Here is a 56,464-nt window from a genome sequence, read left to right on the forward strand (position 1 = left end):
TGGCTATCACCAACCACGATACGACACTGGGACTCGTGCAGATGGTCGAGCAAGGAAAAGCGAAAGGCGTCGAAATCATTCCCGGGATTGAAATTTCCGCCTATGATTTTGCGAGAAATCGGAGAGTCCATGTGCTCGGTTACTATGTGCAGCCCGGCCATCCTGCCATTGACCGCATTTGTTCCCCACTGATCGAAAGGCGGCATCAAGCCTCTGCGGTCATGGTGCAAACATTGATCGAAGCAGGCTACGAGCTTACCTGGGAGCAGGTCATGTCGTATGCCAAGGGCGGGACGGGTGTATACAAGCAACATATCATGCACGCGCTGATCGAAAAGGGCTATACGACCAGCATTTACGGGGATTTGTACAAAAAGCTGTTTTCCCGCGGACAAAACGGAGAAAAGCCAGGCATCGCGTACATTCCACTGGAGTATGTGACAGCGAAGGATGCCATCGCAGCCATCCGTCAGGCCAATGGAATTCCTGTACTCGCTCATCCGGGTCAATACGGCAGCTTTGAAGCGGTCCCGGAATTGGTCGAGTTCGGACTGGAAGGCATCGAAGTCTGGCATCCTTTGCACGACACGGATGCTGAGGATCGTGCCAAGCAGCTGGCGGTGCAGTACGACCTCATCATGACAGGCGGCACAGACTTCCACGGGTTTTACGGGGAAAAAGAAGTCGTGCTGGGGGAAAAGTGTCCGGGTCTTTCCGCAGTCCATGCATTGCAGGCGCGCCAGAGCATCATCGCGGAACAACCATTTACTCAACGATAAGAGGTGTCCATCGACATGAAGACGATTCACCAGGTACCGCAGCAGCATGCAAAATCCTCTGGGGAGCCACTCGTTCACGAAACAGCGCTGATCGTAGACAGCAGGGCCGGATCATGGACATCCATCGGTCCATCCAACAAGATCATCGAATCGGTCATAGGCGATTACACGTACACGATGGATGACGTCACGATCAACTATGCCGAGATCGGGAAATACTGCTCCATCGCCTCTCACGTCTGCATCAATCCCGTTCAGCACCCCATGGATCGCGTGACACAGCATCACATGACGTACCGCCGCATGGATTACGGCTTTGCGGATTCAGATGACGAGAGCATTTTTGCTTGGCGAAGGACGAACCGGGTGATGATCGGCCACGATGTCTGGATCGGTCATGGTGCGATCGTAATGAAAGGCGTCACCATCGGTACAGGGGCGGTCGTTGCTTCCGGTGCCGTCGTGACCAAGGATGTGGAGCCGTATTCGATCGTAACAGGAGTGCCTGCAAAGCCGATCAAAATGCGCTTCCCTGAGGAAATCCGAGAAAAATTGCTGCAGACCGCTTGGTGGGAGTGGCCGCGCGAGATCATCGAGGAACGATTTTATGAACTGAATGACGTGCACAGCTTTATAGAAAAATACGGACACTTTGGATAATTACGTATCACCCGTAATGTTTACAAAGGAAAACGGCATACCTCGCAGGGCGGTTGGGTATGCCGTTTTCCTTTGACAACGAGAGACAAAGGGGCGTTTGGAATTGATAGAGGAAATGGAAATGATCGATCATTTGATCGCGGATATTCATGCGGGGAAATACAAGGCCAATGACAAGCTGCCCTCGGAAAACGAGCTGGCAGATCTGTATAAAGTGCCCCGGATGACGGCCCGCAAAGCATACAACCGGCTGCAGGAGCTCGGCTACGTGTTTTCCCGGCAGGGGATGGGGAGCTACGTGAAGGGCAGGCTTCAGCAGATTCCGTTGGTACTCACCGGCAATTCTAGCTTTAGCAAAAAGATGATCGAGCTCGGGTACAATTACGAATCTCGCAATATCTATTGTGAGGAAGTAGAAGACCGCGCCATGTTCACACAAAAGCTCGATATAGATGAGGACGATCGCGTGTTCAAAATCGGCCGATTGCGACTGGTGGACCAACAGCCGATCGCGCTGCATACGTCCTTTGTAGCGGAATCGGTGTTTCCTGACATTCGGACAGAAGGAGGGCGCATTACCTCGATGTACGACTTCTATCAGGCAAAGGGCTACAAGGAGCTGAAATACGAGAAAACGGTTCTAAGTGTCATGGTGCCGACGAAATACGAACGAGAACTTTTGGAATGCACGGGATTGATTCCTTTGCTGGTATTGGAGTCAGGCTGCCGGGATCTGGCATCGGGCGAGCTTCTCGAATGCACCCGGACGCTCTATCGAAGCGATTGCTTCACGTACGTCCTGTAGCCTCACGAAAAAGATACATTCGTGCCGCTTGCTTAACAAAAGGCAAACATCCTTAACGCAGTCTTTACCTCCGCGAACTTGGCAACAAGATAGATTGAAAGAGCAAGGAGAACACGAGCTTAGGGAGGCAAGCGGATGAAGAGGAAAAGGAGAACGGAAATCCTGATCAACGGCTCCAGGGAGCTGGCAGCCCAATTGGCGGAAGAAATCATCGAACGGTATGACGTGAAAACAATAGAAGTGCCTAATCAAGGGCTGGTGATGGTCAAAGTCAGGGAAACAGCGCAAAAAAGCTTGTTCTATCTCGGCGAAGTTTTGGTGACCGAGTGCAAAGTGCAAATCAACGGCTCGATTGGATTGGGAATCCTCCACTCGCATGACAGGGAGCGGGCCTATCAGCTGGCAGTCATCGACGCTGCTTATGAAGCGGGACTAAAAGAGACCGCGGACTGGACGGAGAGACTGATCCACGAAGAAGCGGAGTGTCACAAACGTCGATTGGCCGATCAGAGCGGCGTACTGAAGACGAAGGTCAGCTTTGAAACCATGGATGAAGAGTAGGGAGGGAAACCAATGAGCCTGGACATTGTTCATGATATACAGACGGCTTATCGCAGCGTGCTTGATTCCCTGTCACGACCAGGAGTTGTCTCCAATCTGACGGAACAGGCAAGCCGTGTAGACATCGAGAGCGGCTGCTTCGAGGCGACGCTGATTCTGGCGCTGATGCTGCTCGATACGGAAGTGACGTTTGCTGTCGTGGCAGACGGGGAGCAGCAGGAGCTGGTCACCCGATTGTTCAACCAGCTGACGTACGCCAAGTCGGTGGAGATCGACCAAGCCGACTATGCATTCGTACTGAGCAGTGCGAAAGCAGAACAGCTCGAAGCGGCGCTGGAAATGGCGAAGACAGGTGAGCTGATCAACCCGCACGAATCGGCGACTATCGTTGTGGAGGCTGATCTTGTCAGTCAGGAAAAGGGCTTGGTGCTGAGAGGACCTGGCATTGAGACGGAAACTGTCGCCCGCGTCGAGCGCAGCGGCGAGTGGCTGCGGGTGAGAGCAGAGAAAAACGAGGAATTCCCTTTGGGGATCGATATTCTTTTCGTGGATCGGGAACATCGGCTGTTGGGATTGCCCCGCACGACAAAAGTAGAGCAGGTGATCGAATAAATGGGCTACGTAGCGGTTAAAGGCGGCACGCTCGCCATCGAGGAGTCGATCAAACGGTTGAAGTACGAAAGGGTCAAAAGAGGAACGGTGCTCGCGATCGCCGATATCGAAGGCGGCATGAGAGGGCTGATCGATCAGGTCATGTCAGAAGGAAGCATCTATGATGAGACACTGGCAGCCATCGCCATCAAGCAGGCAGAGGGAAACCCGGAGGAAGCGGTCTTTTTGCTTCGCGCCTACCGCTCTACACTCCCGAGAAAGCACTATTCGCACCCGGTTGACACGGAGCAGATGTGGATCGAGCGGCGCATTTCCGCCAGCTTTAAAAACATCCCAGGCGGCCAGATTCTCGGAGCGACCCAAGACTATACCCATCGCTTGCTCGACTTTGACCTGACGGATGAGACACGGGCGGAAGCGCAAGGCTGGCTGGCTGATTTTTACGAGGATCTGGAGCGGCAGGAAAAGCAGCAGGGCCTGATTCGTTACCCGAAAGTGATGGACTATTTGCGCAAGGAAGGCTTGCTCGCGGATTGCGAGGATCAGGATCAGGAGCCGGACGACGTCACGAGAAAGAGCCTGAGCTTCCCATCTGCGCGCAGCCAGCGCTTGCAGGTATTGACGAGAGGTCAGACGGGAGCTGTCACGTCACTCGCTTATGCGGTCATCCGTGCCTACGGGGTGATTCACCCGACCGTCGGGGAATTGCGCGTCGGACAGATGCCGATCTACATTGACAATCCGATTCATCCGGATACAGAGGACGAGGATACGTATTTCATCGGGGCCGTCAAGCTGACAGAAGCGGAGATGATCGTTCCGGTGACTGTCGAGAGGGAACGCGGCAAAAAAGAAATTGAATTTCAAATCGGGTATGGACTGTGCTACGGCCAAAACGAAACCAAGGCGATCGCCATGGGGATTTTGGACAACAGCCTGGAAAAAGGCAACCCGGAGTATCCGACGAGCGATGAGGAATTCGTCTTGTTCCACATCGATTCGGTGGAGTCGACAGGCTTTATCTCTCATTTGAAAATGCCGCATTACGTCACCTTCCAATCGAAGCTGGACAGTGCACGCAAGACGAAACGCCAGGCAAGCGGCGGGCAAGAGGAGGCCAATCGATGAGCGACTACAACTTTGCATTTTTTGATGAAGGTTCCAAGAGAGAGATCAGGAGAGCGACCTTGAAGGCTGTCGCCATCCCGGGCTATCAGGTTCCGTTTGCTTCCAGAGAAATGCCGATCGGCAGAGGATGGGGCACCGGCGGCTTGCAGCTGACACTCTCGCTAGTGGGCAAGAGGGATGTGCTCAAGGTCATCGACCAAGGATCCGATGAGTCCGTCAATGCCGTCAACATCAAAAAGCTGGTGCAGAAAACGACGGGAATCCGAGAGACCGAAGAGACGAGCGAAGCGACGATCATCCAGTCACGCCACCGGATTCCGGAAATTCCGCTGCATGCCCATCAAATCATGGTGCTGCAGGTCCCGATCTGCGAACCGCTGCGCGAATACGAACCAAGCGAGTTTGAAACGAAAAAGCTGCACGGCGAAAAGGAATACAGCGGGGCATGGCTGATGCTGTTTGAGCAAATCATGCGTTACGGCAGCATGTCGACCGGAGCCGCACACCCGGTGATGGTCCAAGACCGCTACGTCATGACGCCGAGCCCAATTCCGCGCTTTGACAATCCGAAGATGAATCATTCCGAGGCATTGATTCTGCTCGGTGCAGGCCGCGAGAAAAAAGTGTTCGCCGTACCGCCCTACACCAAGGTCGTCTCGTTGGCCTTTGACGATTATCCCTTCCAGGTGGAGTCTTCCTCGAAGCAAATCTGCACGGCGTGCGGTGCGACGGGAGTGTTCATGGATGAGCTGGTGGAGGAGGACACGGGAGAGACGTACCACCAATGCAATGACACCAGCTACTGTCTGTCCCGACTGAACAGTCAAGTGAAGCTAGTGGAGGTGACCGTTCATGGATGAATTCGCGAAGCCGCTGTTGTCGGTCCGCCGTGTAAACAAGCAGTTTGGCAACGGCTGCGATCATTGCAGCACCCTCACGACGGACAGCTTGAACAAAAACTTTTGCCCGATTTGCGGCACCGTCTACTCCTGCCAGGACATCACCTTTGACCTGTACCCCGGAGAGGTTCTCGGGATCGTCGGAGAAAGCGGAAGCGGGAAGTCGACGCTGATGAGATGTCTCTACTTCGATCAGGAGGTCACGAGCGGTGAAGCCTACATCCGTACCTATCAGGGCGGCGGCAAAAACATGTTCGAGGAATCCGCGCAGCAGAAGCGATACATTCGCAACCACGTGCTCGGCAAGGTGTATCAGAATCCGCTCCTGGGTCTGCGCATGAATTTTTCCGCGATCGGCAATATTGCGGAAAAGCTGATTGCAGCCGGCGGCCGGCATGTCGGGGCGATGGAGGAACGCGGATGTGAGCTGCTCGAGCACGTCAATATCCCGACCTACCGGATGAAGGAAGCGCCGAAAAACTTTTCGGGCGGGATGCAGCAGCGGGTCCAGATCGCCAAGGCGCTGTCCAACAATCCGCCGATCCTGCTCTTGGATGAAGTGACGACAGGACTGGACTTGTCCGTGCAGGCGAGCGTGCTGGATTTGATCAAGCAGCTGCAGCGCGAGCTGAGTATCAGCATCATCATCGTTTCGCATGACCTGGGAGTCATCCGCATGCTGGCAGACCGCACGATGGTCATGCTGGATGGCAAAGTAGTCGAGCAGGGCCTGACCGACCAAATTCTCGAAGACCCGCAGCATCCGTATACCCAGCAACTCGTGCATTCCCTGGTATAGATATTCAGGCCCTATCAGAAACGGAGGAACGACGCGTGTATGTAATCACCAATGGGAAAATCGTCATGGAGGAAGGAATCCTGAACGGATTCGATCTGCTCCTATTCGGAAATCGAATCGAGCGAATCGCGCGTACAGGAGAGCTGGACTCACTGATTGGCGCAGAAGTCATCGATGCCAAAGGCGGATACGTTTCCCCTGGCTTCATCGACCTTCATTCCGATTATATCGAGCATATGGCAGCCCCTCGGTCAACCTCGCTGATGGATTTTCAACTGAGCCTCCGAGAGGCAGAGAAGCAGCTGATCTCGCACGGCATCACGACGATGTACCACTCGCTCTCCCTGTACAAAGGGTCCGAGTACAACTACAAGCCGATCCGCCAGCCGGAGAACGTCCGCAAATTCATCGATCTGGTCGATCAGACGCGTCATACCAAGCATCTGGTGCGCCATCGACTGCACGCCCGTTTTGAGATCGACAATCTGGATCAAATCGATAATCTGAAAGGCTTTATTGCGGAGCGAAAAGTCCATCTCGTGTCGTTCATGGACCATACGCCGGGGCAGGGGCAATACCGCGATCTGGAAATGTATCGCAAAACGATCAAAGGCTACGGCAACATGACAGACGAGGAAATCGATGCCATGATCGCAAACCGCCAGGCGCAGAGCAAGATGACGATCGAAGGAATACGGGAGGTCGCCGAGATGGCGCAGGAAGTGGCGATCTCCATTGCCTCCCACGACGATGACAGCATCGAAAAGGTCGAGCTGGTCCAGACGTTCGGCGCGACGATCAGCGAATTCCCGATTACGCTGGAAATTGCGAAAAAAGCGAAGGAGCAAGGCATGTACACCATTGCAGGTGCACCGAACGTCATGCTTGGCGGCTCTCACAACGGCAACCTGTCGGCGGCAGATGCGATCCAGCAGGATTGCATCGACATCCTGTGCAGCGATTACTATCCGGCAGCCATGCTGCACGCCATTTTTGAACTGAACAAAAGCTGCGGACTCGATCTGTCCGAGATGTTCAAACTGGTCACGATCAACCCAGCCAAGGCAGTCGGACTGGACAAGGAGATCGGCTCGATCCGGGAAGGGAAAAAGGCTGACCTCTTGATCATCGAAAAAATCGATCCGGACTTCCCTGTGATTACAGCCGTGTTTGTGGATGGCGAGCTCGTCCAGAAGACCAATTACCGCATTTGAAAGACTCCGAACAAGTCAGGCGAAAGCAGGGTGATAGGGTGGAACACATACTGGCCATCGAGAATATGACCAAGTCGTTTACGTTGCACAACATAGACAAGCACATCAAGGCGATCGAACAGATCGACATTCACGTCAAGGAAGGGGAATTTGTCGGCATCACTGGTAAAAGCGGGAGCGGGAAATCGACCGTTTTGAAATGCATCTACCGCACCTATCTGCCGCAGGGAGGAAGCATCTGGTACAACTCCCGCAAATACGGTCCCATTGATCTCGCTCACGCTTCCGAACGAGAGATGATTGATCTGCGCAAGAACGAGATCGGCTACGTCTCCCAGTTTTTGCATGTGATGCCTCGCACGACTGCGCGCGAGCTCGTACAGCATGCGATTCTGGAAATGGGCCGCAGCCAGGAGGTGGCCGAGCGGGAAGCAGAGAACATTCTCGCACATTTTGAGCTCGACCCGAGTCTGTGGGACAGCTATCCGGCGACTTTTTCCGGTGGAGAAAAGCTGCGCCTGAACATCGCGAGAGCCATGGTGAAGCGCCCGAGACTCCTGCTCCTCGACGAGCCGACGGCCAGTCTGGACAATGCCTCCAAGATCAAGGTCCGGGAGCTGATGGAGCAGCTGATGAGCGAAGGTACGACGATGCTGGGGATTTTCCACGATCTCGAGTTTATGAACAACCTGTGCCACAGAGAGTACAACATGCAAAATGGAAGACTCGTACATGCAGTAGAAATGCTCGACGCTGGTGTTTGATTTCCGAATCCAAATTCGAATGATCAATCGGGAGGAGTCATTACGATGAAAAAAACATGGTCTTTGATACTCACAGGCATTCTTGCCGCAGCGGTAGCAGCAGGCTGCTCGACAACGGAAGCAGGCTCTGGCAAAGGGAAAGACACACTCACAATCGCTTGGTTGCCGAACGAATCGGGTGAAGACATGAAGACCTCCCGTGACGAGATTGGTGCCATGATTGAAAAGGCGACAGGGAAAAAAGTCGAACACAAGACGACGACGGACTACATCATCGCGGTCGAGTCGATCGCCAATGACAATGCGGACCTGGCTTTCCTTGGCGCGGAAGGCTACATCCAAGCTCACGACAAAAACCAAAAAGTACTCCCTCTCGTCGTACCGAGCGGCAAGTCCGGCACACTGGAGGACGCGGTTTATTACAGCTGGCTTAACGTGAAAAAAGGAAATGAAGATCAATACAAGAGCGGCGACGGTTTTTCCATCGACAATATCGCAGGCAAGAAGTTCTCATTCGTTTCCAACAGCTCTACTTCCGGCTTTAAAGTCCCTTCTGCCGGGATCGTCTCCCATTTCGGCAAGCAGGATGCTTTCAAAGCACTGAAGGCGGATGATTTGCTCGAAGGCGGCTCCGGCAAATTCTTCAGCGAAGTGCTGTACGGCGGCTCCCACCAAGGCTCCGCGGTCAACCTGCTTACGGGCAAAGCGGATGTAGCGGCTTTTTGCGATACATGCGTCAATAATTACGTTGAATTGGCAGATGGAGAGAAAAACAAGCCAGGTGCGGTCTACAGAGTCAAACAAGGCGCTGCCGAGCCATTTAACACGCTGGTAGGCCAGGAATTTGTATCCATCGCCGTTACACCTGTATTGAACGCTCCTTTTGTGATCAACACAGGTACCGTGAGCGAAGAAGACAAAAACAAGATCTTGGCTGCCTTCACCGCAGCGGATACGGCAAACAATCCGAAGATCTTCGCTCCAAAGGACAGCAAGGAGACAGCCATTTACGAGAAGTCTTCGGGCAATGAAAAATTTGTCCAGGTGGAAGACGCGTGGTTCAATCCCGTTCGCGAGCTGGGGAAATAATGGGACAGACGGAGCGAGGAGAGTCGGCGATGACGACGTTACTGGAGATGAAAAAAGTATCCAAACAATACGGCGTAAACACGAAGGCGTTATCCGATGTTGGCTTCTCCGTAAAGGAGGGTGAGTTCATCTCGATCATCGGTCCGTCGGGGGCAGGGAAATCGACCCTCCTGCGCTGCGTCAACCGGATGATCGAGGCGAGCAGCGGGGAGATCATTTTCGACGGGCACGATGTGCGTACGAGCAGCAAGCGAGAGCTGAAAATGATCCGCAGAAAGATGGGCATGATCTTTCAGCATTACAATCTGGTCAATCGCTTGTCGGTGATTGAAAATGTCCTGCACGGACGCCTCGGTTACAAATCGACTCTGGCTGGCATGCTCGGACTCTACCAGGAGGAGGAAAAGCAGCAGGCCGTGCGGCTGCTGCAGATCCTCGGGCTGGAGGAGCAGATCTACAAGCGGGCAGATCAGCTCAGCGGCGGCCAAAAGCAGCGCGTCGGAATTGCCCGGGCCCTGATTCAGTCGCCGAAGCTGCTCTTGTGTGATGAGCCGATCGCTTCCTTGGACCCGAATGCTTCGAAGGTCATCATGGATCATTTGAAAAACATCTCGACAAATATGGGAATCACGGTGCTGATCAATTTGCATCAGGTCGAAGTCGCACTGAAATACTCCGATCGGATTATCGGAGTGAACAAAGGGAGAGTCGTGTACGACGGCTCCCCGGATGACATCACGACGGATCAGATTCATGAGATCTACGGCTCTGAGATGGGAGATCTGATCATGGATGTGGGAGGAAAACATGCAGGCTGATTTTTTTGCCAAACGGCGGAGGAATTCACTCGTCTTCTTTGCCCTGCTCCTTCTGGTCACCCTCGTCTCCATCTTCATCACGGAGTACGATGTGAAAAAAGGCTTCACGTCGATACCCAAAGCGATTACGTGGTCGTTTTCCAACTTTTATCCGAATGAACAATCATGGGCGAAGCTCCCCGATATCTTAGGCAAGCTGCAGGAGACGGTACTGATCTCGATTGCGTCGGCATCCGTGGCTTCGCTCTTCGCTCTGTTGTTTGCCATCTTCGGCTCGGAGACGACGGGCATCAACGGCTTCATGCGAAAAGTGACCCGAATGATCGCCACGCTGTTTCGCAATATTGATGTGTCCGCATGGGCGATGATTTTGCTGTTCTCATTTGGGCAAAGCGCGCTGACTGGCTACTTTGCCCTGTTCTTCGGCTCCTTCGGTTTTTTGACCAGGGCCTTTACGGAAACGATCGATGAAGTCAGCAGCAGCTCGGTTGAAGCCTTGCAAGCCACAGGCGCGAGCTACTTCTCCATCATTTTCCAGTCCGTGATTCCGTCTTGCATTCCGCAAATGATCAGCTGGGTTTTGTTTATGATCGAGACGAATATTCGCAGTGCGACGCTCATCGGCATTTTGACCGGGACGGGAATAGGCTTTGCTTTTAGCCTGTACTACAAAAATCTGAACTACCATACGGCCAGTCTCGTTGTACTCGTGGTGGTCATCGCCATCCTGATCATCGAGAATGTGTCCAACTACATTAGGAGGGAGATCTTGTAGTGGAAATGGAAGAGTCTTTGAAGCCACTGTCCATGGAGTCGAGGGGTCACAAAGGAGCTGCACCAATCAAAGCAATCAAGGTGAAAACCGTCAATCGGGAAACCATCATCATACAGCTCACCATGCTCATTTTGGCCGTCGCGACGATTTACGGCTTTCTGACGTTCGATTACAAGGATGTCGTGATCGGGGAAGCGTTTCTCAAATCGTTGGATTCCCTGAAAACCATGCTGCTCGAGCCTCATTTGCAGCACGTAGGGTTCGGCGAAGCGATCTATCAGGTGTTTGTAACCATGGGCCTGGGATTTCTGACCACGTTGTTCGGCGCGGTGATCGCGTTGTTTTTAGGGCTGCTGGCAGCACGCAACCTCTCCACCCCATTCGCTTCTGCGTTGATTCGAGGTGTCGTGGCCTTTATTCGGGCGGTCCCTACGGTATTGTGGGTCCTGATCTTTTCCGTCGCTGCCGGTTTGGGGAGCGTGGCGGCCGTCATCGGCATGACGTTTCACTCTGTAGGGTATTTGATCAAAGCGTATTCCGAGGCATTCGAAGAGCTGGACAAAGGCGTCATCGAGGCGCTCCGGGCGAGCGGAGCCAACTGGTGGCAAATCGTCTTTCAGGCGGTCCTGCCTTCGTGCGCTACGTATTTGATTTCCTGGACGTTCCTGCGCTTTGAGATCAACTTCTCTGTCGCAGTGGCGATGGGGGCAGCGGCAGGAGCAGGCGGGATCGGGTATGACATGTTTATGGCAAGCGGATTTTACTATGAAATGAGAGAAGTGGGCGCGATCACCTACTTCATCCTGGCCATTGCCATCCTGCTGGAGATGTTTGCCTTGCGGATCAAGCGGAACATGAAGACCCATTGAAAGTCGTGATTCCTTCCATCGAATTGATTGATTGGACGGTTCTGGAAATTCCTGATAGTGTAATGGGCAGTATCAGGAGGTGATCCGATGGAAAACACCATCGCGCGGCTGCAAAAGCATTTGCATGAAGTTCCACAGGCGTTTCGTGCCATACCCGATGAGCGGGTGACGAAAAAACCGGCTCCACAAAAATGGTCTCCACTCGAAATTCTGGGTCATTTATGCGATTCAGCGACGAACAATCTGGGGCGGTTTGTTCGCGCCCAGCAGGAAGTGCCCTATCGCATCGTTCCCTATCAGCAAAACGAGTGGGTGAGGCTCCAGGGATATCAAGAGCGCCCTGCAGAAGAAATCGTTCAGCTATGGACGGGGCTGAACCAATCGGTCCTGCGGGTGATGCGGACGATGCCGCCCTCTTGTCGCCAGCATGCCTGTGAGACGCCGGACGGAGCGTCAGTGACCCTTGAATGGCTCATGACCGATTACGTCGATCATCTGGAGCATCATTTGCGACAAATTTTTACGGATAACTAAGCATGCAGGAAGCAAAAAAACGCGGGCACGTGGATCCGCGTTTTTTTCTTTGGTCAGCAGGTCGCGCTCAGACAATCACGCGGTAGTGAAGATGAACAACACCGCTTCGGAAGCGGCGCTCACCGAGCAGCTCGAGACGCATGCGGAGGTTGTCCGGCAATGCTCGCTTACCTCCGCCCAAGACGATCGGATTCAGAAGCAGATGACACTCGTCGATCAGTCCCGCACTCAACGCCTGCCCAGCAAGCTCGGGGCCGCCAATCGTAATGTCGGTTCCTAAAGACTCCTTCAGCCTCCGGATCGCATCAGGATCGAATTCGCGCTCGATCCTCGTCCTGGCGCTTGAAACCGCCTGAAGCGTCCGGGAATACACGATCTTCTCAGCATCTCGCCAGATCTGCGCAAATTCCCGCATTACCTCCGGTTGATCGCCTGGCTTGGCTCTCGCCGTCTCCCAGTACACCATTGATTCGTCATTCGACGCCCGTATAGGTATGTGCCAATCGTCCGCTGGAAGTCAGTCCAGAACGCAAACTCCTCGTCATCGGAGATCGTCCACTCGATATTGCCGCGCTCGTCCTCCATGTACCCGTCCAAAGATATGTTAGCAGCGTAGATCAGTTTAGCCATTTCAATAGCGCCCTCCAATGTTCAGCTTCCAACGAGACCAAGGCCTGCTTGTTCTGCCAATTCAGATGGTGATGTACGAGTCGTTTATTGAGCAAAATTGGAACAAGTCGATTGTTGTGTTAAATAACGACCCTCCGTGGTATGATTTTACATGTATTTCCATTTTCGGAGGGACAAAATTGTGGTTATATTCCCTTATTTATTTGTCACTTTGGCCTTGGCCCACCTCGTGAATAGAATCTACAAATACAGACTCACTCGGTTAAACCTTGATAGCTTTGGAACATCAATCATTGGCATTCTCATGAGCTTTCACATCGAAGCAAAAATTGTGTTTTACACGGTTGTGATTTTATTCTCAATATTGGCCATTACTTTTCTACGGGGTTGTTTTCGAAGCCGCTAATGGACATAAGTTAAGCAACCCAATGATAGACAAGAGCCCCCAGCCCTACTGCCGCTGCAACCCATAAGAATGACTGCTCCGTTCACTCCAGCAGAGTACAATCAATTTGCTCGCTGTTTTCGCTGAATAACGATTATCACTTGAAACAAATGCTGATTAAATTCGTACTTATAGAAAATATTCCAAAAATAGGTGGTAATCATGATAAAAGCACTTGGATTAGGTGCAGTTATGCAGACCCTTGTCATAATCGTTGCGTTGTCGATAGGTAATTTTGATCAAGTAGGCAATTACTCTGAATATCTTGCTCTTGGATTAATTACTTTAGGCGGATTAATGGTCTATAACACCTTTAGAGTGCCATCTCCTTACTACCAAGAAGATAACGCGGAAGATCATAAAAGTAGATGGAGATGGACCGTTTATTTCCTCCTAGCATCTGTCCCAAGTGTCACTTTTGCTCTAATGTTTTTCCTCTTTTTTGATTAATTTCTTCTGCTTTACTTAGTACACATTGTGGTAAATTACTTTATTAGTTGAGGTGAATCGAGTGATAGTTCAAGTCAATTTTGGTCCCTACTATACTGAATTCTTTTCTTGTTCAGCTAGGGTAGGTCGGAACACCATTAGGCTTCAAACAGAGTTCTTTGATTGGCTTTATGACAAAGATGTAGATCACAGCTTCTGGGTGTATCACAACGGTGAAAGGTTTGCTGTTAAGTATAGATCCAATGCATTTATTTACTGGTTAAATAACCACATATGCGAAAAAGCGTATACACTTTTGATTTTTTTCTTTGAGTATTGTGTAAAGAAAATATATCCACCCTTTGAAACCCCACGTTGTTTCTTCCGTATTAAATAGCAGGAGGTGTTGATTGGTGAATTCTGAACGTAAATCAACAATTAAAAACTTATTTAAAGGATTAACTCAAACCTCTGTATTTGATCCTGACCTAACGTCCGATAAAGGCAACGAGGAAATGAAAAATTTCTCCATGAAACAGCTTTTTAATCATGCAACCGGTAAGGAACCACTTTCTAAACAAGATCTTGAACAGCTAAAAAAACAAGCGAAATACAGTAGATTTCTTTAATGAGTCCGATATGAATCGGGCTTTTTTTGATTGCAGCCTCTTAACATGATTGAGCTTGAAATAGGTGCATTTCTCAATGATCCTGTCCGTACGTTTAACGCGGCTCCAGTCTAAAACTTTGTTATCTCTCTGTACAGCTCTCAAGCTGCTCATGTCCAGCGAGCACCGAAGTGACGATATGGAGAGAATCGAATTCTCCCTCGGATGCTTCAATGATGGGGAAGTGGACAGGGAAGAGAGTGCGGTTGATTTCGTCTGCATCCATTCCTTTGCCGTGGAGGAGCAGGATTTCTCCTGAGAGGTTTTCCAGGTGATCCAGCTTCTTTTGCAGCATGGCTTTGCCGCTCGCGATATAGCCTGCATGGGCGCAATACAGGGCTTGGAAATCATGGGAAAGTACCAAGCGGAGAGAGGAGAGCAAGGTCGGGATGGACTCCTCGCGCAGGATGACTTTCGTTTTGACTCCCAAAAAGAGATCTCCCGCAAATAGACGGCCCGTTTTTTCATGAATCAGGGCGATGTGATCGTGAGCGTGTCCCGGTGTTTCGAGTACTTTCCAGTCAAGCGTCCGGGAATGAAACGATTTTTTCAAGGGATGGGCGAGAAACGGTTCACGGATTCCCCAGGTCAGCCTGCGGTATTGGGGATAGTCAGGTTTCTGGGCACAAAAGGCAACGCTCTTATCGTGAATGTAGATCGGCACGTGAAGGTTTTGGTCAATCCAGGCAGCCGTGCCCGAATGATCCTCGTGGCTGTGCGTAAGGACGACGGACTCGAACGAAGAGGACTGATAAAACGGGACGAGCGACTCCTCGATCATTTTTGGCCCTGTGTCGATGAGCATGCCGTCCGTCAAAAACACGTAGATGGATGAATCGCGACCTCGCCTTTTCACGATCCCTTCCACGCATACGACATCTTCATGAGTATAGGTGTGAATCATGGGCAACTCCTCCTGCTATAAAATCCTCTCTACCAATCAAAAAGTTCGCTTACAAGTTTATTATACGATTAATTGATTATTCTGTCATTTTAAACAGACTTTTTGCCGACCATGAACCTGTGTAAGATGAGAGAATGACGATGCAAGGCAAGAGGTGAAAGAATGGTTCCACTTCCTATAGATGAAATCATGCCACAATTGATCGAGACATTGAGGTCGCACACGCGGGCTGTCCTCGTAGCCGCTCCGGGGGCGGGAAAGACGACGCGTGTTCCGCTGGCATTGCGGGATGAGCCTTGGCTCGCGGGAAAACGGATTTTGATGCTCGAGCCGCGGCGTTTGGCTGCGAGGTCCTCAGCGAGATATATGGCATCCGCCCTGGGAGAACAGGTCGGAGAGACGGTAGGATATCGGGTCAAAATGGAGGCGAAGGTAGGGCCGAGCACCCGGATCGAAGTCATCACGGAAGGCGTGCTGACGCGAATGCTGCAGGCTGACCCTGGACTCTCGGATGTCGGGCTGATTCTGTTTGATGAGTTTCACGAAAGAAGCCTGCATGCCGATCTCGGGCTGGCTCTCAGCCTGCAGACGCAGTCGTTTTTCCGCGAGGATCTGCGCCTCGTAGTCATGTCCGCGACGATGGATGCGGCTGCCGTATCGCAGCTGCTGAATGATGCGCCCGTGATCGTGAGCGAAGGGAGAGTGTTCCCCGTTGAGACACGCTATCTGCCGCGATCCTTGGAGGGACGACTGGAGACGAATATCGTGCAGATGATTCGGCAGGCATTGATAGAAGAGACAGGGGATATGCTGGTCTTCCTGCCCGGTGCAGGAGAAATTCGCCGCGTGGAGGCTTTGCTGCGGGAGAGCGGCTTGCCTGCCAACGCCTTCGTTGCGCCACTCTATGGCGCACTGCCTCAGGAAGCGCAGGATGCCGCGATTGCACAGGGAGTGCCGGGGAAACGCAAAATCGTCCTCGCGACCTCGATCGCCGAGACCAGCCTGACGGTAGAGGGGGTCCGGATCGTCATCGACAGCGGTTTGATGCGGGTACCGCGGTTTTCCCCACGAACGGGGATGACGCGTCTGGAAACCATTCAGGTTTCGCGAGCTTCGGCAGATCAGCGCCGCGGCAGGGCGGGAAGGCTCGCACCGGGTGTCTGCTACCGAATGTGGACGCAGCAGGAAGATCGAGCACTTCCTGCTCACACGACGCCAGAGATCAGAGAGGCGGATCTGACGCCGCTGGCACTGGAGCTGGCGGCATGGGGCGCAGACGATCCAGCTGATCTGGCGTGGCTGGACCCGCCACCGAAGGCTTCACTGGAGCACGCCCATGAGCTGCTTATCCAGCTGGGTGCCTTGGATTCTAGCAGACGCATCACCTCCCATGGAAGAGATCTTGCTGAAATGGGAATGCATCCGAGGATCGCCCATATGATTCGAAGGGCGACAGAACGAGGTCTCACTGATTTGGCATGTGAACTGGCTGCACTACTGGGAGAACGCGATATTTTGCGAGGGAGGTCCCATCTGGAAGCTGATCTGCGGCTGCGTGTCGAAGCCCTCCGTTCTGTTGCAGGCGGAGGTATGGCGAAGCGTGGAGAGGTGGAAGTGGACGAAGGTGCATGCAGACGGATATGGCAGGAGGCTGGCCATCTGAAGCAGAGCTGGGGAAACATGCACAAGGAAAGGACACAATCCAGCGACTCGCTGATGGAGATCGGTGCCCTTTTGGCCGAAGCCTATCCAGATCGAATCGGACAGCGCAGGGGAAGCGGAAAGTACTTGCTGCGAAATGGGCGGGGAGCTGCATTCGCATCCGAGCAATCCCTTTCGTACGCCCCGTACATCGTTGCGGCGCAGCTGGATGATCAGGGGACAGACAGCCGCATTCTGCTGGCGGCCAGCCTCACAGAAGATCAGCTGGAAGACGTCTGTATGGAGAGCATAGAGGAAGAGACGGCGGTATGGTGGGAGAAATCATCCCAATCGGTGCGGGCTCGCAAGCGATCAAGACTGGGAGCGCTGATCCTGAGCGAAGCCACTGTCGCCCAGGCTGACCCTGAGGCGGTGACTGCCGCTTTGATGAGTGGGATCGCGAGCGAAGGCCTCGGTTTGTTGCCGTGGAGCCGCTCCGCTCGCCAGCTGCAGGATCGGCTGCTCTTTATGCATGGTCTGGATAAAGCTTGGCCGGATGTATCTGACGAAGCATTGACCCGCACGATGGAAGAATGGCTCGGGCCTCATGTGCACGGATGCAAGAGCCGGGATGATTTAGCCCGGCTGTCGCTCCCCACGATCTTGGCGGAGACGCTGAGCTGGAATCAGCGGCGTGAGCTGGATGAATACGCTCCGACGCATATCGTGGTTCCCAGCGGCTCTCGTGTGCCGATCGACTACAGCGATCCGGAGTCTCCGATACTGGCCGTACGCTTGCAAGAGCTGTTCGGATGGAAAGAGACGCCTCGCATCGGCATGGGGCGTGTGCCGTTGACTCTGCATTTGCTGTCTCCGGCACAGCGCCCGGTACAAGTGACGAGGGATTTGGCGAGCTTTTGGCAAAACGCGTATTTCGAAGTGAAGAAAGATCTGAAGGGGAGATATCCCAAGCATTATTGGCCGGATGATCCGCTGCAAGCCATCCCTACCAATCGGACACGTCCCCGTACCTAGTTGACCCTGCGCAGCTTTGGGAATATTCACTTATTTTTGTGGTTCGATATTCGTGAGTAGTCCATTATCTGAAACTTTCTCGGAGGGTAGTTACGTCGGGAATGTACCGTGCTTTTCGTTACTACCCCACCGTTTCTTGGGTTGCTTGCCAGCAAGCAGCCCTTTTTTTTGTTTCGTTACGGTTATTTCTCCCGTACAGGCGAAGCTGTTCCCCAGCGTTCGCGAAAAATGAGCTTCTGCAGGTCCTGCCGCTTTTCCCACTGATAAATTTCCAGCAGCGGACGATCCGGGTAATGATCCGTGTAGCCGATGGAAAGCAATGCAATCGGATCGATGTGCGGCGGGATGTCCAGGATTCGGCGGACGTCCGATTTTTTGTAAAAGCTGACCCACCCCATCGCCAGTCCTTCGGCGTAAGCCGCGAGCCACATGTTTTGGATAGCGCAGCTGACCGACATGATGTCTGTCTCCGGGATCGAATTTCGTCCCAAGACGTGGTCGCCTCCCCGCGTAGGGTCGCAGGTGACACAGATGGTGACGGGCGCTTCCTTGATTCCTTGGATTTTCAGCTCCAGAAAGCTGGACTCGCGACCGGTACCCTCGTAGTGGATGGCCAGAGCGCGCCGTTCTTTATCCGCACTGTCAGCCAGCTGCTGCTTGATGGCATCCTCGGTTACCATGATGAAATTCCACGGCTGCATAAACCCGACAGATGGAGCGAGATGAGCGGCAGCGAGGATCATGGCCAGCTTTTCTGGCTCGACGGGATCGCTGCGAAACGAGCGAATATCCCGGCGGTTGCTGATGGCTTTGTACACCCCGATTTTTTCATCCTCCGTCAAACGATTCATTATTGGAAAAACCCTCCTGATCCTTTCAATTCCATTTCATTTTAATAGGTAACGAGGTTTCCATCCAGACATCTGCCTGACATATTCCACTCTTACGCTAGAAGTGTGTCTGTGCGAGAGGAGTGAAGCCCGAATGAAAAACATCCTGATAGTGGAAGACGAACTGCCGATCTCCCGTGTACTGAAGGCCTATTTGGAAAAGAGCCAGTTCCAGGTGGAGCAGGCGTTTACCGGTGATGAGGCCGTACGGAAATTCGATACGGTCAATCCTGCGCTTGTCTTGCTCGATGTCATGCTTCCAGGCAAAAGCGGCTGGAGCATTTTAGAATACATACGCCAAAAAAGCTCATGCCCGGTGATCATGCTGACAGCGCTTGGGCAGATTGACAATAAACTGATGGGATTGCATCAAGGAGCAGACGATTACATCACCAAGCCGTTTATCGCGGATGAGGTCGTAGCACGTGTACAAGCTGTGCTGCGCAGGTCCGCTCATATCATCCAGGGAGACCAGCTCCGCCACTTCGGCAGCCTGAAGGTGGATTTCAAAGCCTATACCGTCACCCTGCATGGCATTGAGCTGGCGTTTACCCCCAAGGACCTGTCGCTGTTCCTGTTTTTGGCCCAATACAAAAATCAGACGTTTACCCGTGAACAGCTCATCGAGCAGGTGTGGGGAATGGATTACGAAGGTAGCGACAGGGCCGTGGACCTGGCGATCAAACGTATCCGACGATCGCTGGAGAACTGGCCTGCTGCAGAAGGGGAAATCCGAACCTATCGAGGTCTGGGATACAAGCTGTGTGTCTATGAATAAGCCCAAACAGACCACGCTCTTTCGCTATTGGACGACGCGTTACCTGGTTATCCTGTGCGTCGGATTGCTGGTGGTGGGGATCGCTTCGAGCCTATGGATCACCTACAATGAAACGCAAAAACGTCTGGATTTCATGAGGCTGACAGCCGGGGAAATCTCGGAGCGAATCCTTGATGCGGAAGGGAAAATCAAGATCGCCCCGTTTCTGTTTCGCATCCTGGACAATCGGCAGGAGTCGCTGCGCCTGAATTACAAGCCATTCATGCTCATACTCGATGCCGACAAACGACCCGTGTTTGACGGGCCCGGTCCCTTTGGCTCGGAGCTTGCCAAGCGGGCAGCCGAGCTCGCGGAGGCGGGCGATGAAGTCACCGAGGTCAAGCTCGCGCGCGGGGAAGAGCTGTTGTTTGTGAAGCGAAGGATTACGTCCGCGCAGCAAAATGTCGGATGGGTCTTCGTGTTTACCCCGAAAAAAGACATGATGAGAAGCACGACGGAGTTTCAGCTGCTGTTCATCATGCTGATCAGCCTCGGTCTGCTCGGGTGGCTCGTCATCTACCTGCTGACGAAAAAGCTGTCCCAGCCGATCAAGGAAGTCGCGGATGCGGCCAAGCAAATCGTCATGGGAGACTACGATGTTCAGCTGGAAAAAAACAGCGGAGAAAAGGAAATCTATGAATTGATCCATTCCTTCAAGGAGATGGCCGACCGCCTCCGCCAGCTGGAGATGATGCGAACGGAGCTGCTTGCTGGTGTGACGCATGAGCTGAAAACACCTGTGACTTCGATCAGCGGGCTCGTCCAGGCGGTCAAGGATGACATTGTCACCGGTGCGGAGGCCAAGGAGTTCCTGGAGATTTGCTCCAGGGAAACGTCCCGACTGCAAAAGATGGTAGAGGATCTGCTGGACTTCAATACCTTCGCTGTCGGGGATATCCGCATTCGCAGAGAGAGCCAAAATGTGTATGAGCTGATTCAGGAAGTCACCCATCAATGGCGGATTGTCCAGGAGGAAGAGTCGCTCGTGCTCCACGTCGGCAAGCCGGAGCATCCGATCACAGCCTCTATAGACCCGCTGCGCATTCAGCAAGTGCTGTACAATTTGCTGAACAATGCGGCACAGGCGGCCCCTCCCTCTGGCGGTCGGATCGAGGTGAGCCTATCGGAAAACGCTCAGGAGATTCGCATCGTGGTGAAGGATAACGGGACAGGCATACCCGAAGCAGAGCAGCCATTTGTCTTTGACCGGTTTTATCGCGGGGAAGAGAAGAAGCACATGGTGCGCGGATTGGGGCTGGGCCTGTCCTTCAGCCGGATGATTGCCCAGGCGTTGGGAGGAAATCTGGTGCTGACAGATAGCTCGGTGGCAGGTACGACCTTCACGCTCATCCTGCGGAAATAAGAGAGAAGCGCAAACGACGTTGCCGATGGGCAAGGTCGTTTTTTTTCGCGACAAGCCCTCCCGATCTGACGCGGTGCTGACGCAATTCTTCCGTATATTGATCCCATCGCAAGGTTCTAGCAGCAATCAGCAATCATGAAACACGACGGGGGAGACGGAAAAGTGGCGGAATCGGATAAGAAGCGTATGTTTTTCTCCAAGGGAAGAACGGGCAAGACGAAATGGGTGGCACTCGGATTGGCAGTCGTGCTGATCGGGGGCGGGGTGTACGGGTATCGGACGCTCATGACGCCGCAGCGGGCACAAGCGGCTTTTCAGGTAGAGAAAGTGAAAAAAGGGGATGTCTCGGAAACGGTCCTGGCTTCGGGAACCGTGCAGGCATCGAAGCGCAGCTCATTGTCCTTCGCGGATGCGGAGGATGCCAAGGATTCGATTTCCTCCATCAAGGTCTCGGTAGGGGATCAAGTAAAAGCGGGGCAAGTGCTGGCTACCATGGATGATTCGGTCGCCCAAATCCAGGTGACCAATTCCCAAGCGAATCTTCTGTCAGCAGAGGCCAAGCTCGAGGAAGCTCAGAAGCGCAAGACGACTGCGGAAATGAAAACCTTGCAAGCGAATGTCAACCAGACCAAATCGGAGCTGGAGCTGGCAAAGCAGGGGATCGATTCGCAAAAAGCTTCCAACGATGAGGCGAAAGCGAAAGCCAATCTCGCAAATGCACAGAAGACGTACGCATCGCAAAAGACCTTGTACGAGGCGGGAGCCATTTCCAAGACCGAGTACGACACAGCCCAGACAGATCTGGATCAGGCTCAGCGCGATTACCAAACGGCTATCCTGACGGCAGGGCAGACCAAAGGTGAATCGACCAGCAAGGTAGAGCAGGCACAAGCCGCCTACGACACGGCAGTGGAAGCGTTGAATGAAGCAAACGAAGGACCCGATGCCTCTACGGTATTGACTGCCAAGGCGGCTGTGGTGCAGGCGAAAGCACAGCTGCAGCAGGCTCAAAAGGCGTTGAGCGCCGTCACCCTGAAGGCTCCGATGGACGGAGTCATCGTTGCGGTGAACGGAAACGTCGGGGAGATTCCAGGAAGCGACTTTATCATCATGGACAACTCGAACTCCGGTGCACTGGAGGTATTGGCGCAAATCAGCCAGAGCGACATCGGAAAAGTGAAAGAGGGACAGAACGTCACCTATACTACCACTTCCTATCCGGATCAGACGTTTGCGGGAACCGTCAAGCTGGTGTATCCAGAGGCAAAGACTGACTCGGGAGTGACGAGCTATGATGTCCTGCTCTCCGTAGCAAACAAGGAAGGCCTATTGAAAATCGGGATGACGATGAACGTCACGATCGAAATCGGGTCGCATCAGAATGTCTTGGTCGTTCCCGCTCAAGCCTTGCAGACCCAAAACGGAAAAGATGGGGTGTACCTGTACGCAGGAGCCTCTGAGAACAACGTAGGAAGACCGTACCGTTTTCAGCCGGTCAAGATCGGCTACTTCGCTTCAGACTCCGTGGAAATCACCGAGGGCTTGAAAGAAGGCGACCAGATCGTCCTGATCGCAAATCCTACATCTGCCTCATCTTCGAATAACACGAATCGCATGGGCGGCATTCCCGGCATGGGCAGCATGGGAGGCGGCTTCCCTGGCGGGGGAGGCAGCGGAATGAGAGGTCGATGAGCAAATGAAACCAGTCATACAGATCGAAGACCTAAAGAAGCTGTACCGTATCGGAGATCAAGAGATTCAAGCACTGCGAGGAGTCAGCCTGACGATCGAAGAGGGAGACTTCGTGGCGATCATGGGGCCTTCCGGATCAGGAAAGTCATCGATGATGAACGTGATCGGTTGTCTGGATAAGCCTACCTCCGGAGAGTTTTATCTGGATGGGTATCCGGTGTCAAAGGCTCATGATGATGAATTGGCGGAGATTCGCAACCGCAAGATCGGCTTTGTCTTCCAAAATTTCAATTTGCTGCCCCGCACCACTGCCGTCGAAAATGTTGAGCTGCCGCTTTTGTATGGTGGGACGCCGGCGAGGGAGAGACGAGAGCGGGCCGTACAGGCACTCATCGATGTGGGCCTCCAGGAGCGCCTGAACAACAAGCCCAATGAGCTGTCAGGCGGGCAGCAGCAGCGAGTGTCCATCGCGAGAGCGCTCGTCAATGACCCGGTCATTTTGCTCGCGGATGAGCCGACAGGTGCATTGGACACCAGGACGAGTGAAGAGATCATGGGCATCTTTCAGGAGCTGAATGACGCGGGAAAAACCGTCATTCTCGTCACGCATGAGCCTGACATCGCCGAATATGCCAAGCGGATCGTGCGGTTTCGGGACGGGCAGATCGTATCGAATGAAGTGGTATCCGAGCAAAGAAGAGCGTTTCCAGAGGAAGTGAAGCGATGAGTTTTGTAGAATGCTTGCGTGTTTCATTTCGAAGCATTAGAGCCAATGGTTTGCGATCCATTCTCACGATGCTGGGCATTATCATCGGGGTAGCGGCGGTCATTGCGATGGTCGCCATCGGGGAAGGGACGTCCAGCAGCGTGGCTTCCCAAATCAATGGACTCGGGAGCAACCTCTTGATCGTCTCCCCCGGACAAGCGACACAAGGGAGAGTCAATCTGGGAGCGGGCTCACTCAACACGTTGACGTTAGCCGATGCTGAGGCGATCGAGCAAAAGTCGTCCGTATCTGGTGTGGCACCCAGTGTAAACGGCAGGGGCCAAATCGTATGGGGGAGTAAAAATTACTCCAGCTCCCTGGAGGGAACCACAGCTGCGTTCCCCCAGGTACGCAACGTTCAGGTCGAGCGGGGGCGCTTTTTCAGCAATTTTGAAGTCAAGCAGCAATTCAATGTGGCGGTCATCGGTACGGAGGTAGCGAACAACCTGTTTACAGGCAACAGCACCAACCCTGTCGGACAGACGGTGCAGATCAACAAGATTCCCTTTACGATCATCGGCGTGCTGAAGAGCCAGGGAAGCTCGGGGATGACCAACAATGACGATAGGATCATCATCCCGATTACGACGGCCATGAACCGGTTGACTGGCGGGAAAAATGTCGGCACGATTTATGTTTCAGCCGTATCCTCTGATCAGATGGAGCAAGCACAGCGAGACATCCAGAGCGCCCTGCGCAGCAAGCACAACCTCAGACCGCAGGCTTCCGACGATTTCCGCATTACATCCCAGACGGATATTCTCAGCACAGCACAGCAAGTATCAAGCTCCATGACGGCCTTGCTGTCAGGGATTGCAGCGATTTCCTTGATTGTCGGAGGCATCGGGGTCATGAATATCATGCTGGTTTCCGTCACCGAGCGTACTCGTGAGATCGGGATTCGCAAGGCAATCGGAGCGAAGCGTGGCGATATCCTCAGGCAGTTTTTGATAGAAGCGGTCACGCTGAGTCTGATCGGAGGGATCGTGGGGATCGTCCTCGGGGTAGGAGCAGCGCTTTTGGTCAGCAAATTCGGGGGCATGACGACGACGATCAGCCTATCCCCGATTCTGTACGCATTTTTGACCTCTTCGCTGGTCGGAGTGGTGTTCGGCGTCTATCCGGCTCGAAAAGCGGCACAGCTCAAGCCGATCGACGCCCTGCGTTACGAGTAATATCGCGTGTGTAATTTTTCCAATTCGGGCATACTAGCCGCGTGAGGTGTTTGTCTGATGGAAAAAAACGTACAATTTTCCGTAACGTGGCGCGAAGCATCCCGAATCCTGAAGAAGATCAAAACAAGCAAACTACGGTATACAGTCAGGCAATTGGAGGGGAAATCTAGCATAGCCTTCGTGTTTCCCAAAGTGAGTGTCAGTCAATATGTCTATCTGTATATTTTATTTGGGCCAAGGGCAGCAGATGCGGTAGGCGGCGACAACAAATAGAAGACTTTTGGCCCTGGTTCCCCGCCTCGAATCAGGGCTTTTTTCTGCATCTTGGTGAAGGTTTTTTCAATATTTCGATATAAAACAAAACCTGACACTTTTCGATAACAAAGATTCATAGTACAATGCGTGTATGAACGAACTTGGGGAAGTTCGGGATGGCGGCACCCAAACTGTGCAGGTGGGCCGCCTCTTTTTTTTAACGAGCGCATGCAAGCCTACTGCAAAAGCTTGTCGCTCCTCATGAACAGACATCGTTCGAGCTTTTCATGCCAATGTTTGCATAGGAGATAATAGGTACAAATACCTGAAAATACAGCTAGATTAAGCGGATATTTCGATATAAGATTAAGTTGTTCACGTGAATACTCCGTACTACTCTTCCCAGGTTTTGATAGCCTGGGCTTTTTTTGTACATACAAAAAGGTCCATCTGGATGCGAATGGACCGCTTTATCCGTCGATGTACCCCGTGTCAGTCGATAGTGGAGGAAAGCTCCCTTTTAAAAGGGCATCCAGAAGCTGCTCCTGCGTCATCGAGATGGTGATGCCAGGATCGGGCAGATCAGCCAGAAACCGATTTTCCTGATGCAAATACCAGAGAGTGCCGGTCGGCCGCATCGCGTAGACGTGCACGTTTTCCTGCGCCTGCTGTCCGTGTCTGACGATATCCCGCAGTGAGGTGTACAGTTCCCCCCACACAGGCAGATAGGGCTTTGCCTTCAGTTGATGCAGGGCATGGAGAAGTTGAGCTTTTGCCAGGGAAAGTAGTTCGTTAGTCGAGGGTTCAAGAGAGAGCATGACCCGATCTCCTTTGCTGGTACGTGACCCATTTTCATTGGCTTCGACAAACGACGAGGCGGGCCATCGGACTGAGAAATGTGGCGGATTTTGTCGAAGTCATCGTTAAGTGTAAAATAGTTGCTAGCTGGTTGCAATAGGAGCGTAGTAGTATGAATGCTTGCATTTGACGGCTGCTAGGGAAATGGTTAGCATAATGCAGTGAGGATTTGCGAGAGAAAGAGAAGCATGGCAAGAGGTGAGGAAGTTGGCAATCAAACAGAAGCTGTTTATTGATCTTTGCGGAGGGATCGACCATGCCGTCGCTCTGTGGTATGCGTTGCATGCGCAACATGTAGAAGTCGTAGGAGTGGGCTGCAGCGATCCCCAGCCCGGACGGGGAAGCCGTCTCATAAAGAAATGCGTAGAGCAAGCTCACCCGGATGCTCGCATTCCTGTGGCGTCTGGGGGCAGTTTGTCTCTATTTGGAGAATCCACGGCACATGAACGAAGCGAAGGACAGCAGCAGGATGCCGCTCGTCTGCTCGTGGAGTTGGCGAATATGCACAGGGAAGAGCTCACGGTGGTCACGGCGGGGCGCTTGACCAATCTGGCGCGAGCGGTGGCGATCGACCCGCGATTGCCAGAAAAGCTGAAGCGGGTGGTCATCCAGGGAGGTGCCATCCGGGTGCCCGGGAATGCGACGGCAATCGCAGAAGCCAACCTGTACGCGGACCCGGAAGCTGCAGCCTTCGTTTGGGCAGCAGGCTTGCCATTGACGCTGGTTCCACTCGATGCGACAAGGCACCTCTGGTTGACTCCTGAGGAGAGTAGAGAGCTCTTGAACAAAGCGGTTCGGCTGGGAGTCGCATCAGCAGCTCAGACTCATGAGGTCCCTTTGGACGCGTGGGGTGCGATGGTTGCAGCTGTGCATACGGAGCGGGTACATAAAGAGCGCATGAAGCTGGCGATCGAATGCCACAGTCCCTTGTCGCGCGGAGCTGTTTTGGCGGATTTGCGGGCGAAGCCGAGCGTGGGAACGGATACCGAGGTGGTTGTGAACATGGAAGTGGATGATGCGAGAAAATGGCTGCATGAGCTGATCGGGAAGGAGGGGGACCAGCAATGAAGAAAAAAGTCATCATCGACGTGGATACGGGAATCGATGACGCCATGGCACTCTCCTATGCTGTACATTCCCCTGATTTGGAGGTGTGCGGCGTTACGACCACGTTTGGAAACATCAGCGTGGAAGAAGCCACACGTAACACGCTGCAGGTCCTGGAGCTGGTCAAAGCTGGCGATATACCAGTCTATCAGGGCGCTTCCAAGCCATTGGTTCGTGAGCTGAAAGAAAAGGCCAAGCTGTTTCATGGCGAGAATGGCTTGGGGAATATCGAACTGCCTCTGCCGAGTGGCGCGCCTCAAGCCATGAGTGCAGCGGCGTACATCGTTTCTGCCACCGAGGCACATCCGCATGAAATCACCTTGGTGACGGTGGGAAGCATGACCAATCTGGCATTGGCCATCATGGCTGCGCCGCAGATCGTCTCTCTCGTCAAGCGTGTCGTCGTCATGGGCGGAGCGGTGACGGTGCCGGGCAATCGGACGCCTGTAGCGGAAGCGAATATTTGCGCCGATCCTGAAGCGGCTTCCTTCGTGTTTCAGTCGGGCATACCGCTTACTCTGGTCGGCCTGGATGTGACGATGCAGACACTGCTCACACGCGAGCATCTGCAGCAGTGGAGAGAGCGCGATACGAAAGTAAGCCGCTTCTTCGCAGATATGTGCGAGGTCTACATGGATGCTTACGCCAAGGTCGGGAATGTGAGAGGATGCGGTCTGCACGATCCGCTTGCAGTCGGTGTCGTCATTGATCCCACATTCGTGAAGGCGGTGCCGATGCACGTCCAGGTAGATACTTCCGGGAGTGCCAGCGATGCGCGTACGATCGGGGACAGACGGGAAAACCCTGCGTTTCCTCCCAATATCGATGTTTGCCTCGAGGTGGACCACGAGCGCTTCGTCCGGCATTTTTTGGAGTTCGTCATGTAGGCTGCCTGGCAAACAGGTGAGAAAAGGGAATAAGAGGAGGCTATCGCTTTGTTAAAAGAATTTAAAGAGTTTGCTTTGAAAGGAAACGTACTGGATCTGGCCGTCGGTGTCGTGATTGGGGGCGCCTTTGGAAAAATCGTGACCTCTCTGGTCAATGACATTATTACCCCGCTTATAGGGATCTTGCTAGGCAAAGTGGATTTTTCTAATCTGTTCATCAATTTGAGCGGCGTGCATTACGAGACGCTGAAAGCAGCAAAAGACAAAGGTGCCGCGACTTTGAACTACGGCCTTTTCCTCAACAGCATCATCGACTTTCTGATCATCGCGTTCTCTATTTTTGTTGTGATCAAGCAGCTGAATCGCTTCAAGCGCAAGCAAGAAGAGGTCAAGCCGCCCGTCACGACCAAGGAATGCCCGCATTGCATCACTTCCATCCCGATCAAGGCTACGCGCTGCCCGAACTGCACCTCCATGCTGGAAGGTCACGGCTCGCATGCAATGGCAACGGAATAAGCGAAAAAAGGAGGGCACTCATGCTCTCCTTTTTTTTGTGGCTGTGAGACTGCTTTTTTTCCGCTTGACCCGACTGCGATATTGGAAGTGGAGTCGCTTGATCGTCCGGAAGTAGGTTTTATCCTTGAGCTTGGCGAATAAACCGTGGGAAGGAAAGTCGTAATTGACCTCGATCAAGACGATTTCCCCGTGCTTGTTGACGGCAAAATCTACGCCGATTTGGGCGGAGTGCCTATATTTGTTGAAATGAGAGCATACCTGATAGCTGAGACGAATGAGGCTTCGCTCGATCTTGCGAATTTCTGGAGGGCGAAGGGAAAGGGATTTTTCCAATGCATGCGGAACGGTGACAGCATAGCCTCCTCCCCGAGCCACATTGGTGATGATGCTGTCTGAGCCGGCGACTTTCGCCAGCATCCCGGCGTATTGCCACTTCCCGAGTCCGTTTCGCATCATCATCACCCGGATGTCGTAGGGGCGGCCATTCAGCTCTGCGAGATCGATTCCTTTCTGAATGATATATTTTTTCTCTGCACACTGTTTTTCGAGCTTCTGCTGCAATTCTCCGAGAGACGAGACATGTACGGGCTCCCCGCGTTCCTTGACGAACTGATAGCCGCCGCCTTCCTTTTGTACTCGGATGATCCCTTTTCCCATGTGGGTTCTCGTCGGTTTGATGTAGACCGTATCGTATTTGCCCAGGTACGTCTGGAGCAAGGCTGGCTGGTACAAAGAGGTAGGAGGCAAAAAGGGATGAATGTGCGGACTCTTGGCAAAGAACTTGTGGAGGCTCCATTTGCAGGATGAGATCATACACCATGCACCTCGCTTGGAAATAGTCCATTCTCGCTATGATATACGGGAGCGGAAGGAGGAGTGAGCCGTTGTCACGATTCTTTTGCAAAGGTAAAATAAGGGAATTGCTGCAGCGTGGAAAAGGAGGTGGTAACCGTGACGCGATTGTATCGGCCCTTGCAGCCGCCTGTCATCCAGCAGGGGCTATTGCATGATCATTATCATTATCGGGAGTATGAGCCGAGCAAAGGGCTCGAGCCGTACGTGGCATGTTATTGGACAAGCGACTTCATGCCTACGGGACATGCCCAGCGGCATCGGATTATTCCGGACGGCTGCATCGATATTATCGTGGATCGCAAGGCGGCCTCCTTTTCCAAAGGCGCGTTTATCTCGGAATTGATGACGAGCTACGAGGTTCTCGATCTGTCACGGCCCCAGTCGCTGTTTGGAATACGCTTCTTTGCGGAGACCGCCTATCTTTTTCTGCAAAACCCGGTATCTGCGTTTGTGGGAAGTCCTCCACTGCTCGCTGATTTGTGGGGGAGCCAAGCGGAATTGCTGGTAGAAGAGATGATGGAGGCGAGTGGAATCCGGGAGATGATCGAGATAGTGGAAAGAGAGCTGCTCGGCTACCTGCTGCGCCGCTCTTCCCATTCGCAGGGTGTGCTGCAGATGAGTGTTGCCTATCTGTATGCTGCCCAGGGCAGTCTTTCCGTCCGGGCATTGGCCGAAACGATCTGTTACAGTGAACGCAATCTGCGCAGGCTGTTTCAGCATGAGCTGGGAGTCTCTCCAAAAGAGCTGTCGCAAGTCATCCGGTTTCAAGCGCTGCTCCACAGCCTTTATCATTCGCCGCCGGATCGCCTGACACAGCTCGCTCACGCGTACGGTTTTTTTGATCAGCCCCATTTTGTCAAAAATTTCAAACGCTATTACGGACTATTGCCTTCTCAGGTTTTTGGGACCAAGCTGCCTGTTTCGGTCGAGTCGTAAGCTTGTCCGTTTTTTACAATTCTGCACCTCATGCGCCGGCTATACTGGTGTCGGACATAGGCGGGTGACAACCATTTCGATGAAAGGAGAAGGTGGCATGGATAGGGAAACACTGGATGCCTATTGCCGCAAGCAACTTGGCTGCACCTATGATTATCAGGTCGACTGGGAATGCGATCGCTACCATGTAGGCGGAAAAATGTTTGCAATGATCGGCGGGGATGCAAAAGGAAAAGACATTCTTACCGTGAAATGCGATCCTGCTCGCGCGGACGAATTGCGTGAGATTTACGAAGGCATCGTTCCGGGATATCACATGAACAAGACGCATTGGAATTCCATTTACTTCGACGCCGATATTCCGGATGGTCTATGGGAGCGCCTCATCGTACATTCGCACGAGCTCGTGCTTGAAAAGCTGCCGAAAAAAGTGCAGGCGCAGCTGCAAATACTCGAATAGGAACAGGAGTGGTCACATGGGAATCAAGCTGGACATGGTGGGGATTGTCGTACGGGATATGAAGGCTTCGCTGGATTTTTATCGCGCACTGGGCCTGGACATACCGGAGAGTGCGAATGCGGAAATGCATGTGGAAGTCGCAAAGGGTGGCGTGCGATTGGCATTTGACACCGTGGAGGTCGCTACGGGCGTGTACGGCAGCTGGGATGAGCCGACCGGGCATCGCATTGAGCTGGCGTTTTTATGTGACAGTGCGGATGCTTTGAACGCCTTGTACGAAAAGCTGATGTCCCTAGGCTACGTCGGACACCGCGAGCCTTGGGACGCCTTCTGGGGGCAGCGATATGCCATCGTTGTCGATCCGGATGGAAACCTCATCAGCCTTTTTGCATGAGAGGCAGGTACGAAGGAAGGAAAAAGGTCATCCAGTCCAAGCGCTGGGTGACCTTTTTTATACACGAGACCTCGAACAATAGTGAGAAGGCGAGACTTGTACCCTTTGGGTGAAAAGGCTTGGCGTAGCCAAGTTTTCTAATCAGTTTTTTTGATTTAAAATGCTATCCTCAAGCATGTCTGCTGTATCCCCGTGCACGCGAATGATGTGGCGCTCTCCCCAGGCACAAAGAGTGTCAAGTATCCCTCTCAGGCTCGAGCCGTATTCGCTCAGCTCATACACGACCTTCGGCGGAACCTGATTGTAGACGATCCGGTTGATGATGCCGTCGTCCTCCAATTCTCGCAGCTGCTGGGTCAGCATTTTTTGGGTAATGCCCGGCATGAGACGCTTGAGCTCGCTGGTTCGTTTTTCTCCATGTGTGAGATGACAGAGAATGACGCACTTCCACTTGCCTCCGATGACTTCCAGGGTGGCTTCTACTGAGATGTTGTATTTCTTTTTCTTCATGACGTTTCCTACCTCCAGACAGGCACTAAAAAGTTCCTATGGTACTTCAAGGTACCTATAGCACAAAAAAGTGTGTACTTCTCATTCGGTTTTCTATCACCCATAATAGCATTTGCCAGCTGGTATTCACCATACCCATTATTTATTCCGTTCGCGGTGAACGAACGAGAGATAGAACAAACGAGGAGGAATAGTTGTGACGGAAGGAAGAAAGCGAAGCACATGGGCTCTGCTTGCCCTGGCGATTAGTGCTTTCGCCATCGGTACGACGGAATTTATCAGCGTCGGATTGCTGCCGTTGATTTCGCGAGACTTGCAAATCCCGGTCACGACTGCAGGTCTGACCGTTACGTTATATGCTTTGGGTGTAACGATTGGAGCGCCGGTGCTCACGTCGCTCACATCCAGTGTACCCCGGAAAACCTTGCTTTTCTGGATCATGATCTTCTTTATCGCAGGAAACAGCATCGCAGCCGGTGCGACATCCATCTCGATGCTGCTGCTCGGACGGGTCATTTCTGCATTCGCTCACGGTGTATTCATGTCGATCGGATCGACGATCGCGGCAGATCTCGTGACAGAGGATCGCCGGGCGAGCGCCATATCCCTGATGTTCACGGGGCTTACGGTCGCGACAGTCACCGGGGTGCCGCTGGGTACCTACTTGGGACAGCAGCTCGGTTGGCGGACAGCCTTTGTCGCCATCGTGATCGTCGGAGTCATTGCCCTGATTGCCAATTTCATTCTGGTTCCGAGTAATTTGCGGAAAGGGGTCAAGACGACGTTTGGCGATCAGCTCAAGCTGGTCACGAATGCCCGCTTGCTGCTGCTATTTATGATCACCATGCTGGGGTATGGCGGGACGTTTGTCGTATTCACGTACTTGTCCCCGCTCTTGACGGAAGTCACCGGCTTTTCTGCAAGCACGGTTGCGATTATCCTGCTCGTCTACGGGATCGCGATTGCCATTGGCAACATGATTGGCGGGAAGCTGGCGAATAAAAATCCGTTGGCTGCACTATTCGGCATGTTTGTCATTCAAACCATCATTCTGTTCATCATGTTTGCGACAGTTCCTTTTAAAGTCGCAGGACTGATCACGATCTTTTTCATGGGGATCATGGCGTTTATGAACGTTCCGGGTCTGCAAGTGTACGTCGTCATCTTGGCAGAACGCTTTGTCCCCAGTGCCAAGGATGTGGCTTCGGCCATCAACATCGCTGCGTTTAATGCAGGGATCGCGATCGGCGCATACTTGGGCGGGGTCATTACCGACTCCATCGGGCTCATTCACACGACATGGGTCGGGGGAATCATGGTGGCGGGAGCGGTCGTTTTGACCGGCTGGAGCCGAGTATTAGAAAGCAAGAATGGAAAGTCTAGAGTAGGGAAAAACAATCAGGAGGTCGTATGTTCATGACAAAGCATCTGCAGGATACAACCACTCTCTATAATGGAGTCAAAATGCCATGGTTAGGTCTCGGTGTGTTTAAAGTAGAAGAAGGCCCTGAGCTGGTCGAAGCTGTTCGCACAGCAATTCGCCATGGTTACCGCAGCATTGATACCGCAGCCATCTACGGAAACGAGGAAGGTGTCGGCGAAGGGATTCGCCTCGGGATGAAGGATGCAGGAATCACGCGAGAGGATTTGTTCATCACCTCGAAGGTGTGGAATTCCGATCTCGGCTACGATTCCACACTGGCAGCCTACGAAACGAGCCTGAAAAAGCTGGGCTTGGATTATCTCGATCTCTACCTGATTCACTGGCCGGTAGAAGGCAAATATAAAGAAGCATGGCGTGCATTGGAAACTATTTATAAAGAAGGAAGAGTAAAAGCCATTGGCGTCTCCAACTTCCACGTACACCACTTGCAGGATCTCATGAAGGATGCGGAAATCAAGCCGATGGTCGATCAAGTCGAATATCACCCACGCCTGGCTCAAAAAGAGCTCCGCGCATTTTGCCAGGAGAACGGCATTCAGATGGAAGCTTGGTCGCCATTGATGCAGGGTCAACTGCTCGACAATCCAGTACTCAAGGAAATAGCGGATCGCCATCAAAAATCCGTTGCACAAGTCATCGTGCGCTGGGATTTGCAAAACGGCGTGGTCACCATTCCGAAGTCCACAAAAGAGCATCGCATCGTCGAAAACGCAGATGTCTTCAACTTCGAGCTGTCCTCTGAGGACATGGAGAAAATCGATGCCTTGCATGAAGGTGTCCGTGTAGGTCCGGACCCGGATAACTTTGATTTTTAATGAAGGAAAGAAATGAAAAGAGTGTCCCATGGGCTGAAGCAATTGCCTGTGGGGCATTTTTTTGTTTCTAGTTGTACTTATTAGCGGAGAGGGAAGAAGCGATGAAATTTTCTACTCCCACCCAAGGTCCAAATCAAAATCAAAAGAAATAAAGTTTACTACATTAAGATTGACCGATGTAATTTTATTTCTTATAATGAAAACGGAAACAAGCGAATATTATAACTATTTTTCATAGCGAACGGGGGTTGCATAGTGGATCAACCTGCGAGATTGCTAGATTATCGCTCGAAAAAAGAGCATTTGCTCATCGGTCTCATGTCCGGTACTTCCTTGGACGGTATCGATGCTGCACTGGTGGCGATCCGTACGAAGGAGAACGGCGAGATTGAGGACGTTGCGCTTCGGGAGTTTTATTACATGCCCTATTCAGATGAATTGCGCGAATGGGTCATGAGCCTCTGCAGTGTGGAAACAGCACGGGTGGATCGATTGACGGCTGTGCACTACGGATTGTCGGAATGGTACGCGTACGCGGTTGGACAGCTGATGGAAAAAGCGGGCGTATCCGCAGCGGAAGTGGATGCGGTGTGCACACACGGACAAACGATTTGGCATATCGCGGGACGCACGCCGTTTCCTGGCCCTACCGGGATGACGGAAGTAAGGGCCTCCCTGCAAATCGGTGAGCTATCCACCTTGGCAGAGCGCACGGGGATTCCGGTCGTCGGCAATTTCCGGGCGCGAGATCTGGCGGCGGATGGTGAAGGGGCTCCCCTCGTTCCGTACGCTGATTTCATTTTGTTCCGTCACGCTACAAAAGGAAGGCTGCTGCAAAACATCGGCGGGATCGCCAACGTGACCGTTCTGCCGGCAGGCGCCAGCATCGAAGAAGTCGTCGCGTTTGATACAGGCCCGGGCAATATGATCATGGACCAAATTGTTCAGATTGTAACCGAGGGCAAGCTGCGATACGATGATGCAGGCCGATTAGCAGCTTCGGGCGTTGTGCACCAGCCTTTGCTCGATCGGCTGATGCAGGATCCGTACTATCAGATCAAGCCGCCAAAGAGCACGGGCCGTGAAGTATACGGACGAGCATTTGCGCAGGAGCTTTCGGCTGAGGGGGCAAAGCTTGGTCTCAGTGGAGCGGACCTGATTGCGACGGTGACAGCCTTGACTGCGAGCTCGATCGCTGCAGCCTATCTGCAATTTGTAATACCTACAACCAAGGTGGAGGAAGTGATCGTCTCAGGGGGAGGCGCGCACAACCAGACACTGCTTCGCATGCTGCAAAGTCAATTGGGGACAGAAATGACCATCACGACCACACAGCAATTCGGTATGCCGGATGACGCGAAGGAAGCTGTCGCATTTGCCATTTTGGGTCATGAGACACTAATGGGACGACCATCGAATGTACCGTCAGTGACAGGTGCCAAGAGGGCTGTACCGTTAGGAAATATATGCTTTTAAACTGAGAAACGTAGGGGGTACCATCGTGAAAAAACGAGTGTTGGCAGGCTTTTTCCTATCTTTATCCCTGATGCTTTCGGCTTGTTCTGGCGGCGGGGGAACAGCTGCGCCTGGTGAGCAAGCCAAGCCCCAAGAAGGGCAAGCTGCAGCAGCGAAAACAGAGCTGGTGGTTGCAGCGGAGCAGGAGCCGGTGGGCTATGACCCGCACAAGGTTCCGGCAGCGTCCAGTGTGCGCGTGTACGCTCTCATCTACGACAGCTTGACCAAGCTGGATGAGAACATGAACATTGTGCCGAACTTGGCTGAGAAATGGGAAGTCTCTCCTGACGGCAAGACTGTCACCATGTTCCTGCACAAAGGCGTGAAATTCCACAACGGCAAAGACATGACAGCAGACGACGTGAAATTCACGTTCGAACGCATCATGAATCCGGACACGGGTTCCATCGCCAAATCGTACTTCTCCAGTGTCGAATCGATCGAAGTGAAAGATCCGACTACGATCGTGTTCAAGCTGAAAAATGCCGATGCAGCGTTCATCGCAAACACAGCGAGCGCGTATGCTTCCATCGTACCGAGCGGATCGACTGATCTGACCAAAGAAGCCATCGGTACAGGGCCATTCAAAATGGAAAAGGCTGAGCCTGGCCAGTATGTACTGCTGAAGAAAAATCCGGATTACTTCAATAAAGACCTCCCGAAAGTAGAAACGATCAAATTCCAGATCATGAAGGACGAGGCTGAGCGTCTGGCAGCCATCCGCTCCGGAAAAATCGATATCAGCGTCGTTTCTGCAGATTCCGCGAAGCTTTTGGAAGGCAAGCCAGGGGTTCAAGTGAAAAACTATCAATCTCTGGAGTACAGCTATCTGGGCATCAACGTGAACAAGAAACCGTTTGACAATCCAAAAGTGCGTGAAGCGATCAGCTATGCGGTAGACCGCAACCAGATCGTGCAAACGGTCTGGAAAGGCGAAGCTGCCCTGACCGGTCCAATCGCGCCAGCCCTCACCAACTGGGCTCTGGATACCGCTTCCTATCCGACTTACAAGACAGATGTAGAAAAAGCGAAACAGCTGCTCGCGGAAGCAGGCTTCCCGAACGGCTTTGAAACACAAATCGAAACAGCGGCTACTTACCCGGACATGGTGGAAACCGCACAAGTGATCCAGCAACAGCTGAAAGCAATCGGTATCAACGCGAAGATCAACCAGCTGGAATGGGGTAACTACATCGAAGTCTGGAAGTCCAAAGACATGAACCTGATGGTAGGACGCAATACATCCGGTGTGGATGCTGACCGTTCGATGCGCTTCTTCTTCTCGACGACCGGTTCTGCCAACGTGTGGAACTACTCCAACCCTGCTTATGACGAACTGGTGGCAAAAGCATTGGCTACTGTCGATCAGGCTGAACGCAAAAAACTGTACGAGCAAGCTCAAACCATGCTTGTAGCAGATGCACCGAACCTGTTCCTGGCTTCTCCAAAGAACTACTACGCTGTGCGTGACAACATCGATTTCACACCAACCGCAGCGGGTGAAGTGTACTCTCTGATCAAGACTGCGATCAAGTAATAGTTGGATGTGTAAAGGCTCCGCCTGGCCTCTGGCGGAGCCAAGTTTCTAATAAGGCTTCGCCAATGGCTTGGCGGAGCCAAGTTTTCTAATTTGGAGGGAACCTCGTGGGATCTTATCTAATCAAACGCGTCGCCAGCCTGATTCCCATCCTGTTTGGCATCTCCGTTTTGGTCTTTACCATCCTGCATCTGGTGCCGGGTGATCCTGCATCCATCATGCTGGGAACCAATGCGACCCCAGAAGCCATCGCCGCTCTGCACAAGAGCATGGGGCTGGATCAGCCGCTCTACACGCAGTATCTGCACTGGATCGGCGGAATGCTTCAGGGGAACTTTGGGGTGTCGGTACACACTGGCGAAGAAATCTTGCCGCAAATCCTCAAACGCTTTTCCATCACGCTGCAGCTGACGTTGTTTGGTGTCCTGATCGGCTGGGCATTGGCGATTCCATTTGGGATTCTGTCCGCCGTCCGCGCGCACTCCAAGACAGATATCATCGTCCGTGTAGCGACACTGCTCGGAATATCCGTACCGAACTTTGCCATTGGTACGCTTCTATTGCTGGGCTTTTCCCTCTATTTCAACTGGTTTCCCCCGATTGATGTCGTCAGCTTCTGGGAGGATCCGGTGGAGGCATTCAAGGTATTCATTTTGCCAGCCGTGACCATGGGGATCGTCGTAGCAGCAGGTGTCATGCGGATGACTCGATCAGCCTTTCTGGAAACCATGGACAAGGATTTCATCCGTACAGCGCGTGCAAAAGGGAACAGTCAATGGACCGTCGTCATGGGTCACGCGTTCCGCAACTCCTCGATCCCGATCGTGACCATCGCCGGGATGCAGATCGGATACCTGTTGGGCGGATCAGTCATCGTGGAGCAGCTGTTTTCGATACCGGGTTTAGGTCAGTACATTTTGGAAGGCATCTATCAGCGGGATTATCCGGTCGTGCAGGGAGGCGTTCTGTTCGTCGCTCTGGTGTTTGTCCTGGTCAATCTGCTCATCGACCTGATCTATACCTGGATTGATCCGCGTATCAAGTATTGACAAGGGGAATGCGACATGAGCACTTTTCGAAAGCGATTTTTGTCAAATAAAACGGCCGTTTTCTGTTCCGTGCTGCTCGCGCTGCTCTGTGTAACGGCAGCGCTGGCGCCGGTATTGGCACCGCATGACCCGACGCAAATGTTTCAGGAGCATCGGATGGAAGGAAGCTCGGGTGAATTCATGCTCGGCACCGATCAGTTTGGCCGCGATCTTCTGAGCCGCATCATTTACGGCGCCCGCGTTTCGCTGGTGGTGGGCGTATCCGCCGTACTGGTCAGCGTGGCATTCGGTACGTTGTTTGGTTTGATTGCCGGTTATTTCGGGCGTTGGGTCGATGGTTTTATCATGCGCTGCATGGATGTGCTGTTTGCCTTTCCGGAAATTTTACTGGCACTGGCGATCGTCGCCGCTCTGGGACCGGGGACGTTCAACACCATCATGGCCATCGGGATTGTGAATATTCCCATTTTTACCCGTACCGTCAGGGGAGCCGTTCTCTCCATCAAGAACCTCGAGTACGTGGAAAGCGCCCGCGCAATCGGGGCTAGCACCAAGCGAATTCTTTTCCTGGAAATTTTTCCGAATGTGACGGCCCCGCTGCTGGTGCAATCGTCCTTGGCGATTTCAGGAGCGATCTTGACTGAATCGGCACTCAGCTTTTTGGGCCTGGGCATTCAACCGCCAGATCCTTCGTGGGGCGGGATGATCTCAGAGGCGCGACGTTACATGGAGCTGGCACCGGGCATGATCATCTGGCCGTGTCTGGCCATGACGGTGACCATTCTGGCATGCAACATGTTCGGTGATGCTGTCCGCGACATTCTCGATCCGCGCCATCGCGGGAAGTAGGCAGGAGGAGATGACATGAACGGAATCGAGCTCATGCGTCGCATGGAACAAAGCCTGCAGGAAGGAATCCGAAAAGGGATCTTTCCAGGGGCTGTCGCCAGCGTGATGACAAAAGGAGCGCCGACACGGACGGCATTCAAAGGCTGGACAGGAACAGCGGATGGAGCAGCGGTAGATGAAAAGACTCTCTACGATCTCGCCTCTTTGACCAAAGTCATGGTGACGCTGCCCCTCGTTCTGCTCAGCATTCAATCCGGGAAGCTGTCGCTCACGGATTCGCTCGTCACTTTTTTGCCGGAGCTGGAAGAAGGTGAGGACAGGGAGCGGAAAGCGCAAATCAAGATTGCTCATCTGTTGACGCATACGTCCGGACTTCCTGCATGGCGCCCGTTTTTCCTGATCGGTCAGGGCAAAGAGGAGTACATTCGGCTGATCGCACAGGAGTCGCTGGTGGGCAATCCTGGAAATCAGGTGGTTTACAGCGATTTAGGCTTCATGGTTCTCGGATTCCTGCTCGAACGCATATGGGATGAAGAGCTGGACGCACTCGCGAAGAGACTCCTTTTCCAACCGAGCGGGATGGACAGCACCTGTTACCTGCCATTGGAACGGACAGCGCTGCCGATCAGCGGCATTGCGCAGACGGAGAATGGCAATGCGTTCGAACAAAACATGGCTGAAAACTACTTGGCAGGAGGGGAGCCAGCCGATCATCCGAGACTGGCGGAATGGCGAGAAAGTCTGGCTGGATACCAGTGGCGTCAAGGCGTGATTCGCGGAACGGTCCACGATTGCAACGCGCACTACGGACTCGGGGGCGTAAGCGGTCATGCAGGGCTCTTTTCCACGATTCGCGATGTGGAGCGCTACATGCAGATCTGGACCTCGGAAGATGCGCCCGTGCGTATCGATCCCGTACTAAAGGCACTGTCTACCCGTTCGCTTACGGATCCCTCCATTCATCGCAGAGGCCTCGGCTGGATCGCTTCTTCTACGGGGGGATCGCTGGAGCAGCTTGCTGCAGGCTGTACAGGGGGAGATCTGGTTTCGGAACGCGCCTATGGACATACCGGCTTCACAGGAACATCGATCTGGTCGGATCCGGTCAAAGACGTGACGGTGATCACGCTGACCAATCGGGTGCACCCGGTTGCAAGCCCGCTCATCGGACCTTGGCGAACCGCGCACCACAATACAATTTTTAACGGCATTCAGCCTGTCCGTTCATCGTGAGAAAGGGGGAATACCCATGTCAGCCATGCTAACGATTGATCAGTTGCGAACATCCTTCCTCCAATCCGGCAAGAAGCTGACCGTCATCGAAGGGGTCAGCCTGACGGTAGAACCTGGCGAAACCGTAGGGGTGGTCGGTGAGTCCGGTTGTGGGAAAAGCGTGACCAGCATGTCCATCATGCAGCTGTTGGGACGAAATGTGGAAATGAGCGGCAGCATTCGCTTCCAGGACAAGGAGCTGCTGTCCTTATCAGATAAAGAAATGCAAAAGATCCGCGGAAACCAGATTGCGATGATCTTCCAGGAACCGATGACCTCGCTCAATCCGCTGCATACGATCGGCAAACAGATCAGCGAGCCGCTGCGCCGACATCTGGGCATGTCCAAGCAAGCGGCCAAGGAGCGGACGATTCAGCTGCTGCGGCAGGTAGGGATTCCACGTGCAGATGAAATTATCCATGACTTTCCGCACCAGCTCTCAGGCGGGATGCGTCAGCGCGTCATGATCGCTATGGCGATGGCTTGTGAGCCAAAGCTGCTGATCGCAGACGAGCCGACGACTGCGCTCGATGTGACGATCCAGGCGCAGATTCTCGAGCTGATGAAAAAGGTGCGTGACGAAAAAGGGACATCCATCATGCTGATCACTCACGATCTGGGGGTGGTAGCCGAGATGTGCCATCGCGTCATCGTCATGTACGCGGGCCAAATCGTAGAGGAAGCCGATGTCAAGAAGCTGTTTGACGACCCGAAGCATCCGTATACGAGAGGGCTCATGAAGTCCATGCCGAGTGTCAGCGTGAATCAGGAGCGGCTGGATGCGATTCCAGGTGCGGTGCCGCTGCTCAGCGAAATGCCAACGGGCTGCCGGTTTGCGCCGCGCTGCTCCCAGGTGATGGATATTTGCCACCAGAAAAATCCGGAGCTCCTGTCTGTCTCCGATACGCAAAAATGCCGCTGCTGGCTGTATCGCGAGGGGGATGAACAATGACAAAACCACTGCTTCAAATCAAATCGTTAACCAAGCATTTCAAGAGCAAGCAAGGCTTTTTCAGCCAGGAAAAGGTCGTGCGCGCCGTAGATGGCGTCAATCTTACGGTCTATCCCGGGGAGACGGTCAGCATCGTAGGCGAATCGGGGTGCGGCAAATCCACGACTGGTCGCTGCATTTTGCGGTTGATCGAGCCTACAGACGGGGAGATCCTGTTCGAGGGAAACGACATCCGCAAGCTGAACGAAGCAGAGCTGAGACGTGCACGCCGCGACATGCAGCTCGTGTTTCAGGACCCGTTTGCATCCCTGAATCCGCGCAAGACCATCGGACAAATTTTAGAAGATCCGCTGATCATCCATGAAATCGGCAACCCGCAGGAGCGTCGCCGACAGGTGGAGGAAATGATTGAGATTGTCGGTCTGTCCAAGCAGCATCTGGACCGCTTCCCCCACGAGTTTTCCGGGGGACAACGCCAGCGCATCGGAATCGCTCGGGCGCTCATTCTTCGCCCAAAGCTGATCATTGCCGACGAACCGGTATCTGCGCTGGACGTATCCATTCAGGCGCAAATTCTCAATTTGATGCAGGATTTGCAAAAGGAATTCAACTTGACCTATCTGTTTATTTCGCATGATTTGAGTGTCGTCCGCCACATTTCCGATCGGGTCGCGGTCATGTATCTGGGCAAAGTGGTAGAGGTAGCAGACAAGAAATCCCTTTATGAACGTCCGACTCATCCGTATACGCAGGCTCTCTTATCAGCCGTACCTGTTCCGAATCCGCACCTGACGACACAGCGCATCATTTTGGAAGGAGACTTGCCGAGCCCGGCCAATCCGCCATCGGGATGTACGTTCCATCCGCGCTGCCGCCACTGCATGGACATATGCAAGACGACGGCTCCACCTGCACGCGAGCTCACAGCCGGACACTGGATTTCCTGCCATTTGGATGATGCTGGCAGAGATAGGCCGCAAGAATAAATACAAGAAGGAGGTTCGGAGAGAATGAAGCTGGAGAACTTGCAAGAATTGACTACGGAAGGTAAAAACGAAAGCACTCGGAACCTGGATCAGCTGAGCGCGCGGGGAATTGTGCAGCTGATGAACGATGAAGACAAAAAAGTGCCGTATGCAGTTGAACGCGTCCTGGATCAGGTGTCTGATGCAGTCGAGCTGATCGTGGCATCGCTGGAGCAGGGGGGGAGACTCTTTTACTTTGGCGCGGGAACAAGCGGTCGTCTGGGAATTCTCGATGCGTCTGAATGCCCGCCTACCTTTGGGACTGATCCTGAGCTGGTTCAGGGTATCATCGCAGGCGGACCATCCGCGATGATTCGTGCGGTCGAAGGGGCGGAAGATTCCGCTGAGCTCGGCCAAGAGGATATTCGCAAATATGGTGTGACCAAACAAGATGTGGTCGTCGGGATCGCAGCAAGTGGTCGAACGCCGTATGTGCTCGGAGTGCTGAAGGAAGCGCAGGCGATCGGGGCGCGCACCATCGCGGTGTCCTGCAATCAGCCTTCGTTTATCAACAAAGGAGTAGATGTGGCGATCAATGTCGTCGTGGGACCAGAGGTTTTGACAGGCTCAACACGTCTGAAAGCAGGCTCTGCTCAAAAGCTGGTGCTCAATATGCTGACCACAGCGACGATGATCAAGCTGGGCAAGGTGTACGGCAACCTGATGGTGAATGTCCAGGCGACAAATCTGAAGCTCAAGGAACGCGTCAAGCGGATCGTCATGGAAGTGACCGGAGTCGGCTATGCAGAAGCAGAACGTCTCGCAGATCTGGCAAAAGGGGATGCGAAGACCGCGATTCTGATGAAGCTGACAAACACCAGCAGGGAAGAGGCAGTACAATTGTTGAATCTTACCAATGGAAGAATTCGGGAGGCAATCCAGAAATACAGTTAACCATTGAGGAGGGTTTCCATGTTGCCAGAACACATTCGCTCCGAGCTGTGCGCGATAGTGGGCGAGAAGCATTGTCTGGATCGGCAGGAAGCGTTGGTGGCCTACTCGTATGATGCGACCCCGATGCAGCAGTCGCTGCCGGACGTCGTGGTCATGCCGCAGAGTACAGAAGAGGTGCAGCAGGTCATGCGGGTAGCGGCCAAGCATCAGATTCCGATCGTCACCCGCGGGGCAGGCTCCAATCTTTGCGCGGGCACGATTCCGGTCGGGGGCGGCATCGTTCTCGTCTTGAACCGGATGAATCAGATCGTGGAAATCGACGAGCAAAACCTGACGATCACGGTACAGCCCGGCGTGCGCACCGCGGACATTCATCAGGCAGTCGAAGCGCGCGGTCTCTTTTATCCTCCAGACCCGGGCAGTATGGTCATCTCGACCATCGGCGGGAATATCGCACTCAATTCGGGAGGTCTGCGCGGGCTGAAATACGGTACGACAAAAGATTACGTTCTCGGGCTCGAGGCAGTTCTGCCGAATGGAGAGGTCATACGCACCGGCGGCAAGCTGATGAAGGACGTGGCTGGCTATGACTTGACCAAGCTGCTGGTAGGCAGTGAAGGCACTCTGGCGATCATCACGCAGGCGATCCTCAAGCTCATTCCGAAGCCCCAGACCCAGCGTGTCATGCTGGCGATGTATGCCGATATGGCCCAGGCGGCTCGATCTGTGTCCGACATTATCGCAGGCAGGATCATCCCGGGAACGCTGGAGTTTTTGGATCAGGGCACGATTCGCGTCGTGGAAGACTTCAAGCAGATCGGATTGCCTACGGATGTGGCAGCCATTTTGCTCATCGGTCAGGATGGAGATGCGGAATCAGTGGATCGGGACATGGAGAAGATCGCGGCCATCTGCAAGAAAAACGAAGCCGTCCAGATCAAGGTCGCAACGACACCGGAGGAAGCAGATGAGGTCATGACGGCGAGACGCAGCGCTTTGGCAGCTCTTTCCCGGATGCGCCCAACCACGATACTGGAAGACGCGACCGTTCCGCGGGCGCAGATCGCCCCGATGGTGGCAGCGATTCAGAGCATCACGGAGCGGTATGGACTGCATATTTGTACCTTTGGTCATGCAGGTGACGGCAATCTGCATCCCACCTGTATGACCGATGCGCGCAATCACGAAGAAATCGAGCGGGTCGAGGAAGCTTTTGCGGAAATATTCGACGCCGCCATCAATCTCGGCGGGACCATTACAGGCGAGCATGGCGTCGGGATCGTGAAGGCGCCTTATCTGGAATGGAAGGTGGGAGCTGCAGGGATCGAAGTGATGAAGGGCATCAAGCGTGCGTTTGACCCTCACAACCTGCTCAACCCCGGCAAGATGTTCGCGAAAGAAACCCGGAACAGAGTGGTGATCGATCGTGCTTAAAGAAGCTCTGATAGAGAAGCTGGATTACGAAGAATTGTCCAATTGCATGCGCTGCGGCTTTTGCCAGCCGGCCTGTCCGACGTTCCGGGAGACGGGCTATGAGGCGGCGTCTCCGCGGGGGCGTATTGCTTTGATGAAAGCGGTAGCGGATGGGGTGATGCAGCCCGACCAGGATTTCGTCGATCAAATGAACCTGTGCCTCGGCTGCCGCGCCTGCGAACCGGTCTGTCCGGCGGGTGTCCCCTATGGTCAGCTGATCGAGCAAACAAGAGAGGCCATCGAGGAAGTCCAAGAGCATCCGACGTGGGTGAAAGCAGTGCGCAAGGTCGCCTTCACTCATCTTTTTCCACGCCAGGACCGCATGTATCGATTAGGCAGCATGCTGCGCTTCTACCAGCGTTCCGGAATCCAAAAAGCCGTTCGCAAGCTAGGGGTGCTCCGGATCTTGCCGAAGCAAATGGGCGAGATGGAGGCGATCATGCCGGAAGCGTCAGGGAGAGGGATCAGAGAGTTCCTCGGCGCTACGGTCATCCCGGCAGTCGGCGAGCGGAAAAGACGGGTCGGCATGTTTCATGGCTGCATCATGGATGTGCTGTTTAGCGAGACTAATCTCAATACGGTGCGGCTATTGACGGAGGCGGGCTGCGAGGTCGTGATCGCGCAAGGTCAGGTGTGCTGCGGCGCGCTGCATGCCCACAGCGGAGAGCGGGAAGAAGCGAGAAATCTGGCCCGTAAAAACATCGAAGCATTCACCAAGGCGGGTGTGGACGTGATTGTCTCCAACGCAGGTGGATGCGGGGCGATGCTCCAGGAGTACAATCATTTGCTGGAGAATGATCCGCAGTGGCATGAGTCGGCCAAATGGTTTTCTTCGCGCGTCAAGGATATCAGCGAGCTGTTGGTGGAGCTGGTAGAGCCGGACGCTTGGGCAGGTTTGCCTGAGTCGAAGCGGGTCACGTATCAATCCTCCTGTCACCTGCGCAACGGCATGAAGGTTACGAAAGAGCCGGTGAATCTTTTGCAATCCATCCCGAATGCCACTTATGTGCCGCTGCGGGAAGGCGACCGCTGCTGTGGCTCGGCAGGCATCTACAACCTCGTGCAGCCAGAGATGGCAGGCAACCTGCTGGATGAGAAAATGGGCCATGTCGCTGCTACCCAAGCGGACATTTTGGTCACCTCGAATCCAGGGTGCCTTCTGCAGATGAAAGCCGGCATCAAACGTGCGGGCCTGGAAGGTCAGATGGAAGCGGTGCACATCGTCGATTTATTGGCTGGTGCCCGGAGAAAAAATGGAACCTCCTCGGACCTGCAAGCATAAACTGAAAGGGAAAAGTCCTTGCATTGCTCGATCGCTCGGGTATGCAAGGGCTTTTCTTTTGTTCATTACTTTACGTGCTCCAATACGCTTTTGAGATTGGCTGCAGAATCTTGCGGAATGCTCAGGTTGTAATGATTTCGGACTGACAGATAGACCGCATTCAGATTTTGGCTGCTCTTGCTTTTGCGATACGCTGCAATTTGCTTGGCAAACTTCGGGTGGTGGATGACGTCCCGACTCCAGTCCCACACGCGAGGCTTCAGGGCATCCTTTCGTGCTTGATCCAGCATCTGAGGAAAGCGCGTGAGGAAGTAATGGCCGATTTTTTTGCTGGCGTTGTTGTAGGGTGCTGTATACATAGCATCGTGGTAGCCTGAGCTGTAATCGTTGCTTTTGTACGGAATTCCATTGACGAGAATGAGGTCACGGGGCTGCATCGGAACCATCCCTGGTAAAAGCTTGACTTGAAAGTACGCCCAGCCAGCCGGTGTCTTTTTGCCGGGGAGGACGAGCTTGATGAATTGAAAAACGCGATCGTACGCATATTCTTGGCGAGATTCCACAGGGCCTGCATCCATACTGAGCGGTGAGTCGGGATAGATGTAGCCCTGAGGATCCACCGCGAAACCGGGAAGGCCAACTTCAACAGCCCAGCGAACCGCCACATCATCCGAATCCTTCAGATCAATTCCTCCATGATACGGCCGAACCCCTCCAAACATGCGGTACAGAACATTCGCCACAAATTCTTTTGTTGCAACTCCATCATCGATCTCGCTTGGCAGGACGTACCCTGCATCGATGAGAGGCTGCAGGCGTGCATTCATCTGGAGCCGTGCCCTGGTTTCCCGCAGCTTGTTTCCTTCATCGGAATAGGTTTCTGTTTGCTCAATGCTTTGGTCCAAAGCATCGAGTTGAATGTCAGCAGGATAATGGGGAGGGAGGATTGCGATCATTTCGTAGAGATTCCACAGAACGCCCTTTTTTGATGAGACGAACATGCGATGGTTATCGAAGGACAGCTTCCAGTACAAGCCACCCGTGTCCATGTCCCTGATATAGTCATCGGGTGAGTAAGGACGCACCATCGCAGGCACCTGCGGGTTGGCAATGGAGACCATCTGCACATTCAGAAACAAATATTTTTCCGGATTCGGCGGAAGCTTGTAGGTGATGCGATAGCTGGGGGCTGCCGCTTCAGCAGCAGTCAGGGCCGGGGGTGGAATAAGGACGGCCGACGCGCAAAGCGAGCTTGCGAGCAGAGCAGTCAAAATCCGTTTGCCGATCATACTCCCATCATCCTTTTCGTCGTGATGTTCTTTAGACGCAGGAGGAAGTGGCAAGTTTCGCATTGGTTACCGTTTTTTTCCAAGTAGAGAAACGTTCCTGTCACCCGGCAGTGTGGTATAGTTAGGAGAAAATTTTGGAAGGGCGGAAGGAGGAGTCGATAGATGCTCAGCTTGGGCACGTTAACTGCATTTGCGCTGGTTTCACTCGGAATGGTCTGCTCGCCCGGACCAAACATGATCTACCTGATTTCACGAACGATCACACAGGGACGAATGGCAGGAGTCATCTCCTTGTGCGGAGTCATGCTGGGATTCGTCGTCTACATTCTCGCTACGATGTTCGGATTGACAGCCATCTTTACCACTGTCCCTGTCGCTTACGAGATGATCAAATGGGCAGGAGCGGCCTATCTGCTACATCTGGCATGGAAGGCGATCAAGCCGGGCGGGGAATCGGTCCTGCAAGCACGGACACTCGCGGTCGAACCACCGCGCAAGCTGTTTCTGATGGGCTTCATGACGAATCTGCTGAATCCGAAAATCGCGGTTTTATATGTTTCTTTGCTGCCTCAGTTCCAAGATCCTGCACATGGCTCTCTCTTTGTGCAGAGCTCGATCTTGGGTCTTACGCAAATCACGATCAGTTTTCTGGTCAATTTACTGATCGTTCTGACAGCGCATAGGGTGGCAAGCCTTTTGGGAGCGCGTCCGACTTGGATCAAGGTCCAGAAGTGGATGATGGCCAGTGTCTTGACGGTGTTGGCGGCAAGAATGGCGTTGGATCGCCGTTGACAGAATCGAAATAGAGGAGAGAGCATGTTGAAAAGAGCCGATGTCGTATCCGCTATCATTCGGGATGAAACAGGGAAGATGTTGATCGTAAAGAATCGAAGGGGCGATTCCTTTTATTGGGGTCCGCCTGGAGGCGCCGTGGAGGAAGGAGAAACGCTGGAGCAAGCACTCCTTCGCGAGGTGAGAGAAGAGACAGGCTACGGCATTCGTGTTAACGGTTTGAGCTCAGTGCGGGAAGCATTCATGAAAGACAGAGGCCATCATGTGCTGTTTTTTACCTTTTTTGCAGAGGTCATCGATGGGGGAATAGAGATCAATGACCCAGATGGCGATATCGTGGAAGTGATGTGGGCGGATGCCGGGCAGGCAAAAGAGCTGATGCCATCTCTGGTGGAAGCTCTCAAACTGGAAGCTGATCAGGAAACAGGCAAGCCTTTCTACGCTTTTGAGGGGACAAGGTAAAAGAAGTCCTTGCGTAGCTCGATCACTCGGGCTATGCAAGGACCTTTGCTTTTTTCCCGATCCATGAACTAAAAAGTCAACCCGCCATCGACACTGAGCACGACCCCGTTGATAAAACTGGCTTCATCGGAAGCGAGGAACAGGTAGGCATTAGCGACATCCTCCGGTTTGCCGAGACGGCCCAGCGGCGTCTTTTCCACCATGGTTGCCAAAACCTTGTCAGGCACTTTTTCCGTCATGCCTGTCTGGATAAAGCCAGGTGCCACTGCATTTACCCTGATTCCCTTGGGGCCAAGCTCTTTCGCCCATGTTTTGGTCATGCCGATCACGCCTGATTTCGTGGCGGCGTAATTGGTCTGACCGATGTTGCCGTAAATTCCGACAACAGAGGCGGCATTGAGAATGACGCCTTGCCCTTGATTCAGCATGACGCGGGCGGCCGCCTGTGTGCAGTAGAAAACGCCAGTCAAATTGACAGCGAGCACTTGATCCCACTGCGGAGGGGGCATTTTGACCAAAAAGCCGTCACGGGTGATCCCGGCGTTATTGACCAGGACGTCCATTCTGGAAAAGCGGGCGACTGTGGCGTCCACCATTTGCTCCACTTCATGCATGTTCGCAACATTGACCTTGACGAACTCAGCGCTTGCCCCAATGCCCCTCAATGCTTTGACAGTTTCCAAGCCCTCATCTTCATCGTAGTCAGCGATCATTATTTTTGCGCCGTTTTGGGCAAACAGCATCGCTGTCGCTCTCCCGATGCCATTTGCCCCTCCTGTAATCAATACGGCTTTGTCCTTCAAACGCATGATATTCTTTTCACACCCCTGCGATCTTTTGCAAGTTCTTTTCAGACAGGCGCAAGAGGGCAAGCTGGTTTTGCTTGATGGTGGAAACGAATTGATCGTGCAGGTTCGCCATCACCTGGATACGCTCACTTCTTTCTTTGTCAGCTTTTTCGATCAGATTCAGCGTGAAGTCGAGCGGTGCTTTCATGATGGCTTGCGTTTGCTCAGAAATGTTCTGCATGGCGTCGCTTTGGGTCAGGTAAACATTTTTACTGGCTGCCTCTTGATACAGCTGCTGTGCTTTTTCACGCTGTTCGCCGAGATATTGACTCGTGAGCTTCCAGGATTGGCGGAGGATTTCGTCCTGCTTTTGCAACTCAGCCGAGAGTTGCGAATGCAAGGCCTCGTATGGTTGCCAGCAAGCGTTCACAAGTGTTTCGCTCAGTGATGCGGATTCTTCTTTATGGCGTTCCTTCTGACTCATCATGACCACTCCCATTTTTTTGATTATGTTTCTCTACGCGATCTCCATCTTTTCGGACGGGAAGCATGTAGAGGTCGAACATGGAACTGTACATGCTGAAAAAGTGACTCAACATCGTTTGGTAACGCTGCAGTTCATCGGCATATTGCTGCAAGTACTTCTCGCCGATGTCAGTGAGGGAGTACAGGCGTTTGGCTGGACCGCTTGTGGTGGTGTCCCATTCGGAGTTTACATAGTTGTCCTTTTCCAGCTGACGCATCAAACGGTAAAAGTTTCCCTGATCCACCGAGAGAAAGCCGAGAGAGGTAAGCTGTTGCATCAGTTCATAGCCATGGGCAGGCATGCGGCTCAATAACAGCAGGATAAAGGGCAGCACTATATTTTTAGGCGCTCCTGCAAGCCCGCCGGATGTATTATCTTTTGTCATCATTCATCACCTTCTCATTACCACATACATGTATTTTACACCTAGATGTTCGACTTGTATACTGGCAAATGGAAAAAAAAGCCGATATCCCCATTTGATGAGGAAAATCGGCTTTGCTGATCGAGCGATTCATTGATTCCTTTATGAATCCCGTTCCTTCAGCCATGCTGCTGTCTCGGGATAGACGCTTTTGCGGGCCGTGCTTCCGAATACGAGGGATACGTGGCCGACATTGTAGCTGTTCTCCTGCTTATCTGCAGAACTGACAAGCTCAAGGAGTTTCTGGGTCTGGCTGCATGGTGCGATGTGATCCGTAGCGGCTGTGAGAATGAGTACAGGGCAGGTGATCGTTGTCAGATCGACGCTGCGGCCGCGAAGAACGATCTCGCCTTTGATCAGCTTGTTCTGCTGGTAAAAGTCACGAATCCACTCACGATACGCCTGGCCCGGGAAGTCGGTGCCATCATTGACCCATTTGTTCAGAAGACGCCAGTTATGCACGAAATGCTCGTTGTTCACATTGGAATAAAGATGCATCATCGGGTTGACGAAGTTGTTCAGGGGTTTCAGCATTTTATTGCCAAAGTCGATCATTTGGGAGGGAACGTTCCCGTAGGTTTCTACGAGTTTATCAACATCAAAACTTTTTTCATCCAACCATTTGTTGAAGAGGGGGGCATGACGAAAATCGATGGGAGCTGCCAGAACCACCAGGTTTTTGACTCGCTCCGGAAAAAGCGCCGCATACATGGTGCCGATCGTCCCGCCCATGCAGTAGGAAAACATGGTCACTTGAGAATGACCGCTATGCACGCAAGTACGCTCGACCGCTTTGTGCAGATAGTCGAAAATGTATTCGGCAAATCCGTTGTGGCGATCTTCATAACCAGCCTCGCCCCAGTCCAGCATATAGACGTCGAAGCCTTCTTTTACCAGATGCTCGACAAAAGAGTTGCCGGGTTCAAGATCGAGAATGTATGGCTTGTTGATCATGGCGTAGAGCATGAATATCGGAGTGCGATGCTTGACTTCTGCACCTGGCAGCGAAAAACGGTAGAGCTTCGACTTGTTTTTGCGCCAGATCACTTCTTTCGGGGTAAGGCCCGTATCGGGCTGTGCTTTCGTGAGGACATGGCAGACCTTTTGAAAGCGATCCATTTCGATTCCGTTCAAATTCGATTCCCTCCAAAGAAGCGCCCCATTACCGCTCGGGCACAATCCTAAATGATGACTACATGTACATTCCGCCGTTTACGTTGATGCATTGACCGGTGATATAGTCGCCATCCACTGTCAGGAAACGGACTGCTTTGGCGATTTCCAGCGGGGTGCCGAAACGGCCTTTTGGAATTTTGGCGGTGATTTTTTCCTGCACTTTTTCAGGAACCTCTGCCACCATATCCGTAAAGGTATAGCCTGGGCACACAGCGTTTACGGTTATGTTATGTTTCGCCGTTTCCAGAGCCAGAGACTTCGTAAAGCCGATCATGCCGGCTTTTGCTGCAGCGTAGTTGGTTTGACCAAAGCCGCCGGATTGGCCGATGATGGAGGAAATGTTGATGATGCGGCCATAATCCTGCTCGATCATTTTTGGCAGGACCTGCTTCGTCATGTAGTACAAGCTGTTCATGTTGGTCGAAATCACTTCGTTCCACGCTTCTTCCGACATGTTCATGAAGCGGGAGTCGCGGGTGATCCCCGCATTATTGATGAGGATATCGATCGTGCCGTGGGCCTCGATGACCAGATTGCAGAGGCGAGAGATGTCTTCCGTTTTGGTTACGTCCCCTTGGAAGGCGGAGACGTTTGGATTGTATTCGCAGATTTCCTCGACAACTTGCTCAGCTCGCTGGGCATTGGATACGTAGGTAATGGCAACAGTAGCGCCATGCAGCGCCAACTCCTTCGCAATTTCTGCACCAATCCCTCGCGAGCCTCCCGTAACCAGTGCTACCTTCCCTTGCAATGGATTGTTCAAAGCCGCCAATTTCTTCTCCAAAAGTGCCATCGTCCCATTCCTCCTGTTTATTCGCTAGCTTGGTCTTCGCTTTTTGAACCGCGTTTGCGGCTGCTCGCAGCATTGCTTTGCAGATTCGCAGAGATTGCCTCCAGCTGTCCGGCAATACCGGAGAGCTGGTCACGGATCGCAGAGGTGTTTCCAGTGGATTTTTCTATTTCCAGAAGGCGTTCTTCGACTGCGTCGACTTTCGCTTCCAAGCCGATGATGAGGTCCATCATGCGGGAAAAATCGTTTTTCGTAGGGACGTTGTAGGCTTGGAGCAGCTTTTCCGCATGGGTTCGCATCATCTGTTCCATTTGGAGGGATGTAGTCAACAACTGCCCGGAGATTGCCGCATATTCATCGCTCTCGAGCCATTTCTGCATCGATTTGGAGATCGTCGGCTCCACTTCGGTGTAGAGGGATTTCCAAACAGAAAATGGGTCGGTGTAATTAGGAGTTTGCATGAGATTCACCTTGCCCCTTCTTGCTGAAATACGTGCATGAGGGAGCGGAACTGCTGCTCGATTTCCTTGTGCACAGCCACCTGCTGTTCTTGCAATGTTTCCAGCTGCTTCACAAATAGATCGGCTCTGTCGCTAGTCAGTCTGCCAATGAACTTCTGCGCCTCTTCCTGCTGCCTGTTCAGCGTCTCAACTGATGCTGTCACGGTTTGCTTCATCATGTCCAATAGCTGACCGGTGTTCTTTTGGGATTGCTCCCAGTAGTACTCTGTCAATTTCTCCACAGTGTCCCCTCCAATTTTGCGTAAATCTCTCTGGTATGGCAGTTGCTGGTATTTTGCATGTACATATCTACACTAAAAGACTGCAGCATGTTTTGAAAACAGTTTTTCATTGACTCCATTTGACAAGAAAGTCGAATGGAAATCAGGTGTGTATGTATCACTCTCCCTTGATTGCATCTGGGTGAATCAGGTTTTTGCAAACATGTCTGTTATATGAGTCTGTATCGAAAAACATGTCGAATCAGAAAGAAAGACCGAGTAAATTCATGTTAAAATTTTTCCGTGCACATTCACAAAAAATTAACAAATAAAACACGATTGAAAATATCGTCAAAATACCCGGGATATAGTGAATAAAAATGCGGCCGTCCTTTCAGGATACTCCCCTGAAAAAACGGCCGCTCGCTATTTAAAAATCGATCTTGAATTTCAGGAATCCAGCCTTGCGCAGCGCCTCATAAATAATCACCAGAGCTGGCCCGATTATGAGGCCGAAAAAACCCAGGACCTGAAAGCCGAGAAAGAGGCTGACCAACGCTGCCAAAGCGCTGATTCCCAGACTCGATGCCAAAATCTTCGGTTCGATGATACGCCTGATAATGGTGATCGAAATGAAGAGAATGATCAGACCGATGGCGAGGTGTTCCTTATCCGTGAAGAAATTGTAGACCGCCCACGGTACGAGGAAGGAACCCGTTCCCAGAATGGGGAGGATGTCTACCAGCACGATTAGAAGGGCGATGACAGCCGAATACTTGACCTTCAGGATGATGAGTCCCAGCCACGCAATCATGAACGTGACGAAGCTGAGTATGATCTGGGCACGTAAAAAACCGATTGTAGCGCGATTCAGCTGGGTCAGCACCACATTGATCTTCTCTCTGGCTGAGACGGTGAACATCCGCATGAAGCCGGCTCGCAACCTGGGCAGGTCCAGGCTGATCAGGAAGAGCGCGACCAGATAGATGATGGTTGTCAGCAGGAAGCCGGGAATAGTCGCGACTCCTCCGAGAATCCCTTTTGCCAAAGTAGATGCGGTGGAGATCGCCGACGTTTTCAGGCTGTCGAAGACTTGCTGAATTTGGTTGACGGTTTCAACCGGCAGGGTCGAGTAATACAGCTCCCATTGTCCAAATGTGGACTCGAGGAATTCAAAAAGACGCTGGGAATAAGTGGGCAGACGCTGAGCCAGATCCACGCTTTGCACGACGATCTGGGTGCCCAGCCAATAGGCGATGATGGCAAAGGATAAAAGAAACAAGAGAAAAGAACCGATAACGGCACTCAATCGATTCATACGCAGACTCCGGATGAGAAACAACACCAGTGGTTCCAATAAAATCGCAGTGACTAATGCAAGGATAAAAGGAACGGAATACGGCAGTAGAAATAGCGCGATGGCCAGGACAACTCCCAGCAATATCATTTTCCGAATCGTCATCAAAAGGCTCCATTCTCATTCTTATAAGTGGCGGGTTATATCCAATCTTACCTATTTTATCATTTTTGATAGGGGGAAAACAATGGAATCGCGCTAGTGGAAAGAGGGTGTCAAACGGGCGGACTAATCAAAAATATTTGAGCGGAAGTGAACAATATATCAAAATAATAAGTAAAAATAAAAAAATACAAAAAATCAGGTATAGGCAAATTGCGTGATATGATACTTATCTATATGATTCTCGGCCAAGAGTCTTAAGGATTTATAGCAAAAAAAAGGATGCAGGGCGTAGAGGAAGCTATTTACATTGAGTATAAAAACCAACCTCTGCTAAAATGTGAATTGTAATCGACACAGTTCGACAAATTGTCAAAACTGGTGTAGATATATATCATTTCTATTCTAAGTGAGGTGTCAGAATGAAGCGGTTTGGATTAGCCATTCAGATTGTCATCGGTCTCATTCTGGGTATCCTGGTAGGCGCCATTTTCTTCGGCAATCCTGCTGTGGCAACCTATTTGCAGCCAATTGGTGATATCTTCCTTCGTTTGATTAAAATGATTGTCATCCCAATCGTAATCGCGACGTTGATCGTCGGTGTAGCTGGCGTGGGCGACGTCAAGAAGCTAGGTAAGATTGGCGGTAAAACAATTCTGTATTTTGAAATCGTTACCACGGTTGCGATTGTTGTTGGTCTTTTATTCGCAAACATCTTCCAGCCGGGTGTCGGCGTGGATATGTCTCATCTGTCCAAAACGGATATTCATTCCTATGTGGAAACAGCTGAAACCACGCAAAGCCACAGTATGATTGATACATTCGTCAACATTGTTCCAAAAAATATTTTTGATGCCATTGTCCGCGGTGACATGCTCGCGATCATCTTCTTCTCGGTCCTGTTCGGGCTGGGGGTAGCTGCGGCTGGAGAACGCGGTAAACCGGTATTGAATTTCTTTCAGGGTGTGGCAGACGCCATGTTCTGGGTTGTAAATGCGATCATGCGTTTTGCTCCATTCGGGGTATTTGCCCTGATCGGCGTAACCGTATCCAAGTTTGGTCTTTCCTCACTGGTTCCGCTCGGGAAATTGGTGATTTTGGTTCACGTCGCAATGCTGTTCTTCATCTTCATTGTCTTGGGAACCATTGCACGAATGAGTGGAATCAAAATCACGCAGGTCATTAAAATTTTGAAGGACGAGCTGCTGCTGGCTTACTCGACATCCAGCTCGGAAACCGTTTTGCCGAAAATCATGGAAAAGATGGAACGTCTGGGCTGTCCAAAAGCGATCACTTCCTTCGTGATCCCGACAGGCTACTCGTTCAACCTGGATGGTTCGACGCTGTATCAGGCGTTGGCAGCCTTGTTTATCGCTCAAATGTACGGTATTCACATGCCGATCAGTGCACAAATCACACTGATGCTGGTTCTGATGGTCACCTCCAAAGGGATTGCCGGTGTACCTGGCGTATCTTTCGTGGTTCTCTTGGCGACATTGGGTTCTGTTGGAATCCCGCTGGAAGGTCTCGCATTCATCGCGGGTGTCGACCGTCTGCTGGACATGGCGCGTACCGTAGTGAACGTAGTCGGAAACTCCCTGGCAGCTGTTGTTATTTCTCGCTGGGAAGGTCAATTTGACAAGAAGAAAGCTGAGCAGTACCTGAAAGAAGTAAGTGGTGCAAAAGCTGCTTAATTGTATAAAAGCCAACAAGCCTTTTGTCTGGAGCAATCCGGGCAAAGGGCTTTTTTCTTTTCGGCCGCCTATTGACAGGGAGAAAAAGGAAGAGTACCATCATGTTAACGAAATGATATTAACAAAATGATATTAACAAAAAGTGATAAACAATCTTGTGGCATCCTCATCAAACATGTGCCAGTGGAGGCGAAAACCAAGTGAATGATTCACCGGTCACCAATAAAGATGGAATGACAGAAAAACAATTTTTGCAAAGCTATGATGCGAGCCGATTTGCCAGGCCGTCTGTCACTGTCGATATGCTCATTTTTACCGTCGCGGATGAGCAGGAGGCGAACTACCGCAAGCTGTCTCCAAAGTCGCTGCAGATTCTGCTTGTGAAGCGGGCCGATCACCCTTTCATGGGGCAATGGGCCTTGCCGGGAGGCTTTGTCTCACCGGAGGAAAGCCTGGAGGAAGCGGCGATGCGCGAGCTGCAGATGGAGACCAACATCGACAATATTTATCTGGAGCAGCTATACACGTGGGGAGATGTAAACAGGGATCCGCGCACACGTGTCATAAGTGCTTCCTACATGGCGCTCGTCGACAGCGAATCACTGGAAGTAAAAGCTGGAGAAGATGCAGATGATGCCAGATGGTTCCGCCTCGAGGACAAATGGCTGCGCGAGAACAAGATCGCTACCCAAGATGG

At 52.6% G+C, this 56,464-nt stretch carries 62 protein-coding genes (2 of these 62 cut by a window edge); 46 read left to right on the forward strand and 16 right to left on the reverse strand.

The genetic code is table 11. From position 1 onward, the window contains the following. The 15 genes from JNE38_RS07990 to JNE38_RS08060 all read left to right on the forward strand — a co-directional run. Positions 1-779, forward strand: partial view of a PHP domain-containing protein gene (locus JNE38_RS07990; protein WP_203356063.1) — the 3' portion only. Its footprint begins 97 nt before the window's first position; 779 of the gene's 876 nt are visible here — the last part of the coding sequence; its start codon lies off the left edge, out of view; the stop codon is at positions 777-779. Positions 780-794: 15 nt separating this feature from the next. Beyond that, positions 795-1,439 (forward strand): DapH/DapD/GlmU-related protein, encoded by a 645-nt coding sequence (locus JNE38_RS07995; RefSeq protein ID WP_203356064.1) that lies wholly within the window; start codon positions 795-797, stop codon positions 1,437-1,439. A gap of 103 nt (positions 1,440-1,542) precedes the next feature. Beyond that, entirely contained in the window at positions 1,543-2,244 is a 702-nt protein-coding gene (locus JNE38_RS08000; protein WP_203356065.1) for a GntR family transcriptional regulator, read from the forward strand. A gap of 135 nt (positions 2,245-2,379) precedes the next feature. Then, complete coding sequence (gene phnG / locus JNE38_RS08005) at positions 2,380-2,805, forward strand: phosphonate C-P lyase system protein PhnG (protein ID WP_203356066.1); 426 nt, start codon at positions 2,380-2,382, stop codon at positions 2,803-2,805. A gap of 12 nt (positions 2,806-2,817) precedes the next feature. Next, positions 2,818-3,417, forward strand: a complete 600-nt coding sequence (gene phnH / locus JNE38_RS08010) for a phosphonate C-P lyase system protein PhnH (RefSeq protein ID WP_203356067.1) — start codon at positions 2,818-2,820, stop codon at positions 3,415-3,417. Then, positions 3,418-4,545: a carbon-phosphorus lyase complex subunit PhnI gene (locus JNE38_RS08015; protein ID WP_203356068.1), complete on the forward strand. Its 1,128-nt coding sequence runs from the start codon at positions 3,418-3,420 to the stop codon at positions 4,543-4,545. Then, entirely contained in the window at positions 4,542-5,405 is an 864-nt protein-coding gene (locus JNE38_RS08020) for an alpha-D-ribose 1-methylphosphonate 5-phosphate C-P-lyase PhnJ (protein WP_203356069.1), read from the forward strand. Before JNE38_RS08015 ends, JNE38_RS08020 begins: the two co-directional genes overlap by 4 nt. Further along, positions 5,398-6,243, forward strand: coding sequence for an ATP-binding cassette domain-containing protein (locus tag JNE38_RS08025; protein ID WP_203356070.1), 846 nt, complete (start codon positions 5,398-5,400; stop codon positions 6,241-6,243). The genes JNE38_RS08020 and JNE38_RS08025 overlap by 8 nt, the downstream gene beginning before the upstream one ends. A gap of 35 nt (positions 6,244-6,278) precedes the next feature. Then, complete coding sequence (gene phnM, locus JNE38_RS08030; RefSeq protein WP_203356071.1) at positions 6,279-7,457, forward strand: phosphonate metabolism protein PhnM; 1,179 nt, start codon at positions 6,279-6,281, stop codon at positions 7,455-7,457. 38 nt (positions 7,458-7,495) lie between these two features. Further along, positions 7,496-8,221 (forward strand): phosphonate C-P lyase system protein PhnL, encoded by a 726-nt coding sequence (phnL, locus tag JNE38_RS08035; protein WP_203356072.1) that lies wholly within the window; start codon positions 7,496-7,498, stop codon positions 8,219-8,221. Positions 8,222-8,266: 45 nt separating this feature from the next. After that, the gene (phnD, locus tag JNE38_RS08040) at positions 8,267-9,310 is read left to right on the forward strand and encodes a phosphate/phosphite/phosphonate ABC transporter substrate-binding protein (RefSeq protein ID WP_203356073.1); all 1,044 of its coding nucleotides are present in this window, start codon (positions 8,267-8,269) and stop codon (positions 9,308-9,310) included. A gap of 29 nt (positions 9,311-9,339) precedes the next feature. Further along, a complete protein-coding gene (phnC, locus tag JNE38_RS08045) occupies positions 9,340-10,128 on the forward strand; it encodes a phosphonate ABC transporter ATP-binding protein (RefSeq protein ID WP_203356074.1) in 789 nt (262 codons plus the stop codon). Further along, a complete protein-coding gene (locus JNE38_RS08050; protein ID WP_203356075.1) occupies positions 10,118-10,903 on the forward strand; it encodes a PhnE/PtxC family ABC transporter permease in 786 nt (261 codons plus the stop codon). The genes phnC and JNE38_RS08050 overlap by 11 nt, the downstream gene beginning before the upstream one ends. Further along, positions 10,903-11,772, forward strand: coding sequence for a PhnE/PtxC family ABC transporter permease (locus JNE38_RS08055; RefSeq protein ID WP_428993695.1), 870 nt, complete (start codon positions 10,903-10,905; stop codon positions 11,770-11,772). The genes JNE38_RS08050 and JNE38_RS08055 overlap by 1 nt, the downstream gene beginning before the upstream one ends. A gap of 87 nt (positions 11,773-11,859) precedes the next feature. Then, positions 11,860-12,306, forward strand: a complete 447-nt coding sequence (locus tag JNE38_RS08060) for a DinB family protein (protein ID WP_203356076.1) — start codon at positions 11,860-11,862, stop codon at positions 12,304-12,306. Positions 12,307-12,373: 67 nt separating this feature from the next. On the opposite strand, the gene JNE38_RS08065 is transcribed toward JNE38_RS08060, so the two are convergent. Both JNE38_RS08065 and JNE38_RS08070 read right to left on the reverse strand, forming a co-directional pair. Next, complete coding sequence (locus tag JNE38_RS08065) at positions 12,374-12,772, reverse strand: dihydrofolate reductase family protein (RefSeq protein WP_203356077.1); 399 nt, start codon at positions 12,770-12,772, stop codon at positions 12,374-12,376. Next, complete coding sequence (locus tag JNE38_RS08070; protein ID WP_203356078.1) at positions 12,721-12,936, reverse strand: dihydrofolate reductase family protein; 216 nt, start codon at positions 12,934-12,936, stop codon at positions 12,721-12,723. Before JNE38_RS08070 ends, JNE38_RS08065 begins: the two co-directional genes overlap by 52 nt. Positions 12,937-13,543: 607 nt before the next feature. Here JNE38_RS08070 and JNE38_RS08075 point away from each other — a divergent pair. Both JNE38_RS08075 and JNE38_RS08080 read left to right on the forward strand, forming a co-directional pair. After that, the gene (locus JNE38_RS08075) at positions 13,544-13,831 is read left to right on the forward strand and encodes a hypothetical protein (RefSeq protein ID WP_203356079.1); all 288 of its coding nucleotides are present in this window, start codon (positions 13,544-13,546) and stop codon (positions 13,829-13,831) included. Between the two features lie 392 nt (positions 13,832-14,223). Continuing rightward, the gene (locus JNE38_RS08080) at positions 14,224-14,439 is read left to right on the forward strand and encodes a hypothetical protein (RefSeq protein WP_203356080.1); all 216 of its coding nucleotides are present in this window, start codon (positions 14,224-14,226) and stop codon (positions 14,437-14,439) included. 121 nt (positions 14,440-14,560) lie between these two features. On the opposite strand, the gene JNE38_RS08085 is transcribed toward JNE38_RS08080, so the two are convergent. Further along, positions 14,561-15,382, reverse strand: a complete 822-nt coding sequence (locus JNE38_RS08085; protein ID WP_203356081.1) for an MBL fold metallo-hydrolase — start codon at positions 15,380-15,382, stop codon at positions 14,561-14,563. Between the two features lie 162 nt (positions 15,383-15,544). Here JNE38_RS08085 and hrpB point away from each other — a divergent pair, with 162 nt between their 5' ends. Beyond that, on the forward strand, positions 15,545-18,058 hold the full coding sequence (hrpB, locus tag JNE38_RS08090; protein WP_203356082.1) for an ATP-dependent helicase HrpB: 2,514 nt from the start codon (positions 15,545-15,547) through the stop codon (positions 18,056-18,058). Between the two features lie 182 nt (positions 18,059-18,240). Here the strand turns inward: hrpB and bluB are convergent, their stop codons facing one another. Further along, the gene (bluB, locus tag JNE38_RS08095) at positions 18,241-18,909 is read right to left on the reverse strand and encodes a 5,6-dimethylbenzimidazole synthase (protein ID WP_203356083.1); all 669 of its coding nucleotides are present in this window, start codon (positions 18,907-18,909) and stop codon (positions 18,241-18,243) included. Positions 18,910-19,042: 133 nt separating this feature from the next. Here bluB and JNE38_RS08100 point away from each other — a divergent pair, with 133 nt between their 5' ends. The 6 genes from JNE38_RS08100 (at position 19,043) to JNE38_RS08125 (ending at position 25,034) form a co-directional block, all read left to right on the forward strand. Then, positions 19,043-19,726 carry a response regulator transcription factor gene (locus JNE38_RS08100; RefSeq protein ID WP_203356084.1) on the forward strand — a complete coding sequence of 228 codons (684 nt, stop codon included), beginning with the start codon at positions 19,043-19,045 and terminating at the stop codon, positions 19,724-19,726. After that, positions 19,719-21,128 (forward strand): HAMP domain-containing sensor histidine kinase, encoded by a 1,410-nt coding sequence (locus JNE38_RS08105; RefSeq protein WP_203357458.1) that lies wholly within the window; start codon positions 19,719-19,721, stop codon positions 21,126-21,128. The genes JNE38_RS08100 and JNE38_RS08105 overlap by 8 nt, the downstream gene beginning before the upstream one ends. A 162-nt stretch (positions 21,129-21,290) precedes the next feature. Then, positions 21,291-22,820, forward strand: coding sequence for an efflux RND transporter periplasmic adaptor subunit (locus JNE38_RS08110; RefSeq protein WP_203357459.1), 1,530 nt, complete (start codon positions 21,291-21,293; stop codon positions 22,818-22,820). Positions 22,821-22,824: 4 nt separating this feature from the next. Continuing rightward, positions 22,825-23,547, forward strand: a complete 723-nt coding sequence (locus JNE38_RS08115) for an ABC transporter ATP-binding protein (protein WP_203356085.1) — start codon at positions 22,825-22,827, stop codon at positions 23,545-23,547. After that, positions 23,544-24,761 carry an ABC transporter permease gene (locus JNE38_RS08120; protein WP_203356086.1) on the forward strand — a complete coding sequence of 406 codons (1,218 nt, stop codon included), beginning with the start codon at positions 23,544-23,546 and terminating at the stop codon, positions 24,759-24,761. The genes JNE38_RS08115 and JNE38_RS08120 overlap by 4 nt, the downstream gene beginning before the upstream one ends. A 57-nt stretch (positions 24,762-24,818) precedes the next feature. After that, the gene (locus JNE38_RS08125; protein WP_203356087.1) at positions 24,819-25,034 is read left to right on the forward strand and encodes a hypothetical protein; all 216 of its coding nucleotides are present in this window, start codon (positions 24,819-24,821) and stop codon (positions 25,032-25,034) included. 452 nt (positions 25,035-25,486) lie between these two features. Here the strand turns inward: JNE38_RS08125 and JNE38_RS08130 are convergent, their stop codons facing one another. Beyond that, positions 25,487-25,834, reverse strand: a complete 348-nt coding sequence (locus tag JNE38_RS08130; RefSeq protein WP_203356088.1) for a hypothetical protein — start codon at positions 25,832-25,834, stop codon at positions 25,487-25,489. Between the two features lie 247 nt (positions 25,835-26,081). Here JNE38_RS08130 and JNE38_RS08135 point away from each other — a divergent pair, with 247 nt between their 5' ends. Genes JNE38_RS08135 through mscL form a run of 3 tightly spaced genes read left to right on the forward strand, consistent with a single transcriptional unit; the run spans position 26,082 to position 28,384 of the window. Beyond that, entirely contained in the window at positions 26,082-26,942 is an 861-nt protein-coding gene (locus JNE38_RS08135) for a nucleoside hydrolase (RefSeq protein WP_203356089.1), read from the forward strand. Continuing rightward, the gene (locus tag JNE38_RS08140; RefSeq protein ID WP_203356090.1) at positions 26,939-27,868 is read left to right on the forward strand and encodes a nucleoside hydrolase; all 930 of its coding nucleotides are present in this window, start codon (positions 26,939-26,941) and stop codon (positions 27,866-27,868) included. The genes JNE38_RS08135 and JNE38_RS08140 overlap by 4 nt, the downstream gene beginning before the upstream one ends. Before the next feature lie 48 nt (positions 27,869-27,916). Beyond that, positions 27,917-28,384, forward strand: a complete 468-nt coding sequence (gene mscL / locus JNE38_RS08145) for a large conductance mechanosensitive channel protein MscL (protein ID WP_203356091.1) — start codon at positions 27,917-27,919, stop codon at positions 28,382-28,384. 18 nt (positions 28,385-28,402) lie between these two features. Here mscL and JNE38_RS08150 read toward each other — a convergent pair whose 3' ends face one another. After that, on the reverse strand, positions 28,403-29,197 hold the full coding sequence (locus JNE38_RS08150) for a YheC/YheD family protein (protein ID WP_203356092.1): 795 nt from the start codon (positions 29,195-29,197) through the stop codon (positions 28,403-28,405). Between the two features lie 138 nt (positions 29,198-29,335). On the opposite strand from JNE38_RS08150, the gene JNE38_RS08155 reads away from it, so the two are divergent. The 3 genes from JNE38_RS08155 (at position 29,336) to JNE38_RS08165 (ending at position 31,029) form a co-directional block, all read left to right on the forward strand. Then, the gene (locus JNE38_RS08155; RefSeq protein ID WP_203356093.1) at positions 29,336-30,175 is read left to right on the forward strand and encodes an AraC family transcriptional regulator; all 840 of its coding nucleotides are present in this window, start codon (positions 29,336-29,338) and stop codon (positions 30,173-30,175) included. Positions 30,176-30,272: 97 nt separating this feature from the next. Further along, entirely contained in the window at positions 30,273-30,635 is a 363-nt protein-coding gene (locus JNE38_RS08160) for an MmcQ/YjbR family DNA-binding protein (protein ID WP_203356094.1), read from the forward strand. Positions 30,636-30,651: 16 nt separating this feature from the next. Beyond that, positions 30,652-31,029: a VOC family protein gene (locus JNE38_RS08165; protein WP_203356095.1), complete on the forward strand. Its 378-nt coding sequence runs from the start codon at positions 30,652-30,654 to the stop codon at positions 31,027-31,029. Positions 31,030-31,170: 141 nt separating this feature from the next. Here the strand turns inward: JNE38_RS08165 and JNE38_RS08170 are convergent, their stop codons facing one another. Then, complete coding sequence (locus JNE38_RS08170) at positions 31,171-31,539, reverse strand: winged helix-turn-helix transcriptional regulator (RefSeq protein WP_203356096.1); 369 nt, start codon at positions 31,537-31,539, stop codon at positions 31,171-31,173. A 196-nt stretch (positions 31,540-31,735) separates the two neighbouring features. Here JNE38_RS08170 and JNE38_RS08175 point away from each other — a divergent pair, with 196 nt between their 5' ends. The 12 genes from JNE38_RS08175 to JNE38_RS08230 all read left to right on the forward strand — a co-directional run bounded on the left by JNE38_RS08175 (position 31,736) and on the right by JNE38_RS08230 (position 45,646). Beyond that, the gene (locus tag JNE38_RS08175; protein WP_203356097.1) at positions 31,736-32,959 is read left to right on the forward strand and encodes an MFS transporter; all 1,224 of its coding nucleotides are present in this window, start codon (positions 31,736-31,738) and stop codon (positions 32,957-32,959) included. Continuing rightward, positions 32,956-33,798 carry an aldo/keto reductase gene (locus tag JNE38_RS08180; protein ID WP_203356098.1) on the forward strand — a complete coding sequence of 281 codons (843 nt, stop codon included), beginning with the start codon at positions 32,956-32,958 and terminating at the stop codon, positions 33,796-33,798. Before JNE38_RS08175 ends, JNE38_RS08180 begins: the two co-directional genes overlap by 4 nt. 255 nt (positions 33,799-34,053) lie before the next feature. After that, positions 34,054-35,274, forward strand: coding sequence for an anhydro-N-acetylmuramic acid kinase (locus tag JNE38_RS08185; RefSeq protein ID WP_203356099.1), 1,221 nt, complete (start codon positions 34,054-34,056; stop codon positions 35,272-35,274). 25 nt (positions 35,275-35,299) lie between these two features. Beyond that, on the forward strand, positions 35,300-36,850 hold the full coding sequence (locus JNE38_RS08190) for an ABC transporter substrate-binding protein (protein WP_203356100.1): 1,551 nt from the start codon (positions 35,300-35,302) through the stop codon (positions 36,848-36,850). Positions 36,851-36,957: 107 nt separating this feature from the next. Next, on the forward strand, positions 36,958-37,899 hold the full coding sequence (locus JNE38_RS08195) for an ABC transporter permease (protein ID WP_203356101.1): 942 nt from the start codon (positions 36,958-36,960) through the stop codon (positions 37,897-37,899). 15 nt (positions 37,900-37,914) lie between these two features. Next, positions 37,915-38,748 carry an ABC transporter permease gene (locus tag JNE38_RS08200; RefSeq protein WP_203356102.1) on the forward strand — a complete coding sequence of 278 codons (834 nt, stop codon included), beginning with the start codon at positions 37,915-37,917 and terminating at the stop codon, positions 38,746-38,748. Between the two features lie 15 nt (positions 38,749-38,763). Then, positions 38,764-39,981: a serine hydrolase domain-containing protein gene (locus JNE38_RS08205; protein ID WP_203356103.1), complete on the forward strand. Its 1,218-nt coding sequence runs from the start codon at positions 38,764-38,766 to the stop codon at positions 39,979-39,981. A 16-nt stretch (positions 39,982-39,997) separates the two neighbouring features. Continuing rightward, complete coding sequence (locus tag JNE38_RS08210; RefSeq protein ID WP_203356104.1) at positions 39,998-40,972, forward strand: ABC transporter ATP-binding protein; 975 nt, start codon at positions 39,998-40,000, stop codon at positions 40,970-40,972. After that, positions 40,969-41,958: an ABC transporter ATP-binding protein gene (locus JNE38_RS08215; RefSeq protein ID WP_203356105.1), complete on the forward strand. Its 990-nt coding sequence runs from the start codon at positions 40,969-40,971 to the stop codon at positions 41,956-41,958. Before JNE38_RS08210 ends, JNE38_RS08215 begins: the two co-directional genes overlap by 4 nt. 24 nt (positions 41,959-41,982) lie before the next feature. Next, positions 41,983-42,891, forward strand: a complete 909-nt coding sequence (murQ, locus tag JNE38_RS08220; RefSeq protein WP_203356106.1) for an N-acetylmuramic acid 6-phosphate etherase — start codon at positions 41,983-41,985, stop codon at positions 42,889-42,891. 18 nt (positions 42,892-42,909) lie between these two features. Beyond that, on the forward strand, positions 42,910-44,325 hold the full coding sequence (locus JNE38_RS08225; RefSeq protein ID WP_203356107.1) for an FAD-binding oxidoreductase: 1,416 nt from the start codon (positions 42,910-42,912) through the stop codon (positions 44,323-44,325). Continuing rightward, positions 44,318-45,646, forward strand: a complete 1,329-nt coding sequence (locus JNE38_RS08230) for a (Fe-S)-binding protein (RefSeq protein WP_203356108.1) — start codon at positions 44,318-44,320, stop codon at positions 45,644-45,646. The genes JNE38_RS08225 and JNE38_RS08230 overlap by 8 nt, the downstream gene beginning before the upstream one ends. Before the next feature lie 65 nt (positions 45,647-45,711). Here JNE38_RS08230 and JNE38_RS08235 read toward each other — a convergent pair whose 3' ends face one another. Beyond that, the gene (locus tag JNE38_RS08235) at positions 45,712-46,935 is read right to left on the reverse strand and encodes a hypothetical protein (protein ID WP_203356109.1); all 1,224 of its coding nucleotides are present in this window, start codon (positions 46,933-46,935) and stop codon (positions 45,712-45,714) included. Between the two features lie 162 nt (positions 46,936-47,097). Here JNE38_RS08235 and JNE38_RS08240 point away from each other — a divergent pair, with 162 nt between their 5' ends. Beyond that, entirely contained in the window at positions 47,098-47,727 is a 630-nt protein-coding gene (locus JNE38_RS08240) for a LysE family translocator (RefSeq protein ID WP_203356110.1), read from the forward strand. Positions 47,728-47,751: 24 nt separating this feature from the next. Then, on the forward strand, positions 47,752-48,189 hold the full coding sequence (locus JNE38_RS08245) for an NUDIX hydrolase (RefSeq protein ID WP_343071571.1): 438 nt from the start codon (positions 47,752-47,754) through the stop codon (positions 48,187-48,189). Positions 48,190-48,257: 68 nt separating this feature from the next. Here the strand turns inward: JNE38_RS08245 and fabG (JNE38_RS08250) are convergent, their stop codons facing one another. The 8 genes from fabG (JNE38_RS08250) to ytvI all read right to left on the reverse strand — a co-directional run bounded on the left by fabG (JNE38_RS08250) (position 48,258) and on the right by ytvI (position 54,076). Continuing rightward, on the reverse strand, positions 48,258-48,998 hold the full coding sequence (fabG, locus tag JNE38_RS08250) for a 3-oxoacyl-ACP reductase FabG (RefSeq protein WP_203356111.1): 741 nt from the start codon (positions 48,996-48,998) through the stop codon (positions 48,258-48,260). Positions 48,999-49,008: 10 nt separating this feature from the next. Further along, the gene (locus JNE38_RS08255; protein WP_203356112.1) at positions 49,009-49,464 is read right to left on the reverse strand and encodes a hypothetical protein; all 456 of its coding nucleotides are present in this window, start codon (positions 49,462-49,464) and stop codon (positions 49,009-49,011) included. Next, positions 49,439-49,891, reverse strand: coding sequence for a poly-beta-hydroxybutyrate-responsive repressor (gene phaQ, locus JNE38_RS08260; protein WP_203356113.1), 453 nt, complete (start codon positions 49,889-49,891; stop codon positions 49,439-49,441). The genes JNE38_RS08255 and phaQ overlap by 26 nt, the downstream gene beginning before the upstream one ends. Positions 49,892-50,029: 138 nt before the next feature. After that, positions 50,030-51,061: a class III poly(R)-hydroxyalkanoic acid synthase subunit PhaC gene (gene phaC, locus JNE38_RS08265; RefSeq protein WP_238933592.1), complete on the reverse strand. Its 1,032-nt coding sequence runs from the start codon at positions 51,059-51,061 to the stop codon at positions 50,030-50,032. A 58-nt stretch (positions 51,062-51,119) separates the two neighbouring features. Continuing rightward, a complete protein-coding gene (gene fabG / locus JNE38_RS08270) occupies positions 51,120-51,896 on the reverse strand; it encodes a 3-oxoacyl-[acyl-carrier-protein] reductase (protein WP_203356114.1) in 777 nt (258 codons plus the stop codon). Positions 51,897-51,913: 17 nt separating this feature from the next. After that, positions 51,914-52,363 (reverse strand): hypothetical protein, encoded by a 450-nt coding sequence (locus JNE38_RS08275; protein WP_203356115.1) that lies wholly within the window; start codon positions 52,361-52,363, stop codon positions 51,914-51,916. Then, complete coding sequence (locus tag JNE38_RS08280) at positions 52,360-52,635, reverse strand: hypothetical protein (RefSeq protein WP_203356116.1); 276 nt, start codon at positions 52,633-52,635, stop codon at positions 52,360-52,362. Before JNE38_RS08280 ends, JNE38_RS08275 begins: the two co-directional genes overlap by 4 nt. Before the next feature lie 409 nt (positions 52,636-53,044). Next, positions 53,045-54,076, reverse strand: coding sequence for a sporulation integral membrane protein YtvI (gene ytvI / locus JNE38_RS08285; RefSeq protein ID WP_203356117.1), 1,032 nt, complete (start codon positions 54,074-54,076; stop codon positions 53,045-53,047). Between the two features lie 419 nt (positions 54,077-54,495). On the opposite strand from ytvI, the gene JNE38_RS08290 reads away from it, so the two are divergent. Continuing rightward, positions 54,496-55,767, forward strand: coding sequence for a cation:dicarboxylate symporter family transporter (locus JNE38_RS08290; protein ID WP_203356118.1), 1,272 nt, complete (start codon positions 54,496-54,498; stop codon positions 55,765-55,767). Positions 55,768-56,000: 233 nt separating this feature from the next. Continuing rightward, on the forward strand, positions 56,001-56,464 hold the 5' portion of the coding sequence (locus JNE38_RS08295; protein WP_203357462.1) for an NUDIX hydrolase. Its footprint extends 412 nt past the window's final position; the window shows 464 of its 876 coding nt (coding positions 1-464); it begins with the start codon at positions 56,001-56,003; its stop codon lies beyond the right edge, outside the window.

This window comes from Brevibacillus choshinensis (genome assembly GCF_016811915.1).
Lineage (GTDB): Bacteria > Bacillota > Bacilli > Brevibacillales > Brevibacillaceae > Brevibacillus > Brevibacillus choshinensis_A.

What these genes read in the sequence shown, in the direction of transcription:
- phnG (WP_203356066.1), top strand. Translation starts at nt 2,380, where the DNA reads ATGAAGAGGAAAAGGAGAACGGAAATCCTGATCAACGGCTCCAGGGAG.
- JNE38_RS08235 (WP_203356109.1), bottom strand. Translation starts at nt 46,935, where the DNA reads ATGATCGGCAAACGGATTTTGACTGCTCTGCTCGCAAGCTCGCTTTGC.
- JNE38_RS08240 (WP_203356110.1), top strand. Translation starts at nt 47,098, where the DNA reads ATGCTCAGCTTGGGCACGTTAACTGCATTTGCGCTGGTTTCACTCGGA.
- murQ (WP_203356106.1), top strand. Translation starts at nt 41,983, where the DNA reads ATGAAGCTGGAGAACTTGCAAGAATTGACTACGGAAGGTAAAAACGAA.
- fabG (WP_203356111.1), bottom strand. Translation starts at nt 48,998, where the DNA reads ATGCGTTTGAAGGACAAAGCCGTATTGATTACAGGAGGGGCAAATGGC.
- JNE38_RS08050 (WP_203356075.1), top strand. Translation starts at nt 10,118, where the DNA reads ATGCAGGCTGATTTTTTTGCCAAACGGCGGAGGAATTCACTCGTCTTC.
- JNE38_RS08180 (WP_203356098.1), top strand. Translation starts at nt 32,956, where the DNA reads ATGACAAAGCATCTGCAGGATACAACCACTCTCTATAATGGAGTCAAA.
- JNE38_RS08100 (WP_203356084.1), top strand. Translation starts at nt 19,043, where the DNA reads ATGAAAAACATCCTGATAGTGGAAGACGAACTGCCGATCTCCCGTGTA.
- JNE38_RS08075 (WP_203356079.1), top strand. Translation starts at nt 13,544, where the DNA reads ATGATAAAAGCACTTGGATTAGGTGCAGTTATGCAGACCCTTGTCATA.
- JNE38_RS08130 (WP_203356088.1), bottom strand. Translation starts at nt 25,834, where the DNA reads ATGCTCTCTCTTGAACCCTCGACTAACGAACTACTTTCCCTGGCAAAA.
- JNE38_RS08025 (WP_203356070.1), top strand. Translation starts at nt 5,398, where the DNA reads ATGGATGAATTCGCGAAGCCGCTGTTGTCGGTCCGCCGTGTAAACAAG.
- JNE38_RS08140 (WP_203356090.1), top strand. Translation starts at nt 26,939, where the DNA reads ATGAAGAAAAAAGTCATCATCGACGTGGATACGGGAATCGATGACGCC.
- JNE38_RS08290 (WP_203356118.1), top strand. Translation starts at nt 54,496, where the DNA reads ATGAAGCGGTTTGGATTAGCCATTCAGATTGTCATCGGTCTCATTCTG.
- JNE38_RS08200 (WP_203356102.1), top strand. Translation starts at nt 37,915, where the DNA reads ATGAGCACTTTTCGAAAGCGATTTTTGTCAAATAAAACGGCCGTTTTC.
- JNE38_RS08105 (WP_203357458.1), top strand. Translation starts at nt 19,719, where the DNA reads ATGAATAAGCCCAAACAGACCACGCTCTTTCGCTATTGGACGACGCGT.
- JNE38_RS08150 (WP_203356092.1), bottom strand. Translation starts at nt 29,197, where the DNA reads ATGATCTCATCCTGCAAATGGAGCCTCCACAAGTTCTTTGCCAAGAGT.
- fabG (WP_203356114.1), bottom strand. Translation starts at nt 51,896, where the DNA reads ATGGCACTTTTGGAGAAGAAATTGGCGGCTTTGAACAATCCATTGCAA.
- JNE38_RS08255 (WP_203356112.1), bottom strand. Translation starts at nt 49,464, where the DNA reads ATGATGAGTCAGAAGGAACGCCATAAAGAAGAATCCGCATCACTGAGC.
- JNE38_RS08215 (WP_203356105.1), top strand. Translation starts at nt 40,969, where the DNA reads ATGACAAAACCACTGCTTCAAATCAAATCGTTAACCAAGCATTTCAAG.
- JNE38_RS08115 (WP_203356085.1), top strand. Translation starts at nt 22,825, where the DNA reads ATGAAACCAGTCATACAGATCGAAGACCTAAAGAAGCTGTACCGTATC.
- JNE38_RS08245 (WP_343071571.1), top strand. Translation starts at nt 47,752, where the DNA reads ATGTTGAAAAGAGCCGATGTCGTATCCGCTATCATTCGGGATGAAACA.
- JNE38_RS08070 (WP_203356078.1), bottom strand. Translation starts at nt 12,936, where the DNA reads ATGGCTAAACTGATCTACGCTGCTAACATATCTTTGGACGGGTACATG.
- phaQ (WP_203356113.1), bottom strand. Translation starts at nt 49,891, where the DNA reads ATGATGACAAAAGATAATACATCCGGCGGGCTTGCAGGAGCGCCTAAA.
- phnC (WP_203356074.1), top strand. Translation starts at nt 9,340, where the DNA reads ATGACGACGTTACTGGAGATGAAAAAAGTATCCAAACAATACGGCGTA.
- JNE38_RS08205 (WP_203356103.1), top strand. Translation starts at nt 38,764, where the DNA reads ATGAACGGAATCGAGCTCATGCGTCGCATGGAACAAAGCCTGCAGGAA.
- JNE38_RS08065 (WP_203356077.1), bottom strand. Translation starts at nt 12,772, where the DNA reads ATGGTGTACTGGGAGACGGCGAGAGCCAAGCCAGGCGATCAACCGGAG.
- phnH (WP_203356067.1), top strand. Translation starts at nt 2,818, where the DNA reads ATGAGCCTGGACATTGTTCATGATATACAGACGGCTTATCGCAGCGTG.
- JNE38_RS08225 (WP_203356107.1), top strand. Translation starts at nt 42,910, where the DNA reads ATGTTGCCAGAACACATTCGCTCCGAGCTGTGCGCGATAGTGGGCGAG.
- JNE38_RS08060 (WP_203356076.1), top strand. Translation starts at nt 11,860, where the DNA reads ATGGAAAACACCATCGCGCGGCTGCAAAAGCATTTGCATGAAGTTCCA.
- JNE38_RS08170 (WP_203356096.1), bottom strand. Translation starts at nt 31,539, where the DNA reads ATGAAGAAAAAGAAATACAACATCTCAGTAGAAGCCACCCTGGAAGTC.
- ytvI (WP_203356117.1), bottom strand. Translation starts at nt 54,076, where the DNA reads ATGACGATTCGGAAAATGATATTGCTGGGAGTTGTCCTGGCCATCGCG.
- phnD (WP_203356073.1), top strand. Translation starts at nt 8,267, where the DNA reads ATGAAAAAAACATGGTCTTTGATACTCACAGGCATTCTTGCCGCAGCG.
- JNE38_RS08020 (WP_203356069.1), top strand. Translation starts at nt 4,542, where the DNA reads ATGAGCGACTACAACTTTGCATTTTTTGATGAAGGTTCCAAGAGAGAG.
- JNE38_RS07995 (WP_203356064.1), top strand. Translation starts at nt 795, where the DNA reads ATGAAGACGATTCACCAGGTACCGCAGCAGCATGCAAAATCCTCTGGG.
- JNE38_RS08165 (WP_203356095.1), top strand. Translation starts at nt 30,652, where the DNA reads ATGGGAATCAAGCTGGACATGGTGGGGATTGTCGTACGGGATATGAAG.
- JNE38_RS08015 (WP_203356068.1), top strand. Translation starts at nt 3,418, where the DNA reads ATGGGCTACGTAGCGGTTAAAGGCGGCACGCTCGCCATCGAGGAGTCG.
- hrpB (WP_203356082.1), top strand. Translation starts at nt 15,545, where the DNA reads ATGGTTCCACTTCCTATAGATGAAATCATGCCACAATTGATCGAGACA.
- bluB (WP_203356083.1), bottom strand. Translation starts at nt 18,909, where the DNA reads ATGAATCGTTTGACGGAGGATGAAAAAATCGGGGTGTACAAAGCCATC.
- JNE38_RS08125 (WP_203356087.1), top strand. Translation starts at nt 24,819, where the DNA reads ATGGAAAAAAACGTACAATTTTCCGTAACGTGGCGCGAAGCATCCCGA.
- JNE38_RS08210 (WP_203356104.1), top strand. Translation starts at nt 39,998, where the DNA reads ATGTCAGCCATGCTAACGATTGATCAGTTGCGAACATCCTTCCTCCAA.
- JNE38_RS08085 (WP_203356081.1), bottom strand. Translation starts at nt 15,382, where the DNA reads ATGATTCACACCTATACTCATGAAGATGTCGTATGCGTGGAAGGGATC.
- JNE38_RS08120 (WP_203356086.1), top strand. Translation starts at nt 23,544, where the DNA reads ATGAGTTTTGTAGAATGCTTGCGTGTTTCATTTCGAAGCATTAGAGCC.
- JNE38_RS08160 (WP_203356094.1), top strand. Translation starts at nt 30,273, where the DNA reads ATGGATAGGGAAACACTGGATGCCTATTGCCGCAAGCAACTTGGCTGC.